This is a genomic window from Micromonospora sp. CPCC 206061 (assembly GCF_036906915.1).
Taxonomy (GTDB): domain Bacteria; phylum Actinomycetota; class Actinomycetes; order Mycobacteriales; family Micromonosporaceae; genus Phytohabitans.
The window spans coordinates 55,999-112,418 of the sequence record NZ_JBAKHX010000015.1 but is presented as its reverse complement, the minus strand read 5'-3'; the positions used below and the strand labels follow the sequence as shown (position 1 = coordinate 112,418).

Annotated in this window: 32 protein-coding genes and 1 pseudogene (1 of these 33 running past the window's edge); 14 read left to right on the top strand and 19 right to left on the bottom strand. The window is 72.5% G+C overall.

Features of this window, described 5'->3' with window-relative positions; all coding sequences use genetic code 11:
- The 7 genes from V6V89_RS14145 to V6V89_RS14115 all read right to left on the bottom strand — a co-directional run.
- Window positions 1–13,188, bottom strand: a 13,188-nt coding sequence (locus V6V89_RS14145) for an SDR family NAD(P)-dependent oxidoreductase (protein WP_334619547.1), incomplete at its 3' end; no start/stop codon positions are given.
- 94 nt (window positions 13,189–13,282) lie between these two features.
- Window positions 13,283–14,044: a thioesterase II family protein gene (locus V6V89_RS14140; protein ID WP_334619546.1), complete on the bottom strand. Its 762-nt coding sequence runs from the start codon at window positions 14,042–14,044 to the stop codon at window positions 13,283–13,285.
- The gene (locus V6V89_RS14135; protein ID WP_334619545.1) at window positions 14,041–15,114 is read right to left on the bottom strand and encodes an alpha/beta hydrolase; all 1,074 of its coding nucleotides are present in this window, start codon (window positions 15,112–15,114) and stop codon (window positions 14,041–14,043) included. The genes V6V89_RS14140 and V6V89_RS14135 overlap by 4 nt, the downstream gene beginning before the upstream one ends.
- Entirely contained in the window at window positions 15,114–15,908 is a 795-nt protein-coding gene (locus V6V89_RS14130; protein ID WP_334619544.1) for a 2-oxo acid dehydrogenase subunit E2, read from the bottom strand. The genes V6V89_RS14135 and V6V89_RS14130 overlap by 1 nt, the downstream gene beginning before the upstream one ends.
- Window positions 15,905–16,132 carry an acyl carrier protein gene (locus V6V89_RS14125; RefSeq protein WP_334619543.1) on the bottom strand — a complete coding sequence of 76 codons (228 nt, stop codon included), beginning with the start codon at window positions 16,130–16,132 and terminating at the stop codon, window positions 15,905–15,907. Before V6V89_RS14125 ends, V6V89_RS14130 begins: the two co-directional genes overlap by 4 nt.
- Entirely contained in the window at window positions 16,129–17,997 is a 1,869-nt protein-coding gene (locus V6V89_RS14120; protein ID WP_334619542.1) for an HAD-IIIC family phosphatase, read from the bottom strand. The genes V6V89_RS14125 and V6V89_RS14120 overlap by 4 nt, the downstream gene beginning before the upstream one ends.
- Complete coding sequence (locus V6V89_RS14115) at window positions 17,994–19,037, bottom strand: 3-oxoacyl-ACP synthase III family protein (RefSeq protein WP_334619541.1); 1,044 nt, start codon at window positions 19,035–19,037, stop codon at window positions 17,994–17,996. The genes V6V89_RS14120 and V6V89_RS14115 overlap by 4 nt, the downstream gene beginning before the upstream one ends.
- Before the next feature lie 210 nt (window positions 19,038–19,247).
- Here V6V89_RS14115 and V6V89_RS14110 point away from each other — a divergent pair, with 210 nt between their 5' ends.
- Both V6V89_RS14110 and V6V89_RS14105 read left to right on the top strand, forming a co-directional pair.
- Window positions 19,248–19,781, top strand: a complete 534-nt coding sequence (locus tag V6V89_RS14110; RefSeq protein WP_334619540.1) for an allene oxide cyclase barrel-like domain-containing protein — start codon at window positions 19,248–19,250, stop codon at window positions 19,779–19,781.
- Window positions 19,782–19,880: 99 nt separating this feature from the next.
- Window positions 19,881–20,747, top strand: a complete 867-nt coding sequence (locus V6V89_RS14105) for an SDR family NAD(P)-dependent oxidoreductase (RefSeq protein WP_334619539.1) — start codon at window positions 19,881–19,883, stop codon at window positions 20,745–20,747.
- Window positions 20,748–20,788: 41 nt separating this feature from the next.
- Here V6V89_RS14105 and V6V89_RS14100 read toward each other — a convergent pair whose 3' ends face one another.
- Window positions 20,789–22,411, bottom strand: coding sequence for an outer membrane protein assembly factor BamB family protein (locus V6V89_RS14100; protein ID WP_334619538.1), 1,623 nt, complete (start codon window positions 22,409–22,411; stop codon window positions 20,789–20,791).
- Window positions 22,399–22,920 (bottom strand): allene oxide cyclase barrel-like domain-containing protein, encoded by a 522-nt coding sequence (locus V6V89_RS14095; protein WP_334619537.1) that lies wholly within the window; start codon window positions 22,918–22,920, stop codon window positions 22,399–22,401. Before V6V89_RS14095 ends, V6V89_RS14100 begins: the two co-directional genes overlap by 13 nt.
- Window positions 22,921–23,180: 260 nt before the next feature.
- Between V6V89_RS14095 and V6V89_RS41720 the strand changes: the two are divergent.
- Window positions 23,181–23,363 (top strand): annotated as a pseudogene (locus V6V89_RS41720) (carboxylesterase family protein); the annotation flags it as partial.
- A gap of 166 nt (window positions 23,364–23,529) precedes the next feature.
- Here V6V89_RS41720 and V6V89_RS14090 read toward each other — a convergent pair.
- The 7 genes from V6V89_RS14090 to V6V89_RS14060 all read right to left on the bottom strand — a co-directional run bounded on the left by V6V89_RS14090 (window position 23,530) and on the right by V6V89_RS14060 (window position 34,257).
- Window positions 23,530–24,273, bottom strand: coding sequence for a thioesterase II family protein (locus V6V89_RS14090; protein WP_334619536.1), 744 nt, complete (start codon window positions 24,271–24,273; stop codon window positions 23,530–23,532).
- An 8-nt stretch (window positions 24,274–24,281) separates the two neighbouring features.
- Window positions 24,282–25,718 carry an acyl-CoA carboxylase subunit beta gene (locus V6V89_RS14085; RefSeq protein WP_334619550.1) on the bottom strand — a complete coding sequence of 479 codons (1,437 nt, stop codon included), beginning with the start codon at window positions 25,716–25,718 and terminating at the stop codon, window positions 24,282–24,284.
- A gap of 59 nt (window positions 25,719–25,777) precedes the next feature.
- Window positions 25,778–28,543 (bottom strand): AAA family ATPase, encoded by a 2,766-nt coding sequence (locus V6V89_RS14080; RefSeq protein ID WP_334619535.1) that lies wholly within the window; start codon window positions 28,541–28,543, stop codon window positions 25,778–25,780.
- A 424-nt stretch (window positions 28,544–28,967) separates the two neighbouring features.
- Window positions 28,968–29,192, bottom strand: a complete 225-nt coding sequence (locus V6V89_RS14075) for a DUF5988 family protein (protein WP_334619534.1) — start codon at window positions 29,190–29,192, stop codon at window positions 28,968–28,970.
- A 72-nt stretch (window positions 29,193–29,264) separates the two neighbouring features.
- On the bottom strand, window positions 29,265–30,209 hold the full coding sequence (gene meaB, locus V6V89_RS14070; RefSeq protein ID WP_334619533.1) for a methylmalonyl Co-A mutase-associated GTPase MeaB: 945 nt from the start codon (window positions 30,207–30,209) through the stop codon (window positions 29,265–29,267).
- Entirely contained in the window at window positions 30,206–32,410 is a 2,205-nt protein-coding gene (gene scpA, locus V6V89_RS14065; RefSeq protein WP_442935136.1) for a methylmalonyl-CoA mutase, read from the bottom strand. The genes meaB and scpA overlap by 4 nt, the downstream gene beginning before the upstream one ends.
- Before the next feature lie 68 nt (window positions 32,411–32,478).
- Window positions 32,479–34,257 (bottom strand): methylmalonyl-CoA mutase subunit beta, encoded by a 1,779-nt coding sequence (locus V6V89_RS14060; RefSeq protein ID WP_334619531.1) that lies wholly within the window; start codon window positions 34,255–34,257, stop codon window positions 32,479–32,481.
- Window positions 34,258–34,450: 193 nt separating this feature from the next.
- Here V6V89_RS14060 and V6V89_RS14055 point away from each other — a divergent pair, with 193 nt between their 5' ends.
- The gene (locus tag V6V89_RS14055) at window positions 34,451–37,225 is read left to right on the top strand and encodes an alpha-amylase family glycosyl hydrolase (RefSeq protein WP_334619530.1); all 2,775 of its coding nucleotides are present in this window, start codon (window positions 34,451–34,453) and stop codon (window positions 37,223–37,225) included.
- Here the strand turns inward: V6V89_RS14055 and V6V89_RS14050 are convergent.
- The gene (locus V6V89_RS14050; RefSeq protein WP_334619529.1) at window positions 37,212–38,606 is read right to left on the bottom strand and encodes a ferredoxin reductase family protein; all 1,395 of its coding nucleotides are present in this window, start codon (window positions 38,604–38,606) and stop codon (window positions 37,212–37,214) included. The two genes, V6V89_RS14055 and V6V89_RS14050, sit on opposite strands and share 14 nt — an antisense overlap.
- A 162-nt stretch (window positions 38,607–38,768) precedes the next feature.
- Between V6V89_RS14050 and V6V89_RS14045 the strand changes: the two genes are divergently transcribed.
- The 8 genes from V6V89_RS14045 to V6V89_RS14010 all read left to right on the top strand — a co-directional run bounded on the left by V6V89_RS14045 (window position 38,769) and on the right by V6V89_RS14010 (window position 48,138).
- The gene (locus tag V6V89_RS14045; RefSeq protein ID WP_334619528.1) at window positions 38,769–39,596 is read left to right on the top strand and encodes a polysaccharide deacetylase family protein; all 828 of its coding nucleotides are present in this window, start codon (window positions 38,769–38,771) and stop codon (window positions 39,594–39,596) included.
- Window positions 39,597–39,627: 31 nt separating this feature from the next.
- Window positions 39,628–40,902: an SGNH/GDSL hydrolase family protein gene (locus V6V89_RS14040; RefSeq protein WP_334619527.1), complete on the top strand. Its 1,275-nt coding sequence runs from the start codon at window positions 39,628–39,630 to the stop codon at window positions 40,900–40,902.
- An 81-nt stretch (window positions 40,903–40,983) separates the two neighbouring features.
- Window positions 40,984–42,345 carry a glycoside hydrolase family 6 protein gene (locus V6V89_RS14035; RefSeq protein ID WP_334619526.1) on the top strand — a complete coding sequence of 454 codons (1,362 nt, stop codon included), beginning with the start codon at window positions 40,984–40,986 and terminating at the stop codon, window positions 42,343–42,345.
- A gap of 108 nt (window positions 42,346–42,453) precedes the next feature.
- Entirely contained in the window at window positions 42,454–43,380 is a 927-nt protein-coding gene (locus V6V89_RS14030) for a hypothetical protein (RefSeq protein WP_334619525.1), read from the top strand.
- A gap of 1 nt (window position 43,381) precedes the next feature.
- Entirely contained in the window at window positions 43,382–44,527 is a 1,146-nt protein-coding gene (locus V6V89_RS14025; RefSeq protein WP_334619549.1) for a sensor histidine kinase, read from the top strand.
- Window positions 44,524–45,180 carry a response regulator transcription factor gene (locus V6V89_RS14020; protein WP_334619524.1) on the top strand — a complete coding sequence of 219 codons (657 nt, stop codon included), beginning with the start codon at window positions 44,524–44,526 and terminating at the stop codon, window positions 45,178–45,180. Before V6V89_RS14025 ends, V6V89_RS14020 begins: the two co-directional genes overlap by 4 nt.
- A 333-nt stretch (window positions 45,181–45,513) precedes the next feature.
- Complete coding sequence (locus V6V89_RS14015) at window positions 45,514–46,557, top strand: methyltransferase (RefSeq protein ID WP_334619523.1); 1,044 nt, start codon at window positions 45,514–45,516, stop codon at window positions 46,555–46,557.
- A gap of 129 nt (window positions 46,558–46,686) precedes the next feature.
- Window positions 46,687–48,138: a ricin-type beta-trefoil lectin domain protein gene (locus V6V89_RS14010; protein WP_334619522.1), complete on the top strand. Its 1,452-nt coding sequence runs from the start codon at window positions 46,687–46,689 to the stop codon at window positions 48,136–48,138.
- A 75-nt stretch (window positions 48,139–48,213) separates the two neighbouring features.
- On the opposite strand, the gene htpG is transcribed toward V6V89_RS14010, so the two are convergent.
- The gene (gene htpG, locus V6V89_RS14005) at window positions 48,214–50,058 is read right to left on the bottom strand and encodes a molecular chaperone HtpG (protein WP_334619521.1); all 1,845 of its coding nucleotides are present in this window, start codon (window positions 50,056–50,058) and stop codon (window positions 48,214–48,216) included.
- A gap of 71 nt (window positions 50,059–50,129) precedes the next feature.
- Here htpG and V6V89_RS14000 point away from each other — a divergent pair, with 71 nt between their 5' ends.
- On the top strand, window positions 50,130–50,636 hold the full coding sequence (locus V6V89_RS14000; RefSeq protein ID WP_334619520.1) for a nucleoside deaminase: 507 nt from the start codon (window positions 50,130–50,132) through the stop codon (window positions 50,634–50,636).
- Between the two features lie 366 nt (window positions 50,637–51,002).
- On the opposite strand, the gene V6V89_RS13995 is transcribed toward V6V89_RS14000, so the two are convergent.
- Window positions 51,003–54,152 carry an ATP-binding protein gene (locus V6V89_RS13995; protein WP_334619548.1) on the bottom strand — a complete coding sequence of 1,050 codons (3,150 nt, stop codon included), beginning with the start codon at window positions 54,150–54,152 and terminating at the stop codon, window positions 51,003–51,005.
- Window positions 54,153–54,332: 180 nt separating this feature from the next.
- Between V6V89_RS13995 and V6V89_RS13990 the strand changes: the two genes are divergently transcribed.
- A protein-coding gene (locus V6V89_RS13990) for an AfsR/SARP family transcriptional regulator (protein WP_334619519.1) crosses the window boundary here: on the top strand, window positions 54,333–56,420 show its 5' portion. It continues 672 nt past the right edge of the window; the window shows 2,088 of its 2,760 coding nt (coding positions 1–2,088); its start codon is at window positions 54,333–54,335; its stop codon lies off the right edge, out of view.

Below are 56,420 nucleotides of genomic sequence, written 5' to 3'. Positions count from 1 at the left end.
TTCGGACCAGCCCGCGCCGTCTGCGGCGGCGGCGAAGGACTTGCAGCGGCCGTCGGGTGCCAGCCCACGCTGCCGGCTGAACTCCACGAACACCGTTGGCGTCGCCATCACGGTCACACCGCCGGCCAGCGCCAGCGAGCACTCGCCCTGGCGCAACGCCTGAGCCGCGAGATGCAACGCGACCAGCGACGACGAGCACGCCGTGTCGACGGTGACGGCCGGGCCTTCGAGACCGAACGTGTACGCCAGCCGGCCAGAGGCCACGCTCGGGGCGCTGCCCGTCGCGAGGTACCCCTCGAACCCGTTCGGCGCCTCGTGCAGCCGGCCCGCGTAGTCGTCGTACATGACACCGGTGAAGACGCCGGTGAGGCTGCCGCGCAGCGCGGTGGGGTCGATGCCTGCGCGTTCGACGGCCTCCCACGCGGTTTCGAGCAGCAGCCGCTGCTGCGGGTCGATCGCGAGCGCTTCGCGGGGGCTGATGCCGAAGAAGGCTGGGTCGAAGTGGTCGGCGTCGTGCAGGAAGCCGCCTTCACGCGCGTAGGTCTTGCCGGCCTGAGCCGGGTCGGGGTCGTACAGCCGCTCGACGTCCCAGCCGCGCCCGGACGGGAACGGCGTGATCGCGTCCGTCGCGCTGGCCACGAGCCGCCAGAGGTCGTCGGGTGAGCGCACGTCGCCGGGGTACCGGCACGCCATGCCCACGATGGCGATCGGCTCGTCGGCGGCGACGGCCGTCGCCGTGCGGGCCGGTGCGGCCGGGGCGTCCAGCAGCTCGGCGTACAGGTGAGTGGCCAGCGCCGACGGGCTCGGGTGGTCGAACACGAGCGTGGCGGGCAGGCGCAGCCCCGTGGTCGTGTTGAGTCGGTTGCGCAGCTCGACGGCGGTGAGCGAGTCGAAACCCAGCTCCTGGAACGCCTTCGCGGCCTCGACCGCCTCCGGTCCGGCGTACCCGAGCACCCCTGCCACGTCCCGCCGCACCAGGTCGAGCAGCGCCCGCTGAGCGTCGGCCGCGGCGAGCCCGGTCAGGCGGCGCCGCAGGTCGCCGCCGCCGGTGGTACGCCGGGCCGGCGCGCGTACCAGGCCGCGCAGGAGCGCGGGCGGGGCACCGCCGGCGGCTACGGCGTTCAGGTCGAGCCGGGCGGTGACGAGCGCGGGACGGTCGAGGCCGAGCGCCGCGTCGAGCAGGGCGAGTCCTTCGTCCGCGCTCAACGGGACCAGCCCGTTGCGGGTCAGCCGCGCCCGATCGGTGTCGTCGAGGTGTCCGGTCATGCCGCTGTTGTCGGCCCAGAGTCCCCAGGCGAGTGAGGTGGCTGGGAGTCCGAGGGTGTGGCGGTGGTGTGCGAGGGCGTCGAGGTAGGCGTTGGCGGCGGCGTAGTTGCCTTGTCCGGGTGTGCCGAGGGTGCCGGCTGCGGAGGAGTAGAGGATGAACGCTTTCAGGTCCAGATCGCGGGTGAGCTCGTGTAGGTGCCGCGCGGTGTCCACTTTGGGGGTGAAGACCGTGTCGATCTGCGACGGGGTCATGGAGTCGATGACCGCGTCGTCGAGGACGCCGGCGGTGTGGATGATGGCGGTGAGGTCTGGGATGGAGTTGATGAGTTTGGTGAGTGCGTCGCGGTTGCTGGTGTCGCAGGCGACGATGTCGATGCCGGGTCGGGCTAGTTGGTCGGCTCCTGGTGCGTTGGGTCCTTGGCGGGAGGCGAGTACGAGACGGTCGGCTTGGATGTGGTGGGCGAGGATGGTTCCGAGGGTGCCGGTGCCGCCGGTGATGAGGACTGTCCCGTCGAGGGTCGGCTTGTCGCCGCCGTTGTCGGTGACGCGGGTCAGGCGTGGTGCGTGGGCCTTGCCGTCGCGGATGGTGAGTTCTGGTTCGGCGGCGTTGAACGGGATCGCCTCGTATGGACGGTCGAGGTCGATGATGGTGATGCGGTTGGGGTGTTCGGTTTGTGCTGAGCGGATGAGTCCGCGGGCTGCTGCTCCGGCGAGGGTGTTGTGGGTGGTGAACACGAGAGGGCCAGGGTGTTCCTGGATCTGGGCCAGGACGTGTTTGGTGGCCTCGGCCGGGTCGTCGCCGGTCACGTCGACCACGACCGCGTCGGCCGGGAGCGTGTCGTCGGCGGTGACCGGCACCCACTCCACTTCGAACAGTGCGTTGTGGTGCGCCGCCGACGCCATGGGCCGCAACCGCAGCGACTCGACGGCCGCGACCGGCTCGCCGTCGCCGTTCGCCACCAGCAGGCGCGCGGTGGTCGGCCCGGTGGGAGTGAGGCGTACCCGGAGCGTGGCGCCGGCGGGCGCGGCGTATCGGGTCACCTCGCCCCAGGAGAAGGGCAGCTGGAGCCGGCCGGTGGTCCCGCTCGCCACGAGCGGGTGCAGCGCCGCGTCCAGCAGGGCCGGGTGGATCCCGTACCCGTTGGCGTCGGCCACCTCCACCTCGGCGTAGACGTCGGCACCGTACCGCCACACCGCCTGCACGCCCTGGAACACCGGCCCGTAGTGGTACCCGCTGGCGTGCAGCCCGTCGTACAGCGTCGCGATGTCGTCGGCGACCGCCCCGGCCGGCGGCCACTGCCGCAGCGACCCCGGGGTGGTGGCGCCGTCGTGAGCCGCGAGCGTGCCGGTGGCGTGCCGCGTCCAGGGCGCGTCGCCGCCCGCGGGCCGGGCGTGCACGGCCACGGTCCGGGTGCCGGCCTCGTCGGCCGGTCCAGCGGACACCTGTACGTCGACGGCACCGTCCGCGAGGACCAGTGGCGCGTGCAGGGTCAGCTCGTCGACGCGGTCACAGCCGGTGTGCGCGCCCGCGTAGAGCGCCAGCTCCAGGAATGCCGTGCCGGGCAGCAGGACGGTGCCGAGCACGGCGTGGTCGGCCAGCCACGCATGGGTGGCGAGTGAGAGGCGACCGGTGAACAGGTACCCGTCGCCGCCGGCCAGATCCACAGCGGCGCCCAGGAGCGGGTGCGTGGTCGGGGTCTGGCCGAGGCTGGTGGCGTCTCCGGTGGAGGCGGGTGCGTCCAGCCAGTACCGCTCGTGCTGGAAGGGGTAGGTGGGTAGGTCGATGATGCGTCCACTGACGACGGTGGTCCAGTCGACACCGGCACCCAGAACATGGGCCTCGGCGAGTGAGGTGAGGAACCGGTTGTGGCCCTCGTCGCGGCGTAGGGTGCCGATGGCTGTGGTGTCTACGGCGGATACGAGTACTGGGTGGGGGCTGCATTCGATGAACAGTTCGTGTCCGTCGGTGCGGAGTGTCTCGATGACCGGGTGGAGTTGGACGGTGTGGCGCAGGTTGCGGTACCAGTAGTCGGCGTCCAGTGAGGTGGTGTCGATCAGGCCACCGGTGAGCGTGGAGTGGAACGGGATCGTCGAGGGGCGCGGTGAGATGCCGGCCAGCGCCGATAGCAGGTCGTCGCGGATGGACTCGACGTGCGGGCTGTGCGACGCGTAGTCGACAGCGATCTTGCGGGCCCGAACTCCACGGTCTTCACAGGACGCCACGTAGGCGTCGAGCAGGGCGGCGTCGCCGGCGACCACCGTGGAGGCGGGTCCGTTGATGGCTGCGACGTGCAGTCCGTCGGGCAGCGTCAGGGAGTCGGCGGGTGCTGTGATGGAGGCCATGCCGCCGCCGGGTGGCAGTGCGGTGATGGCTTTGGCGCGTAGGGCCACGACACGGGCTGCGTCTTCTAGAGACAACGCGCCGGCGACATAGGCGGCGGCGATTTCGCCTTGGGAGTGGCCGATGACGGCGTCGGGGCGCACGCCGTGGTGCTGCCACAGCGTGGCGAGTGACGTCATGACCGCGAAGAGGGCGGGTTGGACGATGTCGACCCGGTCTAGTGGGCCGCGCAGCTCGGTGAGCAGGTCGAGATGGGGTGCGAGGGCGTCGGCGCACTGCCGCATGTGGTCGGCGAACACCGGCGAGGCGTCCATCAGGTCCAGGGCCATGCCGGTCCACTGCGAGCCCTGCCCGGGGAACAGGAACACCGTCCCGCCCGCGCCCGCAAGGCCCCGGACCACCGTCGGGTCGGACTCGCCCGCGGCGAGCGCCTCAAGTCCGGCGGTACCGGCACCGATGACCACGGCCCGGTGGTCGAAGGTCGTGCGGGTGGTGGCGAGGGAGTAGGCGACGTCGGCCAGGTCGGTGTCCGGCCCGATGGCAGCGACGAGCTCGGCGGCCCGGTCCCGTAGGGCCGCCTCGCTCTTCGCCGAGATCACCAGCGGTGCCGGACCGGCCGGTGCGGACGGTGGCGTCGCCGCCGCGGGTGCCTCTTCCAGTAAGAGGTGCGCGTTGGTGCCGCTGATACCAAACGACGAGACTGCGGCGCGGCGAGGCCGCCCGTTGGGCTCCCACGCCTGCGGCGACGACAGCAGCGACACGGCACCCGAGTCCCAGTCGACGTGCGGTGACGGCTGGTCGACGTGCAGGGTCCGGGGAAGCTGGCCGTTGCGTAGGGCCATGACCATCTTGATGACGCCGGCGACGCCTGCCGCTGCTTGGGCGTGGCCGATGTTGGATTTGATGGAGCCGAGCCATAGCGGACGGTCGGTGGGCCGGTCCTGGCCGTAGGTGGCCAGCAGGGCCTGTGCCTCGATCGGGTCGCCGAGGGTGGTGCCGGTGCCATGAGCCTCGACGGCGTCGACGTCGGCGGGGGACAGGCCGGCGTTCGCCAGTGCCTGGCGGATCACGCGCTGTTGGGATGGGCCGTTGGGGGCGGTCAAGCCGTTGCTGGCGCCGTCCTGGTTGACTGCTGAGCCTTTGATGACTGCCAGGACGCGGTGGCCGTTGCGTTCGGCGTCGGACAGGCGTTCGAGTAGGAGCAGTCCGGCGCCTTCGGACCAGCCCGCGCCGTCTGCGGCGGCGGCGAAGGACTTGCAGCGGCCGTCGGGTGCCAGGCCGCGCTGGCGGCTGAACTCCACGAAGAGGCTCGGGGTCGCCATCACCGTGACGCCGCCGGCCAGCGCCAGCGTGCATTCACCCTGGCGGAGCGCCTGCGCGGCCATGTGGAGCGCGACCAGCGACGACGAGCACGCCGTGTCGACGGTGACGGCCGGCCCTTCGAGCCCGAACGTGTAGGCGATGCGGCCGGACGCGACGCTCGGCGCGCTGCCGGTGACGAGGTATCCCTCCAGTTCGGACGGGCTGTGCTGCAACCTGGTCCCGTAGTCGTCGTACATGACGCCCGCGAAGACGCCGGTGAGGCTGCCGCGCAGCGCCGTCGGGTCGATGCCGGCGCGCTCGACGGCCTCCCACGCGGTTTCGAGCAACAGCCGCTGCTGCGGGTCGATCGCGAGCGCTTCGCGGGGGCTGATGCCGAAGAAGGCGGGGTCGAAGTGGTCGGCGTCGTGCAGGAACCCGCCCTCCCGCGCGTAGGTCTTGCCCATCCGCGAGGGGTCCGGGTCGTAGAGCCGCTCCACGTCCCACCCGCGTCCGGACGGGAAGCCGGTGATCGCGTCCTCGCCCCGGGCGACGAGGTCCCACAGCAGCTCCGGCGACCGGGCACCGCCCGGGTACCGGCAGGCCATGCCCACGATGGCGATCGGCTCGTCGGCCGCGGCGACGGTCGTGACCGAGCGGGTGGCGGTGGGCGCGTGCAGCAGCTCGGCGCGCAGGTGGGCGGCGAGCGTGGCGGGGCTCGGGTGGTCGAAGACGAGGGTGGCCGACAGGCGCAGGCCCGTGGCGGCGTTGAGGCGGTTGCGCAGCTCGACGGCGGTGAGCGAGTCGAAGCCGAGGTCGCGGAACGCCAGCTCCGCGTCGACGGCGGCGGTGGAGTCGTGGCCCAGCACGGCGGCGGTGTGGGTGCGGACCAGGTCGAGCAGCAGCTTGCGCCCCTCGGCCTCGTCGAGCGCGGCCACGCGCTGTGCCAGACCGCCGCTGGCGGTGCGCCGTTCGGGTACCCGCACGAGGCCGCGCAGCAGGGGCGGCGGGTCGCCGAGGCCAGACAGGTCGAGCTTGGCCGGTACCAGGGCGGGCTGGCCGAGGCTGAGCGCGGCGTCGAGCAGGGCCAGGCCGTCGCCGGCGGGAAGTGGGGCGAGTCCGTTGCGTGCGAGCCGGCTGCGGTCAGTCTGGTCGAGGTGGTCGGTCATGCCGCTGGCGTCGGCCCAGAGTCCCCAGGCGAGTGAGGTGGCTGGGAGTCCGAGGGTGTGGCGGTGGTGTGCGAGGGCGTCGAGGTAGGCGTTGGCGGCGGCGTAGTTGCCTTGTCCGGGTGTGCCGAGGGTGCCGGCTGCGGAGGAGTAGAGGATGAACGCTTTCAGGTCCAGATCGCGGGTGAGCTCGTGTAGGTGCCGCGCGGTGTCCACTTTGGGGGTGAAGACCGTGTCGATCTGCGACGGGGTCATGGAGTCGATGACCGCGTCGTCGAGGACGCCGGCGGTGTGGATGACGGCGGTGAGGTCTGGGATGGAGTTGATGAGGGCGGTGAGGGCGTCGCGGTTGCTGGTGTCGCAGGCGACGATGTCGACGCCGGGCCCGGCAAGCTCGGCGGCGCCGGGAGCGTCCGGTCCCCGGCGGGACGCGAGCACCAGATGCCGGACGCCGTACTCGGCCTGGAGGTGGCGTGCCACGAGGGCGCCCAGGCCGCCGGTGCCGCCCGTGATGAGGACCGTGCCGTCCAGGGTGGGCCGGTCGCCGGCGGGCTCCGTGACGCGCACGAGCCGCGGCGCGTACGCCTGGCCATCGCAGATCGTCAGCTCTGGTTCGGTGACGCTGAACGGGATCGCCTCATGTGGACGGTCGAGGTCAACCACACTGATCCGGCCGGGATTCTCGGTCTGTGCCGAGCGGATCAGGCCGCGAGCCGCCGCGCCCGCCAGGTCCGCGGCGCCGCGGGTGGTGAACACCAGCGGCGGCTCCGTGTGCTCCTGGAGCGCCGCCAGGACCTGCTTGGTGGCCTCGGCCGGGTCGTCGCCGGTCACGTCTACGACGACCGCGTCCGCGGGGAGCATGTCGTCGGCGGTGACCGGCACCCAGTCGACGCGGAACAGCGAGTTGTGGTGGGCAGCGGTCGCCATCGGGCGCAGGGTGAGCGCGTCGACCGTCGCGACCGGTTGGCCGTCGCCGTCCGCGACGAGGATGCGCGCGGTCGCGTCGCCGGTGCGGGTCAGGCGTACCCGGACGGCGGTGACCGGGGCGTGCGGATACACCGTCACGCCCGACCACGAGAACGGCAGCTCCAGCCGGTCGCCCAGCAGCGGGTGCAGCGCCGCGTCCAGCAGCGCCGGGTGGATCCCGAACCCGCCCGCGTCGGCCACCTCGACCTCTGCGTACACGTCGGAGGCGGTGGTCCAGGCGGCCCGGAGCCCCTGGAACGCCGGCCCGTACTCGAACCCGGTGAGTGCCAGCGCCGGATACAGCGCGTCCACGTCGATCGGGGTGGCGCCGGCCGGTGGCCACGCGCCGAGCGGCGCTGGCGGAGCCTGGCCGGTGGCGGCACTGACGGTACCGCTGGCGTGGCGGGTCCATTCGGCGTCGGTCTCGCCATCCGCCGGTCGGGAGTGGATGGTGACCGTCTGCCGGTCGCTGACCGTGAGGCGCAGCTCGACGGCGCCGCGCTCGGGCACGACCAGCGGGGCTTCGAGGGTCAGCTCGTCCACCCGGCCGCCGGCGTGCAGGGCCAGGTCGAGCAGCGCGGTGCCGGGCAGCAGGACGGTGCCCTGGACGGCGTGGTCCGCCAGCCACGGGTAGGTGGCCAGCGACAGCCGGGCCGTGTAGACGGTGGCGTCGCTGTCAGCGAGCGTGACGGCGGCGCCGAGCAGTGGGTGGCCGGAAGGGGCCTGGCCCAGAGTGGACGGGTCACCGGTGCCGGTCGGGGTGTCCAGCCAGTACCGCTCGCGCTGGAACGGGTAGGTGGGCAGGTCGACGACGCGTCCACGCACGACGGTGGTCCAGTCGACGGGTGCGCCGTGGCAGTGCGCCTCGGCGAGCGAGGCGAGGAACCTGTCGTGCCCTTCGTCCCGGCGCAGGGTGCCGATGGCGGTGGCGTCGAGCGCGGAGACCAGTACTGGGTGTGGGCTGCACTCGACGAACAGCCGGTGCCCGTCATTGTCGAGGGCCTCGACGGCGGAGTGGAGTTGGACGGTGTGGCGCAGGTTTCGATACCAGTAGTCGGCGTCGAGCGACGTGGTGTCGAGCAGACCGCCGGTGAGCGTGGAGTAGAACGGGATCGTGGCCGCCCGCGGGGTGATGCCGGCGAGGGCGGACAGGATTTCGTCTTGGATCGCCTCCACGTGCGGGCTGTGCGAGGCGTAGTCGACAGCGATCTTGCGGGCCCGGACCCCCCGAGCCTCGCAGGAGGCGACGAGGGCTTCGAGCACGTCGGCGTCGCCGGCGACCACAGTGGATGTCGGGCCGTTGATGGCGGCGATGTGTATGCCGTCGGGCAGTGTCAGCTCGGAGGCGGGTGCGGTGATGGAGGCCATGCCGCCGCCGGGCGGCAGTGCTGTGATGGCCCTGGCGCGTAATGCGACGATGCGGGCGGCGTCTTCCAGGGACAGCGCTCCGGCGACGTAGGCGGCGGCGATTTCGCCCTGGGAGTGGCCGACGACCGCGTCCGGCCGTACGCCGTGGTGCCGCCACAGCGTGGCGAGCGAAGTCATCACCGCGAAGAGAGCTGGCTGGACGACGTCGACCCGATCGAGTGGACCCCGCAGGGCGTCGAACAGGTCCAGGTGTGGTGCCAGGGCGTCGGCGCACTGCCGCATGTGGTCGGCGAAGACGGGGGAGGAGTCCATCAGGTCGAGCGCCATGCCGGTCCACTGCGAACCCTGGCCGGGGAAGACGAAAACCGTCCGGCCGGCGGCGGCGACGCCCTGGACCACGTCGGACGTCGGCGAACCAGCCGCGAGCGCCGCCAGACCGGACGGGTGGGCGCCGAGCACGACCGCCCGGTGGTCAAAGACAGTCCGCGTCGTCGCGAGCGAGTACGCGACGTCGGCGAGGTCGGTGTCGGGGTCGACGGCGGCCGCGAGGCGGGCGGCCTGCTCCCGCAGGGCCGTCTCGGACCTGGCCGACAGGACCAGCGGCGCAGGACCGGCCGGCTCGGAGGTCCGCGGTGCCTGGGACGCCGGCGCCTCTTCGAGGATCAGGTGGGCGTTCGTGCCGCTGATACCGAACGACGACACACCCGCCCGGCGCGGCCGGCCGTCAACCTCCCACGGCCGCGCCGACGTCAGCAGCGACACCGCGCCCGCCGACCAGTCCACGTGCGGCGACGCCTCGTCGACATGCAGCGTCGGCGGCAGCGTCTCGTGCCGCAGGGCCATCACCATCTTGATGACGCCGCCGACACCGGCGGCCGCCTGAGTGTGCGCGATGTTCGACTTCAGCGACCCCAGCCACAGTGGACGGTCAGCCGCCCGCTCCTGGCCGTACGTCGCGATGATGGCCTGCGCCTCGATCGGGTCACCGAGCGTGGTGCCGGTGCCGTGCGCCTCGACGGCGTCCACCTCGGCGGGCGCCAGGCGGGCGTTGGCCAGCGCCTGGCGGATCACCCGCTCCTGGGAGAGCCCGTTGGGGGCGGTCAGCCCGTTGCTGGCGCCGTCCTGGTTGACCGCCGAGCCGCGGATGACCGCCAGCACCGGGTGCCCGTTGCGGCGCGCGTCGGAGAGCCGCTCCAGCAGCAGCATGCCGGCGCCCTCGGCCCAGCCGGTGCCGTCGGCGGCGGCCGCGAACGCCCGGCACCGGCCGTCCGGCGACAGCCCGCGCTGCCGGCTGAACTCCAGGAAGATGCCCGGCGTCGCCATGACGGCCGCGCCACCGGCGAGTGCGAGTGAGCACTCGCCCTGCCGCAGCGCCTGGGCGGCCAGGTGCAGCGCGACCAGCGACGACGAGCAGGCGGTGTCGACGGTGACAGCCGGGCCTTCGAGCCCCAGCGTGTACGCGATCCGGCCGGACGCCACGCTGGTGGTGCTGCCGGTGAGCAGGTACCCCTCGAAGCCGTCCAGGGCCTCGTGCAGCCGCGGCCCGTAGTCCTGGGCCATCGCGCCGACGAACACGCCGGCCCGGCTCCCGGCCAGTGAGCGCGGGTCGATGCCGCCGCGTTCGAGCGCCTCCCAGGCGGTCTCCAGCAACAGCCGCTGCTGCGGGTCCATGGCGGCCGCCTCGCGAGGGCTGATGCCGAAGAACGCCGCGTCGAAGCGGTCCGCGTCGTGCAGGAAGCCGCCGTGCCGCGTGTACGTCCGGCCGCCCTTGCCCGGCTCGGGGTCGTAGAGGGCGTCCACGTCCCAGCCCCGGCCGGTGGGGAACGTCGACACCGCGTCCACCCCGTCGGCGACCAGCCGCCACAGGTCTTCGGGCGTGTGCGCGTCGCCGGGGTACCGGCAGGCCATGCCGACGATGGCGATCGGCTCGTCGCTACCCACCGAGATGGTGGCCGGCAGGGCGGATGCTGAATCGCCCGCCAGCTCGTCGCGCAGGTGCTGGGCGAGCGCGGCCGGGGTGGCGTAGTTGAAAAGGACGGTGGACGACAGCGGCAGGCCGGTGGCGGTGGCGAGCCGGTTGCGCAGGTCGACGGCCAGCACAGAGTCGAACCCGAGCGCCTTGAACGCGCGGTCGACGTCGACGGCGTCGGGCGTGACGTGGCCGAGCACGATGGCGACGTGTGTGCGCACCAGCTCCAGCAGGTCAGCCTGGTCGACCACCGGGGCAGCCGGTGCGATCGCCAGCGCGGGAGCGCCGTCCAACCAGTACCGCTGGCGCTGGAACGGGTAGGTGGGCAGCGGCACACGGCGGCCGGTGGTGACGGTGGTCCAGTCGACGGTGGCGCCGAGCGTGTATGCCTCGGCGAGCGAGGCGATGAACCGGTCGTGCCCTTCGTCCCGGCGCAGCGTGCCGATCGCGGTCGCGTCCATCGTGGAGACCAGCACCGGGTGCGGGCTGCACTCGATGAACAGCCGGTGCCCGTCTTCCTTGAGAGCCTCGACCGCGTCGTGGAGTTGGACGGTGTGGCGCAGGTTGCGGTACCAGTAGTCGGCGTCGAGCGCGGTGGTGTCCAGCAGCCCGCCGGTGAGCGTGGAGTAGAACGGGATCTCGGAGGGGCGTGGCGTGATGTCCGCCAGCGTCGTGAGCAGGTCGTCCTGGATCGTCGAGACGTGCGGGCTGTGCGAGGCGTAGTCGACGGCGATCTTCCGGGCCCGTACCCCACTGGCCTCATAGGAGGCCACGAAGGCGTCGAGCAGGGTGGCGTCGCCCGCTACCACCGTGGATGATGGGCCGTTGATGGCGGCGATGTGTATGCCGTCGGGCAGTGTCAGCTCGGAGGCGGGTGCGGTGATGGAGGCCATGCCGCCGCCGGGCGGCAGTGCTGTGATGGCCCTGGCGCGTAATGCGACGATGCGGGCGGCGTCTTCCAGGGACAGCGCTCCGGCGACGTAGGCGGCGGCGATTTCGCCCTGGGAGTGGCCGACGACCGCGTCCGGCCGTACGCCGTGGTGCCGCCACAGCGTGGCGAGCGAAGTCATCACCGCGAAGAGAGCTGGCTGGACGACGTCGACCCGATCGAGTGGACCCCGCAGGGCGTCGAACAGGTCCAGGTGTGGTGCCAGGGCGTCGGCGCACTGCCGCATGTGGTCGGCGAAGACGGGGGAGGAGTCCATCAGGTCGAGCGCCATGCCGGTCCACTGCGAACCCTGGCCGGGGAAGACGAAAACCGTCCGGCCCTCGGTCGCGGTGCCCTGTACCAGGTCGGCGGCCGGCATGCCGGCGGCGAGCGCCGCGAGGCCCGACGCGTGCGAACCGAGCAGGACCGCGCGGTGGTCGAACGCCGTCCGGGTGGTCGCGAGCGAGTACCCCACGTCGTGCGGGTCGGCCTCGCCGGCGTACGGCAGCAACCGCGCCGCCTGCTCCCGCAACGCCGCAGCCGACCGGGCGGAGAGTGGCCACACCACCGGCCCGGCGCCCGATCCGGCGGCCAGCTCGGCCGGACCCGAAGGCTCGATCGCGGTCAGCACCATGTGGCAGTTCGTGCCGCCCATGCCGAACGAGCTGACTCCGGCGACGAGGGGCCCTTCCCCGGCGGGCCAGGGCTGGAGCGCGTCGGCGACCCGCAGGTTGAGCGTGTCGAGCGGGATGTTCGGGTGCGGCGTGGCGTAGTTGAGGCTCGGCGGGATCTGGCGGTGCCACAGGCTCAGTACCGTCTTGAGAAGCCCGGTGATGCCGGCCGCACCCTCCAGGTGGCCGACGTTGGTCTTCGCGGAGCCGACCAGCAACGGCGATCCGGCCGGGCGGGCGGCGCCCAGCGCCGTGCCGAGCGCGGCCGCCTCGATGGGATCGCCGACCCGGGTGCCGGTGCCGTGCAGCTCGACGTACCGGACCTGCGCCGGATCGAGACCCGCCGCCCGGTACGCCTCCCGCAGCACTGCTTCCTGCGCACGTCCATTGGGGACGGTGAGCGCTTCGCTGGCGCCGTCGTTGTTGACGGCACTGCCGGCGATGACACAGTAGACCCGGTCGCCGTCGGCCAGCGCCGCGCGCAGCGGCTTGAGCACGATGGTGCCGCCACCCTCGCCACGCACGTAACCGTTGGCGCGGGCGTCGAACGTGTAGCACCGGCCGTCGGGAGACAGGCCGCCGAAGTTGGCCTCGCTGATGGCGCTCTCCGGCACCAGGTTGAGGTTGACGCCGCCGGCGAGCGCCAGGGTGCTCTCGCCGCGGCGCAGGCTCGTGATGGCCATGTGCACGGCGACGAGCGATGAGGACTGCGCCGAGTCGACGGCGAGGCTCGGCCCGTGCAGCCCGAGGGTGTACGAAACGCGGTTGGCGATGATGCTGCGGTGCAGGCCGGTGACCGTGTGCGGGGTGATGGCGCCGGCGCCGAGCCGGTGCAGCAGGGTGGCGTAGTCGTCCCAGATCGCACCGACGAACACGCCAGTGCGGCTGCCGTTCAGGGTGCCGGGGCGGATGCCGGCATCTTCGAGCGCCTCCCAGCTCAGCTCCAGCATCAGCCGCTGCTGCGGGTCCATGGCGGTGGCCTCGCGCGGCGAGATGCCGAAGAACTCCGGGTCGAAGGCGTCGACGTGGTCGAGGAAGCCGCCGTGCCGGATGTCGGGCTGGGCGAGGGCCTCGGCGTCCCAGCGGTCGGCCGGCGTCTCGGTGATGCCGCTCGTGCCGTCGCGCAGCAGACGCCAGAAGGCGTCCGGGTCGGGCGCCTGCGGCAGCCGGCAGGCGAGGCCCACGACCGCGATCGAGTCGTCGAGATTGGTCATCGCGTGGAGGTCTCCCTAAACGCTGGGTAGGCGCCACCGACGGCACCGCCACGAACAGCGTCGCCCGGCCGGCTAACGACCGACTTGGTCGTGCCTAAGCCCGTCCTAAAGCGACGGACGTCGCACTGGGGGTGAGTAGTTCGGCGAGGCGGTTGAGCAGGAACGGGGGTGCCTGACGGTGGAACAGGTGCCCGCCTGGCACGGTGTGCTGCCGGCAGGCGGCGGTCGTGTGGCCGTCCCACGCCGCGGCGTCGGCCACGCGGACGATCGGGTCGGCGGCACCGGTGAACACGTGGATCGGCACCGGCAGCGGGTCGCCGCCGGGGTACCGGTAGCTGAGGCAGGCGCGCAGGTCGTCGCGGGCCAGCGCGACGGCCGCCGTGAGCCACGCGGGGTGGTCGCGCAGCGCGGGGGACATGCCGCCCAGCTCCGCGAGCAGGCCGGCGAGGTCGGCGTCGGGCAGGTCCACCGCGCCCGCGAGCGCGGTCGGCAGGTGCGGCGCCGGATACCCACCCACAGCCAGGCAGCGCGGTGCCGGGCGGCCGCGCGCGACCCGGGCACGGGTCAGCGCGTACGCGACGAGGGCGCCCATGCTGTGGCCGTACACGGCGTAGGGCGGGCGCAGGTACCGGTCGAGGTGCGTGTCGAGGTCCCGCACCAGCGGTTCGATGTCGGTGAACCGGGGTTCGCGCACCCGCGCCTCCCGGCCCGGCAGCTGCACGGGCAGCACGGAGACGCCCGGTCCGAGCGCGTCGCGCCAGCCGGCGTACGCGGACGCCGCCCCGCCGGCGTGGTGGAAGCAGAACAGCCGCAGCCCGTCCCCGGGCTCGGGCGCCCAGGGCAGGTACGGCGTCACGGTGACCGGCGGCGCGCGAGGCGCCCCATCAAGCCCAGCACCGCCCGCTGCACCGGGTACCCGCCGCGCATCTGGAGCACCGAACGCGCGGTCCAGAGCCGGGTCTGCGCCATGTGCGCGGGGGAGCCGTGCACGTCGTCGTTCTCCACCAGCCGCAGACCGCGCACGCGCTGGCGCAGCAGCGCGGTCTCGCCCGGCGGGATGATCTCGTCGCGGGTACTGGCCAGGTAGTGCACCGGAATGTCCAACCCGGACAGCTGCGCGTCGGTGAGCCCCCAGTCGCGCATGTGGTCGCCGACCTTCGCCGGCTCGACACCGGCCAGGTGCGCGAGCGTGTTCATGGTGAGCCGGGGCACCTGACGCTGCCAGGCGGCGTCGGCGAAGAACTCGCGGACCGGCGCGCCGATCGTGACGACGCCCTTGATGCGTGGGTCTTCGGTGGCGCAGCGCAGCGCGAGGTGGCCGCTGAAGCTCATCGCGACCGCGTACGCCCGGTCGGTGTCGGCGAGCCCGCCGGCCGCGTCGAGGATGCCGGAGAGCATCCGGTGGCTGTCGGCGTGGTATGGCAGGGTGTTCTCGCCGACGCCGGGCATCTCGGCGACGACGGCCGTGGTGCCGAGCTTGCGGGCCTGCGCGAGCACGGCGGCCCACTGCTCCTTGACGCTGACGATGCCGCCCATGACGAGCAGCAGCGGCCGGCGCCGCTCGGTGCCGCCGCTGACCCAGCACCGCACGGCGCCGTCGGCCAGCTCGACGTCGAGGCGCCGGAAGTCGGTGTGCTCGCGCCGCCAGCGGTCGAACGCGTCGGCGCAGGCGGCCATCGCGCGCTGCCGCTCGACGCCGTCCGGGTACGGGAAGCGGGCCAGGTTGTAGTGGGCGCACGCTTCTAGCAGCTTGCCGTCGCGCTCCAGCGCCACGGCCGCGGCCGACCACTCGCCGACCCAGGAACCCGCCCCGCCGTCCTCGTCGGTGCGGATCGGGTCCACGATCTCGCGGTACCGGGCCGGTGGGATGCCCTGCACCGTGGCGTGCGCCTCGGCGAACTGCCGCAGCTCGTCGATGTCGTGCATCAGATCCCCGCTCCCGTGGTCGCCGGCAGCGGGTGTGCGGCTGGTGCCGCGAACCCCTCCAACCGGTCCTTGATGTCGGTGAGCACGTCGGCGGCCTCGGCACCGTCGATGACCCGGTGGTCGAACGCGAGGCTCAGCCGCATCACCGGTGCGACCGCGAGCGCACCGTCGCGCACGACCGGCCGGTCGGCGATCCGTCCTATGCCGAGGGTCACCGTGGTGCCGCCCACCGAGTGGAACCCGTCGACCGCGCGGTGCCCCAGCGAGCTGACCGCGAACGTGCCGACGGTCGTGGCGCGGCGGCGCAGCGGCCGGATCGCCGCGCGGAACGCCAGCCGTCCCACGGGTCCGGGCAGCCGGTGCAGCAGCCGTGCGCCCGCGAACTCGGCCATGGTGGCGGGGTCGCCGTCGCGGTACCGCTCGACCCGGCGCTGTATGTCGTCGAGGCTTGCGCGGTCGAGGTCGGGCAGCAGCGCGGCGAGCACGACGCGCCGTCCGCCGACGGTCTTGTCGAGCGCGAGCTTGCCGGTGACCGTCGGGTACCGGGCGACGCGTGGCCACAGCCGACCCCGGATCGCCGCGTTGGCGTCCGGGTGCGCGGCGAGCACGCGGGCAGCCTCGTGCAGCACGTACGTGACGACCGAGTACCGCCGGCCCTCTGCCGTGGCGGCCGCCCGGTGCGCCCGGACCGCACCCATGTCGACCTCGGTGTCGATGAAAACCGGTGCGAACGCCCGCACCTCCGCGAGGAAGTGCAGGGTGTGCCGGCGTTCCCGGGCGACCGGCGCGCTCATACCCTGGTCGCCAGCGCGTGGATGTCGGCGAGCGTGCCGGCCTCCAGCACGTCCGGCATGGAGATGCGCCGCCCGGTGCTGCGCTCCAGCGCGGTCAGCAGCCACAGCAGGTGCACCGAGTCCCAGCCCGAAAGGTCGGACAGTTTGCGGTCGGCGTCGGCCGTGGTGAGCGGCAGGCCCAGCTCGTCGCGGACGAGCGTCACCAGGTCGTCGATGCTGTTCACGAAGCGGCCCTCTCGAAGCTCTCGGTCAGGTGGAGGTGGTCCGGGCCCGGCTCGACCGTGGCCAGGTCGTGGCGGAACACCAGCGCCCCGTCCCGGTCGTCGGCCGGCTGAAACCCGTGGCGGAGGTAGAAGTCGCGCACCATCGCGTTCTTCGCGCTGGCCCGGTAGTACCCGAACACGGCCGGTGCGCCGCTGCCCTGGGCGTGCCGCAGCAGCGCCGCGAGACACGCGCGCTCGATGCCACGGGAGAACACCCGGCAGCTGAGCAGGAAGTTGTCGACGTGTACGCCGTCCGCGTCGCGCCGGGTGAAGACGGCGCCGACGATGCCGTTGTCGCCGAACCGGTCGGCCGCCTCGATGGCCAGTACCAGCCGGCTCGGGTCGGCGGCCAGCTCGTGCAGGTCGGGCAGCGGCACCCGGGTGGTGGTGAGGTTGAACTGGTTGGTGCGCAGCGTGATCTGGGCGACCCGGGCGGCCTCCGGCGGGGTGACCGGGCCGAGCCGGACCTTGACCCCGAGCTCGCGCAGGTAGTCGTCGAGCGAGTCGAAGGTGCCGAGGAAGTCCGCGCGCTCCATTTCCTGGCGGTACATCACGGTGCGGGCGCGGTCTTCGGCGGTCAGTTCACGGGTGTCGAACCAGCCGTCGCGCAGCAGCTTCGTCACGTGCAGGGCCGGCTCCTCATCGACCTGTACGACGGCGACCTGGGGCAGCTCGCGGCGCACCAGCCCGCACTCGAACGGGCTGTCGTCGACGAAGACGAAGCTGTCGAGGCCCAGGTTGAGGGTCTTGGCCAGCTCGACGAGGTTGTCGTGTTTGGGTCGCCAGTTGGCGACGACCCGGACGAAGTCCTCGCCGCGCAGCGTCATCCGCGGGTGCGCCTCCAGCGCCTCCTGCACCGGCTCCGGGTTGTTCTTGCTGACGGCCGCCAGCAGCACGCCCTGCGAGCCGATCTGCTTGGCCACCTTCTGGAACGCCCGGAACGCCTCACCCCGGTACGAGTCGGCGACCTCGATGCCCTCGACGCCGTCGTCGCCGAGGATCCCGCCCCAGACGGTGTTGTCCAGGTCGAGCACCAGGCACTTCTTGGTGCGGCCGGTCACGTGCCGGGCCAGGTGGCCGACCTCGCGGGCGTACCGGGCGAGCAACTGCGGCGACAGGTGCGCCTTGGCGTACACGTCGAGCCGGTCGTCGGTGACCGGGATGCCCTCGGCGAGCAGCGGGTCGAGGTCGAGAACGACGACCGCCGGGTGCTGCTCGGCGAGGCGGAGCAGCCGGGCGTTCGCCTCTCGCCAGACCGCGCCGAGCTGGGCGCGGGAGCGGTGGTCGACCAGTTGCGCCGGGTACCGGGACGGCAGGGGAATCGTGTTGAGCACCAGTGTGCCCCGGCCGGTGGCGGCGAACCGGCCGGCGAGCTGCTCGACGGTGGAGACCCGGGCGGCCGCCGCGGCGGCGACGTCGTCGGGGCGCCACGGCACCGGTACGTCGTCGAAGACCACGGTGGCGTCGAGCACGCAGAGCACCAGGTCGGGCGCGGCGGCGTAGAGCGCGCTGCCCGGGTCGGCGAGGTCGAACACGTAACTGTCGAAGTCGGACACCGCCGGCCGCACCAGCAGGCCGTGCCGGGCCAGCTCGGCTGTCAGCGGCGGCACCAGCGCCGACAGCGTGCCGTGCCCGGTGACCGCCACGTTGAGCGCGGGCACAGTCGGGTGTGCGCGGCGTACCTCGTCGGGATCGAGCCGCGCGAGTAGCTGCCCGGCGCGGCCGAGGTCGGCGTCGGGCAGCTCGGCGAGCAGCGCCGGCAGCTCGGGGAACCGGTCCGCGAGCTGCCCGGACCGCAACAGGGCGAGCACGCCTGGCGCGTTCACAGCTTCTCCAGGGCGAAGCCAGCCTTGATCCACTTGCTGGACTCGACCGAGATGCCGATCGCCCGCTCGCCGCTCGCCATCCGCGGCAGCAGCCGCTCCAACTGGAGGAACGGCAGGGCGTTGCCGTTGTTGCCGGTGTCGGCCACACAGGACACCTCGCGGGCGTCCGGCAGGTCGAGATGCTTGACGATCTGGCTGGTCATCCGGCCGGACAGCTGCGGCGGCAGCAGGTAGTGCAGGTCGTCGCGGCGCCAGCCGAGGTCGTCGAGCAGCTCCTTGAGGATCTCGGCGGACATCAGCGGCACCGACTCCTCGATGGCCTTGTAGTCCTCGCTGGCGGGCAGCCGGTCGGCGGGCGCGTCGCGCAGCTCGCCGGCTCCGAACCATTCGATGGACTGGCCGGGCGGGCGGCCGAGGCCGGTGAGCCGGTTCAGCACCCGTCGCAGGGCGACGCTGCCCGGTACCGGATCGAGTGTGAGGACGGCGGCGCCCGCGCCGTCGCCGAACAGCACGATGTTGACCAGCTGGGCCGGCGGCAGCTTGCTGGCGTCGAGGTGGACGTCGAGGTGCTTGGCGCACGAGTCGCCGCCGATCACCAGGGCGGTGCGGTGGCCGCTGGCCAGCATCAGCTGCCGGGCCACGTCGAGCGCCTGGATCGCGCCGGCGCAGCCGGACTGGAGCTGGTAGGTGGGCACGCCGTCGATGCCGAGCCGGTCGGCGACGAGGTTGACGGTTGCGGGCATCAGCAGGTCGGGTGAGGCGGTGCCCATCACGACCAGCTCGACGTCGCGGGGTGCCACGCCGGCCGCGGTGAGCGCCCGCCGGCCGGCCGCCTCGGCGAGGTCGGTGAGGCTGTGGAGGCGCTCGCCGGTGTCGAGGTCGACGGCGAGGTGCCGGGTGCGGGTGCCGATGAAGGCGTCGATCCACTGCTGCCACATCTGGTCCATGCCGAGCCGGCGAGCCAGCCGGGCGTTGTCGAGGGGTGGGCCGGGCAACTCGGTGCCGACGGCCAGGACGTGGGTGTCACCACGGGCGTCCATTGTGGATGGCAGTCCTCTCTCCGGGTCCGGCGCGCGCCGTACCCCATCCTGGGTCGCGGGCCTAAAGCGGGCCTAAGGCCCGCCTTGTGGGCGGCGGCCGCGTGGGCGCGCCGGCGAGCGGACCAGCAAGGTCCGCTTTAGGGGTGCGCAAGCGGACGGGCGCAGCATTTGTCCGACAACCACATATCCGCAACGAGAGGGGGAATTATCATGCGCGCTGGCCGGATCAGCCGGGCCGTCGGGTACCCCGTGGCGGTGGCCGCCTGCGTGCTGGGGCTTGCCGCCGTGCCGGGCACCGCCGCGGCACACGGCAGCCAGCAGGGCCGCGGCTGCGTCACACTGGAGGGCCTCCACGAGGTGACGCAGCTGACCATCCACGATGGAGGCGAACCGGGCCCCGGTGCGGGTGACCTCGTCAAGGCGCACAACGAGTTGTTCAACGCGCGCGGTCACCTCATTGGCACGTCCGACGGCACGATCGGCGTGTACGCCCACCCGGTCACCGGCGAGCTGTGGCAGTGGGTGATGGCCACCGACAAGCTGCCCGGCGGCAAGGTCGTGTGGGCCGGGCACTACAAGCTCGGGCCGGCGGTGGCCGGCGAGGTGACCACGCTGCCCGCTACCGGCGTCAGCGGGAAATACAAGGGCAAGACCGGTGAGCGCTGGTTCCGGCTGGTCAGCCGGCCATCGGAGAACAGCACCGAGCTGGAGTCGGGCGTCTCGCTGTGCCGCGGGCGGCGCTGACCCGACCACATGCCGCGACCCGATCCACCGCACCGGGACACACGGGTGTCCCGGTGCGGTGGTGTCATAGAGACCGAAACCGACGAGAGGAGCTGGCACGTGACCGAGTGGCAGGGCATCGCAGGCAAGACCGTTCTGATCACCGGCGGCACCGGGGGCATCGGGCTGGCGGCGGCCCGTGAGCTGGCCGCCCGCGGGGCGCGGCTGGGCATCGTGGCCCGCGACGAGGGCCGCGCGGCGGCCGCCGTCGACCAGATCCGGTCCAGCGGAGGCGGGGGCTCCGAGGTTGAGGTCTTCATGGCCGACCTGGCCTCGCAGGCGTCCGTCCGGCAGCTGGCCGCCGACGTGCTGGCGCGGTACCCGCGGCTGGACGCACTGGTCAACAACGCCGGCGCGGTGAACATGAAGCGCCAGGTGACCGCCGACGGCATCGAGCTGACCTGGGCGGTCAACCACCTGGCGCCGTTCCTGCTCACCGAGCTGCTGCTCGACCGGCTTAAGGAAAGCGCTCCGGCCAGGGTCATCACGACCGCCTCGGACGCGCACCGCACCGTGTCCGGCATCCCCTTCGACGACCTGAACGCCGAGCGCAAGTTTCAGGGCATGGGTCGCTACGGGGTCTCCAAGCTGGCGAACATCCTGTTCACCGCCGAGCTGGCCCGCCGGGTCGCCGGCAGCGGCGTCACCGCCACCAGCTTCCATCCCGGCTTCGTGGCCAGCGGCTTCAACCTCAACAACGGCGCGTTCTTCCGGTTCGCCATGAAGCTGACGAGCGTGGTCGCCCGGTCGCCGGAGAAGGGCGCGGAGACCCTCGTCTGGCTGCTCGACACCCCGGACGGCACGCTGCGACCCGGCGGCTACTACAAGGACCGCCGTGAGGTCGAGCCCACGCGGTCCGCGCGCGACGAGCCGGCGGCTCGCCGCTTGTGGGAGGTCAGCGAGGCGCAGACCCGCGCCACGGCCTGACGGCCCCGCCAGGTCGCGGGGCCGCCAGGGCCAAAGGGGTATCAGGTACCCGGCACGTGGAACGCGTAGAACGTCTTGCTCGGCAAGCCGAGCCGGTTGTTCGCGTACCCGTTGCCCCAGAACACCGTGCCGCCGGCGATCGACGGGCCGGCGTTCGACGCGCCCTCACCGGCGAAGTCCCACAGCAGCGCGCCGTTGCGTGCGTCCAGCGCGTACATGTGGTTGTTCAGGCTTCCGATGTAGACGACGCCGTTCGCGGTGCTGACCGCCGCCTGCGTCATGCCGCCGTGCGGCTCCGGCACCTGCCACAGGATCTGCCCGGTCGCCGGGTCGATGGCGCCGAACGAGCTGTAGTCGATGACCGTGCCATCCGGCATCGTGTGCGGCTTCTTGCCGAAGTTGGTCTCGTTGAAGTAGATCCGCTTGCCGTCCGTCGCCACGCCCCACTGGATGCCGCTCCAGTGGTCGCCGTCCGGACCGACCCGCTTCTGCCAGACCACCTTGCCCGTGCGGGCGTCGAGCATCCAGTAGATGCCGCCCTTCTGCGCGGCGCCCACCAGCCGGCGCGGCTTGCCGTTCTTGTCCTTTACGGTGAACAGCGTGGCCCCCGCGCCGTAGTCGTACGACGGGCCTGGCACCGGGCAGTCGTCACCCGGGTTCTGCGGGTTGGCGCAGTCACCGTTCCAGACGTCGAACCAGTCCGCCCGGTGCACCCACTTGATCGACCCGTCGCGCAGGTCGAAGGCGACCACCGAGTCGTAGATGTTCCAGTCCGGCAGGCACTCGCGCGCCGTGCCACCGGCCGCCTTGCAGTCGTAGGCGCTCTTCGGCATCGAGTAGTTGTTGCCGGTCGTGGCGTACAGCGTGCCGGTCAGCGGGTCGATGGTCGGCCCGCCGCTCCAGATCGTGCCGCCGCTGAACCGATCACCGTCGGTGCCGTTCTCCGGGATCGTGTGGGTCTTCCAACGCACCTTCCCGGTGATCGCGTCGACAGCCACCATGCTGCCCCGGAACGAGCAGCACTTGTAGGTCGGGAAGATGACCGCGCGGATCTCCACGGAGGACACGCCCATGTAGACGGTGCGTCCGTGCACCACCGGCGAGCCGGTGATGCTGGCCGACGGGTGGTCCTCGACCAGTGTCTTGAACCGCAGGTCACCCGTGCGGGTGTCGACCGCGAGCAGGTAGCCGGCGCTGACCGTGGGCGGGCTCAGCGCGCAGCAGGCCGGGTTGACGGTGCCGATGTACAGCGTGTTGCCGACGACGGCCGGGCTGCTGCGGGAGAAGACGCCGTCGATGCCGACGTAGTCGGCCACCTTCCGCGACCAGATGGTCTCGCCGGTGTCGGCGTCCAGCTTCCACAGCGTGCCGCCCCAGTCGGGGAAGTACACCGCGCCGCCGACGACGGCCGGCGTGGCGGAGACGTCACCGGTGGTGGTGGCCTTCCACTTGACCGCGAGCTGGCTGGCGTTTCCGGGCTTGATGGCGCGCTCGAACGGGTTCGACCGCGTGTTGCTCAGGTCGTGCCCGCCGGTGCGCCACTCGCCGCCGAACGGGTGCGCCGTCGCCGAGGACGGCAGCGCCGCCACGACAGCGACGGCGACCAGCGCCGCGAGGGCCAGCGCACGCCGGGCGACCCGGTTGCCGAGCGTCACCTGCGGCATACCGACACCCCCGACTCGCTGATGGACTCGATGGGCGAGGTGCGCTCGATCAGCCGGAACGTACGGGCGCCCACCTTGCCGCGGAAGCGGCCGGTGACGCCCACCGCGCCGATCGACTGCTCCTCGCCGGACACCGCCGAGATCAGGTCGATGGTGCCGGCCGAGGCGACCGTGCCGCCCGGCAGGTAGTCGATGCCGGTGACGAACTCCTTGAGCCGGCCGGTGGCCGGGTCGGCGAAGACCACCGCGCGGCCGACGTTGCGGCCGACCAGGTCGCCGTCGGCGTCGAGCAGCTCGGTGTGGAAGTCGACGACGTCGCCGGCGCCCTCACCCGGCTCGCCACCGTCCGTGATGGACAGGTGCGTGACCTCGGTGAGTCCGCTGTACGCGATGCAGTCCCGGTGCTTTCCGGGCCCGGCCCAGGCGGCCGAAGGCTCGGCCACCAGGACGGCGGCGCTCGCGGCGGCTGCGGCGAACGACGCGACCGCCCGTTTCGGGGCTAGGCGCATGGCATTCCCTCTTTTCGTGGTTGTGGATGCCCGCCGGGCGGTGCCGTCGCGTCACCGGACGGGCCGTGCCCGCGCCGTGGCCGAAGGCACGATGTGCCCGGCCCGCGGCGCGCCCGTTGAATCGTGGGCAGTCGGGCTAAAGGACACCTAAAGCACCGCTTCGGGTCGGTCGACCCGGTACGGGTATGGCCCGTGGCGCAAGAGCGGCGCAGGCGCCGCTTTAGCGGGCACACAGACCATGCCGGCATGGGCACCCATCGATCGCGTTCCTGGTCCGTCATGGTCGTGGCCATCGTCGCCGGGGTCCGGCATTTCTAGGGGTACCGTTCGCGGCGCCCCCGGTCGGCGAGGCGCGCTGGCGGTCACCCCGCCCGCCGGTCAGGTGGACGGGTGTGCGGCCGGCGACCGCGTACGGCAGCGACTGCCCTCAGCCCGGGGCAGGTGGTGAGGATGCCTCTGATCTCAACGTGCACGCGCCCGTGCGGCGGCGCGGCAGTCCCGGGTACCGGTGGTGGTGTGGCTGCACGGCGGCGGGTTCACCCGCGGCTCCGGCGCGCGCCCCGTTGACCTGGCAGCCGCCCACGCCTGCGCGTTCTGGAAGGGACTCGGCTATCCGGTCACGGCGTGAGGTGACAGCCGGTCGGCCACGACCCGCGTCACGTCGGCGGCGTTCGCGGAGACGAAGAAGTGCCCGCCGGGAAACACGGACAGCTCGAACTCTCCGGTCGTGTGCTCCGACCACGCTCGTGCCTCGTCCAGAGTGGTGCGCGGGTCGGCGTCGCCGGTCAGCGCGGTCACGGGGCACGACAGCAGCCGGCCCGGGGTGTGCCGGTACGTCTCGATCGCGGTGTAGTCGCTGCGGATCGCCGGCAGGATCATCCGGACCAGCTCGGGGTCGCCCATGAGGCTGGCGTCGGTGCCGCTCAGCAGCCGCACCTCGGCCAGGATGCCGGCGTCGTCGCGCAGGTGCACCCGATCCTCCCGGTACCGCGAGGGCGCGCGCCGGCCCGAGGCGAAGAGCCGGTCCAGTGGCTGTCCCGTCGACTTCTCCAGGCGCAGGGCCACCTCGTAGGCGAGCACCGCGCCGAGGCTGTGCCCGAACAAGGCAAGAGGGCGGTCCGTGTACCCGATCAGCTCCTCGGCGGCGCGGTCGGCGAGGTCGTCGACGGAGGTCAGGCCGGGCTCGTGCCGGCGGTCCTGGCGCCCTGGGTACTGCACGCCGAGCACCTCGACGCCCGGCGCCAGCGCGGTCGACAGTGGGTGGAAGAAGCTCGCCGAGCCGCCAGCGTGCGGGAAGCACACCAGCCGTACGGCGCCCGGCGCGGCCGGCCGGAAGCGGCGGATCCAGCTCATGGAACCCCTCACAGCGGGATGTTGTCGTGCCGCCCGCGGGCGGCCGGTGCCTGCGCCAGGGCCCGGGCCAGCGTGGCGCGGGTTTCGGCGGGGTCGATGACGGCGTCGACGACGCCGAGGGCGAGCGCGCGCCCGACGCCACCGGAGAGGCGGTTGTGCTCGGCGATCAGCCGCTCGCGCAGGGCCGGCAGCTCTTCGGGGGTGGCCGCCGCCAGGGCCCGGCGGTGCAACACGCCCACGGCCGCCTCAGCGCCCATCACGGCCACCTCCGCTTCCGGCCACGCGTACACGGCCGTGGCACCCAGGGAACGGGAGTTCATCGCGATGTAGGCGCCCCCGTACGACTTGCGCGTCACCAGCGTAACCCGCGGCACCACGGCCTGCGCGAAGGCGTGCAGCAGCTTGGCGCCTCGCCGGATCACGCCGTCGAACTCCTGGCCGACGCCGGGCAGGTAACCGGGCACGTCGACGAGCACGACGAGCGGCGCGCCGAACGCGTCACACATCCGCACGAAGCGGGCCGCTTTCTCGGCGCTGAGCGCGTCGAGGCAGCCGCCCTTGCGCAGCGGGTTGTTGGCGATGATGCCGACCGTGCGCCCGGCCAGCCGGCCCAGGCCCACCACGACGTTCGCCGCCCAGCGCGGCTGGAGCTCGACGAAGCCGGGTCCACTGTCGACGATCGCGCGCACGAGCGGCCGGACGTCGTATGCCCGGCGCGGGCTCTCGGGCAGCAGCGCGCGCAGGTCGGCGCCGCGCGGCAGGGCGTCGGGGGTGAAGCGGCCCGGCCGCGCGAACAGCTCGGCCAGCCGGCGCGCCTCCCGGTACGCCGCCTGCTCGTCCGGCACGGCCAGGTGGGCCACGCCGGAGCGGCGGCCGTGCGTGTCGGGGCCGCCGAGCGTTGCCATGTCGACCTGCTCGCCGGTGACCGCGCGCACCACGTCGGGTCCGGTGACGAACATCCGCGCGTCACCAGCCATGATCACGAGGTCGGTCAGTGCCGGCCCGTACGCGGCCGCGCCGGCCGCCGGCCCTAGCACCACGGAGATCTGCGCGACCCGGCCGGACGCACGGGTCATCGCGCTGAACACCTGGCCCACACCGTCCATCGATTCCACGCCGTCGGCGAGCCGGGCGCCGCCCGAGTGCCACAGGCCGATGACGGGAACGTCTTCGACAACGGCGGCGTCGATCGCGGTGGCGATGTGCCGGCACCCGGTCGCGCCCATCGCACCGCCCATCGTGGTGGCGTCGGTGCAGTACGCGACGACCGGCCGGCCGCCGACCAGCCCGCGGACCGCGGTGACGCCGCTGGAATCGGGGGCGTGCAGCGGCGCGGGCGAGCCGGCGTCGAGCAGTCGGGCCAGCCGGGCGGCCGGTTTCCGGTCGTCGCTGTCAAGGTTGCCCGGTTCAAGGTGGGATGGTGCGTCGGGCGGGGCCGTGGTCATGACCGTCATCGGCAAAAGCCTATGGACGGTGGGGTGCCACGGCCCACCCGTAGCGACCCCTAACCCGCGCGGCTGTCGGCGACGTCGAGCTGGAGCCCGGATGGCAGGTCGCTGCGGCCGTTGACGCGCAGCTTCCGGTACACCCGGGTCAGGTGCTGCTCCACTGTGCTCACCGTGACGTACAGCTTGCCGGCGATCTCCCTGTTGGTGTGCCCGAGCGCCGCCAGCGTCGCGACCCGGCGTTCGGCGTCGCTCAGCTCGGTCAGCTCGTCCGGGGTGTCCGGCGGGGCCGCCGGGCGCGGCGTGGGGGACAGGTCGGGTTGCAGCCGGCGCAACAGCGGCACCGCCTGGCTCTTGCGGGCGATCGTGCGCGCGGTGCGCACCATCATCCGCGCCCGGCTGGACTCGCCGACCTGGTGCAGCGCGTCGCTGAGGTCGGCGAGCGCGCGGACCGCCTCGAGCCGGTCGCCGCTGGTCTGGAGCAGGTCGACAGCCTCGCGCAGCATCGGCACCCGCCGGGACGGATCGCTGGCCGCCGCGAGCACCCGCAGGGTGGCCCCGCGCACGCGCGGCTGGCCCTCACCGACCCGGCGCAGCTGCTCCTGTGCCAGATCCCGGGCCCGCCGGTGCCGGCCCAGCGCCAGGTAGGCCTGGGCGAGGTCGGAGCGCCACGGCAGCAGCGCCGGCTCGTCCATGTCCCAGGCGGTGAGCAGGTCGCCGCATGCCTGCAAGTCGCTGACGGCGGCCCGCGCCCGGTCGGTGGCCAGGTAGTAGCCGCCGCGGGCGCGCAGGTACTGCACGCCGAACGGGGTGCCGAACATGCCCGGCGGCACCGGAAGGCCCAGGTAGTGCGCGGCGTCGTCGTACGCTCCGGCGCAGGTGCTCGCGCCCACCAGCGTGGCGAGCACGCCGCCGAGCCCGACGCCCCAGCCCTTGGGTGTGAGCTCGGTCAGCGCGTCGCGGGCGTGCTGCCGGCCGCCGAGCAGGCCACCCTGGCGCAGCTCGAGGTCGGCGCGTACCCCGGCCTGGAGCGCCAGCCACGGCGCCCCGTTCGGCGCCCAGGCGCCCGCCGCGGCGTACCGGTCGAGCAGCACCAGCGCCGCGAGCGCGACCCGCGCCGGTACCAGCGCGTCGTCGCCGTGCTGGCCGCGCACCATCTGCTCAGCCGCGGCGACCGCGTCGCCGTGCGGGCTGAGCGCGACCATCGCCCCCAGCACGGCGCTGGCGCGGGCCGGCGGCAGCTGCGGCATCGGCCCGCCGCCCGCGCCGAGCAGCTCCCAGCCGGCGCGCACCTGGGCGCGCTGCTCCGGGTAGGTGTAGCCGAGCCACAGCAGCGCCACCCGCAGCCCGGCGGACACCTCGATGTCGCGCCCGGACCGCTCGCAGAGCGTGGTGAGCAGCATGGTCGCCTCGGAGACCCGGCCGTGCCACAGCAGGTAGCTGAGCGGCGCGAGCGCGTGCCGCGGCGCGAGCGTGCCGGTCCGCGCGGCGGCGACCAGCTCGGGCAGGTGCGGCGCCACGCCGGCCGGGTTGAGCAGCCATTCCAGGCGCGCGAGCCGCGAGCGGGTCTCGGCGTGGTGCTCGCGGTCGGGGCTGGCCGCGAGCGCCGTCCGCAGGCACCCGCGGGCCTGGTCGGCATCGCCGTGCGCGAGCGCCTGCTCGGCGGCCTCGTGCAGGGTCTGCGACATCCAGCCGGCGTCCAGCCGGTCGGCGCGGGTCAGGTGCCGTGCCACGTCGGCGGACGGCACGCCCTCGTCGTGCAGCATCGTGGCGGCGCGCCGGTGCAGCTCGCCGCGCCGGTCGGGCGCCATCTCGCCGAGCACCGCGGTGCGGGCGCGGGCGTGCCGGTAGTCGCCGGACTCGTCGAGGATGCCGCCCTTGGTGAGCAGCTCGACCGCGCGGGTCACCAGCTCGATCTCGGTGCCGAGCAGGACGGCCAGCGTCGCGGCCGGAGCGGCCGCGCCGAGCACGGCGACCGCGCGGGCCACGTCGACGACGACAGGCTCGCTGCGGTACAGGCAGGTGAGAACCGCCTGCCCGTACGCCCAGCCGACCGGGACGGGGTCGGCCGGCTGGGCGCCAACGAGGCGGAAGTCTTCGATCAACGCCCGGACCAGCAGCGGGTTGCCGCCGGTGAGCGTGTGGTACTCCGACGCGCGGCGGGCCGGCAACTGTGGCAGCTCGCGCAGCAGGTGTGCGACGCCGAAGCGGGTGAGCGGCTCGAGCGCCATCGCGCGAAACCGCGGGTTGCCCAGCACCTCGGCGTGGTACTGCGGGTGGGCCGGCATGACCCGGCTGTTGCAGGTGAGCACCACCAGCACCCGCGCGTTCTGGAGCCGGCGAAACAGATACGACAGCCACTGCACCGACGGCGGGTCGGCATGGTCTACGTCGTCGACGCAGATGACCAGTGGCGTGTCGCGGGCCTGCTCCAGGACCGCCATGCACAGTAGGTGCACTATGCGGGCGGTCATCCGCTCCATGGGCTCGGCTGCCAGGGTGTCCCACCGGCTGCGCGCGCCCTCGTCGAGCAGTTTGACCACCAGCGCGGCGGTCTCGGACGACAAGTCCATGCTGTGCAGCAGCTGCCCGACGACACCGAACGGCAGAGCCTGCTCGGCGCGCGACGCCACCGCGGTGAGCACCGTTGCTCCCGCGCGGGCCGTGCGGTCCGCCACCGCCTCTAGGATGGCCGTCTTCCCGCTGGCCACGGAACCGGCCACCGCCATCGCCGCACCCTGGCCATGGGCAGCTTGGGCGTACAGACCGTCGAACACGCGCAGTTGCGCGTCTCTCTCAATTAGCTCTCGCTCGACCAACCTCATCAGTTGCGCCTCCCCCGTAGCGACCAGCTCCGAGGACCAGGTGCGGCAAAATCACACGCTGATCTATGCCGCGATCCGGCCGTAAGAGCTGCATAACATAGAGCATTTTCGCAACGCCAGTCGTCTGTCCGCAATCCCACACGCGCGCGATTGCATGTATCAGAAGTGCTCCCGCGCCCTCGTTGACGTGCGCATTGTCGCTGCTTTCGGGCCGTGTTAACTGTTCGTGAATTGAACGCCCGCTAGGTCGATGTAAGGCCTTGTATGTGGTTTTGTTTAGCGCAACGTGAAGCGGTTTCGGTATTTCTTAAATACGTTATCGGACCCTGTCCGGCGAATTCGATGATCGCGGGTAAATGGGACTTTGTACCCTCATACACGAAGAAACCGGCCCCTCAAGGGGCCGGTTCCACTGTGGAGGCGGCTACTCGGCGATCCGGGTGCGGGTGGTCCAGCGGTAGACGACGGCCTCGGCGTCCCGCTCGTCGGTGCGTTCGAAATGCTCGTATCCGCCCCGGTGCTCAACCTTGATCTTGTATTCGTCGGTGTCCGAGCCGCGGTGCGCGCGCAGCTCGTCGGGAAAGTCGTTCGGGCCGCCTTCCAGTCGCGCCGGCGCCATGAGCCCGCCGTCGAGATTTCCATTCGTCATGGGGACCTCCGTCCTCTGGCTTCTTCAGACGCTACGGAGCCCCAGTACGAGGGTCAGCCCCTATCCGACCCCTTACCGGCCCAGGAACGCGTCGACGATCAGATCCGCGGCCCGCGACGGCAGAAGCGTGCCGGCCGCCACCCGGCGCTCCACGTCGGGCACGCTCGGGTGGGCGTGCAACTCGTCCAGTACGCGGGCGCGCACCAGCGACCACACCCAGTCGAGCCGCTGACGCCGGCGCCGTTCGGCCAGCTCGCCGTTTCCCGCGCGCCCGTCGTGGTCGCGCCGCAGCGCCGCCCAGACCTCCTCGACACCGGTGCCCTCGTGCGCGCTGCACGCCAGCACCGGCACCGCGTCGCGGCCCGACAGTCGCAGCGCCCCGCGAAGCTCGCGGGCGGCGCGGCGGGCGGGAGCCTCGTTCGGACCGTCCGCCTTGGTCACCGCGACCACGTCGGCGTGCTCCAGCACGCCACGCTTGACACCCTGCAACTCGTCGCCGGTGCCCGCCACGGTCAGCAGCAGCACCGAGTCCACCATCGCGGCCACTGCCGCCTCCGACTGCCCAACCCCGACGGTCTCCACCAGTACCGCGTCGTACCCGGCCGCCTCCACCACGACCATCGCCTCCCGGGTGGCTCGGGCGACGCCGCCCAGCGTCCCGGCGCTCGGCGATGGCCGCACGAACGCCGCCGGGTGCGCGGCGAGCTGGCCCATCCGGGTGCGGTCACCGAGGATGCTGCCCTGGCTGCGCGACGACGACGGGTCGACCGCGAGCACGGCCACCCGGTGCCCGGTCGCTACCAGGCGACCGCCCAGCGCGTCGACGAACGTGGACTTGCCGGCGCCCGGCACGCCGGTGACGCCGACGCGGTACGCCTGACCGGTGTGCGGGAGCAATGTGGACAGCAGCCGGACGGCCGCCGCGCGGTGATCGGGGCGGCTCGACTCGACCAGCGTGATCGCCCGCGCGACCGCGATCCGGTCGCCGGCCAGCACGGCGTCGGCGTCAACCTTCATCCAGGTACCGCGCTGGTCGGCGCTCGCTCCGCTCGCGCGGTCTCGGAGGCGTCACCTTCCCCCGCGCCGCCCACCGACTTCGTCGGGGCGTGGTCGGGGAGGCTGGTGGGCAGTCCAGGCGACGCCGGCCCCGGAGCCGGGGCGTCGTGTCCGAGGTGGATGGCGAGCTTCGCGACCAGGTCGAGCGCGGCCTCGGCGATGACCGTGCCGGGCGGGAAGATGGCCGCGACGCCGGCCGCGCGCAGCGCGGCGTGGTCGTCCGGCGGGATGACCCCACCCACGACCACCAGGATGTCGTCGCCGCCCAGGGCGGCAAGCTCCCGCCGCAGGGCGGGCACCAGCGTCAGGTGCCCGGCCGCCAGCGACGAGACGCCCACGACGTGCACGTCGGCCTCCACCGCCTGGCGGGCAACCTCGGCAGGGGTCTGGAAGAGCGGGCCCACGTCCACATCGAACCCCAGGTCGGCGAAGGCCGTCGCCACCACCTTCTGGCCGCGGTCGTGCCCGTCCTGACCCATCTTGGCCACCAGCACGCGCGGCCGGCGCCCCTCGATCCGCGCGAACTCCGCGGTCGCCGCCCGCGCGGCGTCGACCGCCGCGGACCCGGCGGCTTCCGCGCGGTAGACACCCGAGACCGTGCGGATGCGCTCGGCGTGCCGCCCGAACACCCGCTCCAGCGCCGCCGACATCTCACCCACCGTCGCGCGGGCGCGGGCGGCGTCGATGGTACGGGCGAGAAGCTCCGCCTTCCCGGTGCCTTCCGCCGCGGCGGTGAGCGCCGCGAGCGCGGCGTCGACGGCCACGGGGTCGCGTTCGGCGCGCAGCCGGCGCAGCTTCTCCACCTGGCGGGCGCGGACCTCGGCATTGTCCACCTTGCGCACCTCGACCGGGTCGTCGGCGGCCGACCGGTACACGTTGACGCCGACCAGCGGCTGGCGACCGGAGTCGATGCGTGCCTGGGCGCGCGCGGCCGCCTCCTCGATGCGCAGCTTCGGGATGCCCTCGTCGATCGCGCGGGCCATGCCGCCGGCATCCTCCACCTCGCGCAGGTGGTCCCAGGCGCGCGAGGCCAGGTCGCGGGTGAGCTTCTCGACATACCCGCTGCCACCCCACGGGTCGATCACCCGCGTGGTGCCGGACTCGTGCTGGAGCAACAGTTGCGTGTTGCGGGCGATGCGTGCGGAGAAGTCGGTCGGCAGGGCGAGGGCCTCGTCGAGCGCGTTGGTGTGCAGCGACTGCGTGTGGCCCTGCGTCGCGGCCATCGCCTCGACGCACGTGCGCACCACGTTGGTGTAGACGTCCTGCGCGGTCAGCGACCAGCCGGAGGTCTGGCAGTGCGCCCGCAGGCACATCGATCGCGGGTCGCGCGCACCGGCGTCGCGCAGCAGGCGCGCCCACAGCATCCGGGCGGCGCGCAGCTTCGCGACCTCCATGAAGAAGTTCATGCCGATGCCCCAGAAGAACGACAGCCGGGGCGCGAACGCGTCGACGTCCAGGCCCGCCCCGACACCCGCCCGCACGTACTCCAGGCCATCCGCGAGCGTGTACGCCAGCTCCAGGTCGGCCGTCGCACCGGCCTCCTGCATGTGGTAACCGGAGATGGAGATGGAGTTGAAGCGGGGCATCCGCTCGGCGGTGTACACGAACACGTCCGCGACGATCCGCATCGACGGGCCGGGCGGGTAGATGTACGTGTTGCGGACCATGAACTCCTTGAGGATGTCGTTCTGGATGGTGCCGGACAGCTTCTCCGGCGGCACGCCCTGCTCCTCGGCGGCCACGACGTAGAGGGCCAGAACCGGCAGCACGGCGCCGTTCATCGTCATCGACACGCTCATCCGGTCGAGCGGGATGCCGTCGAAGAGCTGCCGCATGTCCACGATGGAGTCAATGGCCACCCCGGCCATGCCCACGTCGCCGGCGACCCTGGGATGGTCGCTGTCGTAGCCCCGGTGCGTCGCCAGGTCGAACGCCACCGACAGTCCCTTCTGGCCGGCGGCGAGGTTGCGGCGGTAGAAGGCGTTGGACTCCTCCGCCGTGGAGAAGCCGGCGTACTGCCTTACGGTCCACGGCTGCGTGGTGTACATGGTGGGGTAGGGGCCGCGGGTGAACGGTGGCAGGCCCGGGTAGGTGTCGTCGACGTCCACATCGGAATAGACGGGCTCGACCGCGATCCCCTCGGGCGTCTGCCACGCCTCGATGTTCCGCTGTGGAGCCCGGTCGGGCAGCGGCGTGCCCAGCGGCACGCTCCGGAAGTCGGGCACGGGCATCAGGCCACTCCGAGGTCGTCGAGGGTGGTCTCGAGGACGCCGGCCGCGTCGCAGCCGGCATAGAGGTACGCGTCGGCGCCGAGGTGACCGGCGGGCCGGCCGGCGAGCCACACCCGTACCGCGCCCACCAGCTCCTTCGCGGCGGCGGTGGCGTGCTCGGCGTACCCGTCGTCGCTGCCGCACAGGCACGCCACCCGGGCCCCACTCGCGGCGAACTCGCTGGGAGCACCGATGACGGTGGCGATACCGCCCGCGGCGAAGAGGTTGGCCGCGAAGGCGGTCCGGGCGGCGTACGCGCTCGCCGGCCCGATCGTCGCGAGGAACACGGTCGGCCGGGCCGGGTGCGCGTCGGCCCGGTCCCGCAACGTCTCAAAACCCTCCGCGTACCGGACGCGGGGCAGGCCGCCACTCGTTTGCTTCGAGCGGGGTCGGCGGGCAAGCGCCGGCTCGGCCAGGTCCGGGTACTCGCTGACGCCGGTGATCGGGTCGTGCCGGTGCGCGATGTTGCTGGCCCGCACCGACCAGGTGGCCGCCACCCGGTCGGCGATGAATCCACTGTGGAGTGCGGCAGGTATGCCGCCGGCCCGCTCGATCTCCCGGAACCACGCCCACGCCGCGCGTGCCAGCTCCTCGGTGAGGTGCTCGACGTACCAGGAGCCGCCGGCCGGGTCGGCGACCCGCCCCGCCTGTGCCTCGTCCAGCAGCACGAGCTGCGTGGTGCGGGCGATCCGGCGGGCCAGGGGATCGGGCAGGCCGAGTGCGGCATCGTACGGCTGGACGGTGACCGCTTCGGCTCCACCCACGCCGGCGCCGAAGGCGGCGAGGATGCCCCGCAACGCGTTGACCCACGGGTCGCGCGTCGTCACCATGGCCGACGACGTCACGGCGTGCTGGCGCTGCGCCCGGGCGGCTGGGGGAGCGCCGTACACCTCGGCGATCCGCGCCCAGCACCGGCGGGCCGCCCGCAGCTTCGCGACCGCGAGAAACTGGTCCGCCGATACGGCGTACCGGAACTCCAGCTGGCTCAGCGCGGCGGCGGTATCCAGGCCGTGGGCGTCGAGCACCCGCAGGTACGCGACACCGGTCGCCAGCGCGCAGCCCAGCTCCTCGGCGTCGCTGCCGCCGGCGTCGTGATAGGGCGTGGCGTCCACTGTGATGGCCCGCACCCCAGGCCGGGGCGCGCACCGCGCGGCCAGCTCGGCCGCCTCGTCCAGCGGCGGCAGTGTCCCGGTCCGCGCCAGCACGCCGAGCGGATCGGCGCCCAGCGAACTGCCGGCGGCGAGGTCGCTGCGCAGGGCTCGTGGCGTGGCCGCGCCGGCATCCAGGACCACCGGTATCCGGTCGAGCGGCACGGCTGCCAGCAGCTCGGGGAGCGCGTCCACCGGGATGCCGCTCTCGCCCAGCACGAGCCAGAGCGAGGTCGCGCCGCCGGCCAGGTCCTCGCGGATCGCGTCCCGGGTGGCGTCGAGATCGGGGTCGTCGTGCCGGGCACGCACGTCCCATCGGCCGCTGCCGGGCGGGCGGCCGCCGCGGGTGAACGGGTGTTGGCCGGGCAGGCCGGTGGGCGGCAGACCCTCCGCGTCGCGGTAGAGCGGCGCGACCCGGACCCCGTCGTAGGTTGTGGTGGCGAGCCGCGCGAGCAGCGCATCCGGGTCCGCTCCGGCGCCGCCGGACTTGCGCAGCACCCGCACCGCCAGCTCCCGCCAGCGCTCCTCGCCGCCTGCCTGCTCGTCGCCCGCCGCCGTGTCTTCGGGCGCGGCCATGACCGGTGTCGCCATGCCCGAAGGCTAGGCCCGCACCCGCCTCGTCACCCCGTTCCATCCCCGAATTAGTGGCCACCAGGGGGTACCCCTACCCGCGCCGCCCTCCCGCGCCGGTCGTAACCCCGCACGATGGGCCCGGTCCGCGGATGCGACGCGCGAAGACACCATGGCATCGAAACTGTCGGCGGAACGGCGTAGCGTCGCCGACATGTCCGTGCGCCGCGTCCTCGCAGTCTTCGCCACCGTCCTCGCCGCCGCCGGGCTGGCAGCGCCGCCCGCGTCCGCGAGCGGCAGCGGCCACCCGCGCCCGCTGCACTCGCTGCGCGCGCCGGTCACCGACGAGTCGTTCTACTTCGTGATGGCCGACCGCTTCGCAAACGGTGACACCGGCAACGACCAGGGCGGGCTCGGCTCCGATCCGCTGGTGTCGGGGTTCGACCCGACGAAGAAGGGCTTCTACAACGGCGGCGACCTCAAGGGCCTGCTGTCCAGACTCGACTACGTGCGCGGCCTCGGCACCACGTCGATCTGGCTGACGCCCAGCTTCAAGAACAAGGCCGTCCAGCTCGAAGACGGGCCGTCGGCCGGCTACCACGGGTACTGGATCACCGATTTCACGCAGATCGACCCGCACCTGGGCACGAACGCCGACCTGCGAGCGCTCGTCGACGCGGCGCACAAGCGCGGCATGAAGGTCTACTTCGACATCATCACCAACCACACCGCGGACGTGATCGGATACACGCAGGGTGCCCGCCGCGGTTACGTGTCCAAGGACGCGGCGCCGTACCGGACGGCGGCTGGCACGCCGTTCGACGACCGCGACTACGCGGGCTCGTCGGCGTTCCCGGCGCTCGACCCGGCGGTGTCCTTCCCGTACACGCCGGTGCTCGACCCGGCTGAGCAGCAGCTCAAGGTGCCGGCCTGGCTCAACGACGTGACGCTGTACCACAACCGGGGCGACACCACGTTCGTCGGTGAGAACTCGTACTACGGCGACTTCTTCGGCCTGGACGACCTGTTCACCGAGCACCCGCGCGTGGTCGCCGGGATGATCGATATCTACAAGACGTGGATCCGGGACTTCGGCGTCGACGGCTTCCGCATCGACACGATGAAGCACGTCGACGACGAGTTCTGGCAGAGGTTCGGTCCCGAGGTGCTGGCGTACGCGCGCGAGCAGGGCAAGACCGAGTTCTTCATGTTCGGCGAGGTCTTCGACACCACCAAGAGCTTCACGTCGCACTTCACCACGACCGACCAGATGCAGGCGGTGCTGGACTTCCCGTTCCAGGCCGCGGCCCGCGACTTCGCCTCCCGGGGGGCGCCGGCCGGGCAGCTCGCGACGTTCTTCGCCGGCGACGACTGGTACACCGACGCGGACTCCAATGCCTACCAGCTGCCGACGTTCCTCGGTAACCACGACATGGGCCGGATCGGCCACTTCATCAGCGCCGACAACCCCGGCGCGGGCGACGCCGAGTGGCTGGCCCGCGACCGGCTGGCCCACGAGCTCATGTACTTCTCGCGCGGCAACCCGGTGATCTACTACGGCGACGAGCAGGGCTTCACCGGGACGGGCGGCGACCAACTCGCCCGGCAGACGCTGTTCGCCAGCCAGGTGCCCGACTATCTCGACGACGACCTGATCGGCACGGACGCCACGCACGCCCAGGACAACTTCGTCACCGGGCACCCGCTGTACCGGTCGATCGGCGCCCTGGCCGCGCTCACCCGCGCCCATCCGGCGCTGCGCGACGGCGCGCAGCAGCACCGGTACGCCTCGGAAGGGCCGGGGATCTACGCGTTCTCCCGGCTGGACCGGCGCGACCAGCGGGAGTACGTCGTCGCCTTGAACAACAGCGAGCAGCCGCGAACGGCGGCGATCCCGACGTACGCCGCCGCGCGCGGTTTCGACCGGGTCTACGGTGACGGTCCGGCGCGGCTGCGGTCCGGCGCGGACGCCGCGCTGACCGTGACGGTGCCGCCGCTGTCGGCGGTGGTGTACGCGATGGCCGGCCGCGTCCCGGGGACGAAGGCCGCGCCAGCGGTCGCGGTGACCGGGGCGGTGCCCGCCGAGGGTGCCCGCGGTCGGATGCGGGTGACGGCTGACGTGGGCGGCTCGTCGTTCGCCGAGGTGACGTTCTACGCCCAGGTCGGCGGCGGGCGCTGGCAGCCTGTCGGCACCGACGACAACGCCCCCTACCAGGTGTTCCACGACGTGAGCGGGCTGCGGGCGGGTACCCCGCTGCGTTACCGGGCGGTCGTTCTCACGGGCCGCGGGCACACCGCGAGCAGCTCTCCGCGGTCGGCCACCGTGCCGGCGCCGCTGGTGACGATCGAGGCGCCGGCCGAGGGCAGCCGCGTGCGCGGCACCGTCGAGGTGCGGGCGACCGTCGACCCGGAGCGGGCCAGCCACACCGTGGCGTTCGAGCGGCGGATCGGCGACGGTGCCTGGACGGCCATCGGGAGCGACGCGTCGTCGCCGGCGTACACGGTCTTCGACGCGCTGCCCGCTGACCTGGCGTCGAACACCCCGGTCGAGTACCGGGCGACGGTGACCACGCCTGCCGGCACGACCGCCACGAGCGCGGTGCGCCGGGTGCGGGCGGCCGGCCCGGCGGCCACGGTCGCGACGCTGCACTACTACCGGCCGGCGGGCGACTACGGCGACCAGGACAGCGGGTGGGGCCTGCACATGTGGGGCGACGCGGTCGACCCGGCGGTGCTGGCCAAGATCGGGTGGGACAACCCGTGGCCGTGGACCCGGATCGAGGGCGGGTGGGCCGAGTACGACATCCCGCTGGCCGACGATGCCCGGGCGGTCAACTTCATCATGCACCTGCCCTCGGGCGACTCCGTGCCGGACACCCGTGAGCCCGGCGGCGACCGGTCGTTCCTGCCGATCGACAGCCCCGAGGTCTGGATAGTCCAGGGCGACCCGGTGGTTTACACGAGTCCTCCAGCGGTTACGCCAGGCTGAAGCGTTCGGCGTGTACCTGGCGGCGGGGCACGCCGAGCGCGTGAAGGCTGCGCAGCACCGCCTCGGTCATCGGCAGCGGCCCGCACACGTAGACGTCGCGCTCGGCGATGTCGGGGACGGCGGCGGCCAGGTTCTCCGGCGCGAACGGCATGTTCGGCGGTGAGCCGGCAGGCCAGAAACGCCGCCGCCAGGCCGCCGCCGAGGGCGGACGGCCGGCCGCGCCGGTGCGCCCGGTGAGCAGGTGCACCCGGGCGCCGCGCTCGCGGGCCAGGGCCTCCAGCTCGGGCAGCAGCACCGCCTCGGCCTCGTTGTGCACCCGGTACAGCACGACGGACGGTTCCGTGGACTCCTCCAGGAGCGCGCGGATCGGGGTGATGCCGACGCCGCCGGCGATGAGCAGCAGGCCGGGGCGGGTCTGGTGCAGGGTGGTGAAGGCGCCGTACGGGCCCTCGGCGAAGACCCGGCCGCCGACCTTCACGTGGCGCAGCCCGGCGCTGGTCTTGCCGACGGCCTTGGCGGTCAGCCGCAGCGAGCGGCCGTTCGGCGCGGCCGACAGCGAGAACGGGTTGGCCTGCCACCAGTTGTTGTGCCCGGGAAACCGCCAGATCATGAACTGCCCGGCGCGGGCCGGCAGCTTGTCGAGGTGCCGGCCGGTGACGTGCACGGAAACGACGTTGTCGGCTTCGGGCACCACAGCGGCTACCCGGAACCCGTGATACGCGTTGCGCCACAGCGGCACCACTATCCGGCCGATGACGAGGGCGGCGAGCACGGCCACCCACACGGTCCACCAGTACACCTCGGCGGCGGTCGACTGGGTGAACGTGGTGCCTTCCAGCGCCTGGTGGGCGAGGCCGATGCCGACGGCCACGTACAGCAGGAGGTGCAGCGCGTGCCAGATTTCGTACCCGAGGCGGCGGCGGACGTACCGCATCGACAGGGCGGCCACCACGACGATGATCGAGGCGGCGATCATGCCGAGCATCGAGGCGGTCACCCCGGCCAGGCTCCAGAAGGTGTCCCACGGCCCTTCCGAGCCGAGCGCGGTGTAGCCGGCGACGACGATGGTCGCGTGGGTCAGCACGGTCCACAGCAGCGTGAACCCGATCCAGCGGTGCCAGCGGGTGAGCCGGTCCATGCCGAGGCGGCGGTCGAGCCACGGCACCCGGGCGACCAGGATCAGCTGCAACATCATGATCATGGCGGCGTGCAGGCCGAAGAACTTGCCCACCGTCAAGATCGAGTTCTTGCCCTTGCCGTACTTGATGAAGAGCACCTCGACGACCAGTACGTGCGCCAACCAGGCCCCGAGCAGCACATACGTTGCCAGCGTCCCCGGGGGTACCGCTGCGCGGGTCAGGGGCCGAGCCGTCGCCGTCATCGCGATCTCCCGTCGTTGTCGCCCGTACCCCGGCATTATCGGTGAGGAACGCGCGTTTCGACGCCCGGTCGAGCCACGTGGACACGTCACCTGGTATTCGCCGAGCTCCCGGAGGATACCGACTAGCATCTCTGCTCACACCGACCACGACGGGGGAGAGCTGTGGGCAGGGATCGCCGTGATGTGCTGCGCCGGGCACTGACGTTCGCGGGCGGCGTCGCCGCCACCCTGTCGGCGCAACGGATCGCGAAGGAGGTCGAGCCGGACCGGCTTCCGTTGAGCGGCGGATACGCGCCCGGCGGGGTCGCCAGCCGGGGTGACGCGGGTATGCAGGGCGAAAACGTCGATCGGCGCGGTGAGACGGTGGTGCGGTGGCGGGTGCGCACCGAGAAACCGTTGGTGGCGTTGACGTTCGACGACGGGCCCGGTCCGGAGTGGACACCCATGGTGCTGAACGCGCTCGACCGGCACCGGGCCAAGGCCACGTTCTTCGTGGTGGGGGAGCGGCTGACCCGGCACGAAAGACTGGTGCGCGACCGGATCGCGCGGCACGAACTGGGCAACCACACCTGGTCCCACCAGGATCTGGCCCGGCTAGACGAAGCGCAGGTGCGCGACCAGATCCTGCGTGCCCACTTCGCGATCAAGCGGGTGACCGGCGAGTCGCCGAAGGTGATGCGGCCGCCCTGGGCGCACCTTGGCGGCAGCACGCTCGTGCTGGCCGAGGAGTTCGGATACGACGTGGTGATGTGGTCGCATCAGATGCGCGAAAAGCGGTTCAAGGCGAACCCGCCGGCGCAGGCGCGCGACATCGTCGACAACGTCGGCCCGGGCTCGATCGTGCTGGCGCACGACGTCGGCGACCGCAACCGGTTGGTCGCGCTCAGCCAGCTCGACGCGATCATCGTCGGGCTGCGGTTGCGCGGATTCGAACTCGTGACGGTGTCTGAGCTGATCGCGGCGGCGGCTCCCACGACACGGTCGCATTGACTAGGATGGATCACCTTGGGGAGGTGGTCCGATGCGTAAGGGTGCGCTTGTCGCGGTACCGCTGCTGATGGCGGTGGCGCTCGGATCTGGAGGGTCGGCGGTTGCCGGCGCGGCGCGGACGCCGCCCGCCACAGTGGACGCTGGGGCGCCAGCCGGGTGGGTGACCACCTGGGGTGGCAGCGCGATGGCGCCGTCGGCGCTGGTCTCGTCGGTGCAGCAGCTCGACGACCAGACGGTGCGCAACATCGTCTACACCTCCGCGGGCGGCGGCGAGCTGCGCATCCGGGTGAGCAACGCGTTCGGTGACCGGCCCGTGCGGATCGGCGCGGCGACGGTCGCGCGCCAGCTGCGCGACGCGGAGATCGACGCGACGACGCTGCGTGCGCTGACGTTCGGCGGGCGGCCGGGCGTGCGGCTGCCGGCAGGTGGGCAGGTGCTCAGCGACCCCGTCCGCATGCCGGTGCCCGCGCTGAGCAATCTGGCGGTGAGCCTGTACCTGCCGGAGGCGACCGGCCCGGCGACCTACCACCAGGACCCGCAGCAGAACAACTACCTCGCTGACGGCGACCACGCCGCCGACGCGGGTGCCGCCGCGTTCGGCACGACCGTGGGCACGTGGTTCTTCCTCGACGCGGTGCAGGTGCGCGGGCGGGCGCCCAGCACGATCGTGGCGGTCGGCGACTCGATCACCGACGGCACGTCCGGCCAGTGGAACGCGAACACCCGCTGGCCGAACTACCTGGCACGGCGCCTCGCCGAGCGGTACGGCCAGGCGGCGCCGGCCGTGGTCAACGAGGGCATCGCCGGCAACCGCATCCTCAACGACTCGACGTGTTTCGGGGTGAGCCTGCTCGATCGGCTGGAGCGTGACGTGTTCAGCCAGGCGGGCGTGCGCACCGTCGTGCTGCTTGAGGGCATCAACGACCTGGGCTTCAGCCAGACCCCCGACAGCGGCTGCACCGCGCCGAACACCGAGGTCAGCGTCGCGCAGCTCATCGCCGCGTACCGGCAGATCGCCGCCCGCGCGCACGCGCGCGGCCTGAAGATCTACGCCGGCACGCTGATGCCCGCGCAGGGCTTCTCGTACTGGAACGACGTCGCGGAGCGCAAGCGGCGCGAGGTCAACGCGTGGATCCGCGGGTCGGGCGTCTTCGACGGCGTCGCCGACTTCGCGACCGTCATGGCGTACCCGGGCCGGCCTGAGCTGCTGGATCCCAAGTACGACAGCGGCGATCACTTGCACCCCAACGACGCCGGTTATGAGGCGATGGGCCGGGAGGTGGCCCGAATCCTGACCGGAGAGTGACCGGTCGGTGACTTGACACGGGGTGGAGGTGCGGACGAGCCTCGATCCATTGAACTCGATGCGTTTACGTCAGGAGACATGATGGCTCGCACGGCGATCCGCCGCGGCCTGACCGCCATCGGCACGGCCGCGATCTTAGTCCTGTCACTGTGCCTCTCAACCGGCACCGGTCCCGCTTCCGCGCACGGGCGCGACACGGGCCGGCTCTACGTCCCGCCGCCGAACCCCGCCGCGGTCACCCACATCGCCGACCTGGCGAAGTCGGGCAAGGTCCGGGACGCCCTGTTGCTGGCCAAGATGGTCAGCAACCCGCAGGCGGTGTGGTTCACTGGCGGCACGCCCGCCGAGGTCAAGGCCAAGGCCCGCAAGACCGTCGCCGCCGCGGCAAAGCAGGGCGCGATACCGGTACTGGTCGCCTACAACATCCCATTCCGCGACTGCTCCCTGTACTCGGCCGGCGGCGCGCTGAACCGGGCCGAGTACCTGGCATGGATCGACGCGTTCGCCGCCGGCATCGGCAAGAGCAAGGCGATCGTCCTGCTCGAGCCGGACGGTCTGGGCATCATCCCGTTCTACACCGACCTCGGCGGCACCCAGGAGTGGTGCCAGCCGGTGAACTCCGACGGCACCCCGCAGCCCGGCGCGTCGCCCGAGGAGCGGTTCGCCGCGATGAACGGCGCCGTCGACCGGCTCAAGCAGCAGCCCGGCGTCAGCCTGTACCTGGACGGCACGCACAGCGGCTGGCTCGGTGCCGGTGACGCCGCCGACCGCCTGGTCAAGGCGGGCGTGCAGCGGGCGGAGGGCTTCTTCCTCAACGTCTCCAACTACCAGCCGAACCCGCAGCAGCAGAAGTACGGCACCTGGATCTCCAGCTGCATCGCGTTCGCCAACAACCCCGAAGAGGGCGGCTGGCGGCTCGGCAACTACGGCTATTGCGCCAGCCAGTACTACCCGGCCAGCCCCAACGACTTCAGCACCTGGGGCCTGACCGACCAGTGGTACGCCGACAACCTCGGCACCGCCGTGCCGACCACCCGGTTCGTCGTCGACACCAGCCGCAACGGCCACGGCCCCAACGACATGTCCGCGTACGCGGGCCCGCCGTACAACCAGCCGGCCGACGTGGTGAACACGCTGCGCAATGGCAGCTGGTGCAACCCGCCCGGTCGTGGCGTCGGCGTGCGGCCCACCACGAAGACGGGCGTGCCGCTGCTCGACGCGTACGTGTGGGCGAAGATCCCCGGCGAGTCCGACGGCAGATGCGACATCCAGGGCGGCGCCCGCGCCTGGGACTACAGCGTCTACAACCCGTGGAACGTGCCCGCCGCGCAGCAGCGCACCTTCGACCCGCTGTGGGGTCAGGTGGACCCGGCGGCCGGTGCCTGGTTCCGTGACCAGGCCCTCGAACTGGCGAAGCTGGCGAACCCTCCGCTGAAGCGGTAGACGCGCCGCCGTCCCTCCTCCGGTGGGAGGAGGGACGGCCGGTAGCAGGAGGCGGATGCGGCCGCGCGGCAGGAGGTGCGCGGCCACGCCGGGCGCGACCGTGAAGGCATGATGACGCTCGCGCGTACGGCATTTCACGGTAACCGCGCCCTCACCCTCCTCGCCGGCGCCATGTCGGCCACGCTGCTGATCAGCCTCGTCGCGCTGGCGGTCGACCGCCGCACTCTCGCCGGCCAGCCCATCTGGCTCAAGCCGGCCAAGTTCTCCGCCTCGCTGGCGATCTACGGGTTCACGCTGGCGTGGCTGCTGGCCCACGTGCGCAAGGGCCGGCGGCTCGCCGCCTGGGCGGGCGGCGTCATCGCCGTCGGCACCGTTGTCGAGATGGGCATCATCGTCGGCCAGGCGACCCGGGGCCGAGCCAGCCACTTCAACGAGGCCACCGCGCTCGACACCGCGTTGTGGCGGTCGCTGGGCGGCGTGACGGTCGGGCTCTCGCTCGCCACGATCGCCATCGCCGTGCTGCTGTGGCGCGACGGGATGCCCGACCGGGCCGGCACGTGGGTCGTGCGGCTCGGGCTGGTGCTGCTGCTTGCCGGCTTCGTCGAAGGGGGGCTCATGGTGGTGCCGACGGCCGAGCAGCTCGCGGCCGCCGAGCACGGGCGCGTCACGAGCATGGGCGCGCACGCGGTCGGGGTACCGGACGGCGGCCCCGGACTCCCGGTGACGGGATGGAGCACCACCGGCGGCGACCTGCGGATCGGCCACTTCGTGGGCATCCACGCGCCGCAGGCGCTGCTGCTTTTCGGCATGCTGCTGTCGTGGCTGGTCGCCCAGCCGGCCCGGCGTACCCGGCTCGTGTTCGTGTTCGCGGCCGCGTACGGCGGCCTGCTGGTCCTGGTGACCTGGCAGGCGCTGCGGGGCCAGCCGCTGCTCGACCCGGACGCGGTGACGCTCGCCGCGGCCGGTGCGCTGGCCGTCGCGATCGCCGTCGCGGCCGCAGTCGCTTGGTTCCGTCCGGTTGCCGGCCGTGACTAGCATGACCGGCATGCGGCTGGCCGGGCGGCTCTTCGACGAGCGCTTCACCGCGATCCGGCTCGCCGTCGTCACCCTCACCGGCGTCGCGTACCTCGCGCTCGCCCCCGAGGCCCGCGTGCTGAGCGGTCTCGAATGGACACTCGCGGTGGGCGTGCTGGCCGCTGGCTTCGCCGGGATCTGGTCACCGTTCGCGGTCGTGTGCGGCACGTCCGCGGCGCTCGCCGCCGGCTATCTGTCCGGAGTGGACAGCGATGCCGTGCCGGCGGTCGCGCTGGCCTGGGCGATGTTCGAACTGGGTGCGCGGCGGTACGGCTGGCAGATCTGGTGCGGGCTCGCCTTCGGCGTCGCCGCCACGCTGCTGTCCGGCTCCTCGGGCGCAGTCGAGGTGGCCCTGACCGTCGTATACCGGATGGCCGCCGGCCTGGCCGCGCCGCTGCTGCTCGGCCTGCACGTGCGGACGCTGCGCGACCTCGGCCGCCAGGCAGCCGATCGCGCCCGGCAGGAGGTCGACCGGGTACGCGCCGAGGAGCGCGCCAGCATCGCCCGGGAGCTGCACGACCTGGTGGCCCACCACGTCGCCTCGATCGTGCTGCGGGTGGCGGTCGCGCGCGACGTGCTGCCGGTCGACGACCCGCGGGTGCGGCAGGTGCTCGACGACGTGCACGCGACGGGTACCGGTGCGCTGACCGACCTGCGGCGCCTCGTGGCCCTGCTGCGCGAAGCGGGCGCGGCACAGCCACCGTCCGTTGTGGACCCTTCTGGCCTGCCGGTCGCGCTGCGGTCCGCTGTGGACCGCAGCGAAAGGATCGGCCTGACCGTCCAGGTCAACATCGATCCCGCGATCGCCGGCGTAGACGCGCGCACGGCGCACGCCATGCTCCGGCTCACGCAGGAGGGATTGGCAAACGTGGCCAAGCACGCCGGCACCGCGGCTCGGGCGCGGCTGTCCATCCGGCGCAGCGGCGATCGGGTCGAGTTCGACCTGCAAGACTTCGGCGGAACCTCGGCTCCTGCCGTCGATTCGGACGGTCACGGGCTCATCGGGCTGCGTGAGCGGGTCGAGGTGCTGGGTGGCAGCCTGCGGGCCGGTGCGACCGGCACCGGGTGGCGGTTGACCGCGCTGCTGCCGGCGGGAGCCGCCTCATGATCCGGGTGCTCATCGTCGACGACCAGCAGCTCGTCCGCGCCGGCTTGCGGATGCTGTGCGAGTCCGTGCCCGACCTGGAGGTGGTCGGCGAGGCGGCGGATGGCGGTGCCGCGGTGCGCCTCGCCGAGCAGGTCCACCCGGATGTGGTCCTCATGGACCTGCGGATGCCCGGCGTCGACGGCACCGCGGCGACCGCCCGGATCCTTGCCCGCCGCCCGTCGACCCGCGTGGTCGTGCTGACCACCTTCGACGACGATGACCACCTGTACCCGGCGCTCGCGGCCGGTGCGTTCGGCTTCCTGGTCAAGGACGCGACCCCTGACGAGCTGCTCGACGGGGTGCGGCGTGCCGCCGCCGGTGACAGCCCTTTCAGCCAGGCGGTGCTGCGGCGGCTGGTGGCGCAGGCGGTGAACGCGAAGGCGGTGAACGCGAAGGCGGCGGCCCCACCACCGCACGCGCCCGCCGGCGTCACCGAACGGGAGCGCGACGTGCTCGCGCTGGTCGGCCAGGGCATGTCGAACCCGGAGATCGCCGCGCGCCTGCACCTCGGCGTCACCACTGTGAAGACGCACGTGGCCAGCCTGATGGCCAAGACGGGCAGCGCCAACAGGGTGCAGCTCGCGATCTACGCGGCCAGCGACGGCGGGAGGTGAGGCCATGCTTGTCGTGACGCCGGGAGGAGATCCGGACCCGGAGGTGGGTGGCGGCGATATCCGGCACGCTCGCCGGCATCATGCTGTTCTACTTTGGACACCGCGGGTACGCCGGCGGCACGGCTCGGCATGTGGCACGGCCACCTCGTCGCCGTGGAGGGCGCCTACGTGCGCACCCCTGGACGCCGGGCACCTCGATGGTGTTCCTGCTGCTGCCGCCGGCCTTCGCGAGTACCGGTTACGGCACGAGTAGGCGGGACGGCGGGTGGCCGAGCGCGTTCCGCCTGTGGTCGGTACGATCTGATCGACATTGGACGATCGGATGGGGGGCACATGTCCGACCAGCCGGCGCAGCGCGTCTTCGCCACGCCGACCCAGCCGGGGCCTGACGCGGCCGCCGGCTCCGCCCCGCCGAACCCTGTGCGGATTATCGAACTGAGCGCCGGCTACATGGTGGCGAAGGCGCTTTTCGCGGCTGTCGAGTTCGGCCTGTTCGCCGCCGCGGGCACAGGCGGTGCGACCCCAGCGGAGCTTGCCGAGCGCTGTGGGATTCCCGAGCGCAGCGCCCGCGCGCTGGGCGACCTGCTGGCCGACGCCGGCCTGCTGGTGCGCGACAGCGGCCGGTTTCGCAACGCCCCCGACACCGAGCTGTTCCTGTCGGGGCGCGGGCCGGCCGACCTGCGACCCCTGCTGCGGTACTGGGACCAGGTCAGCTACCCGGCGTGGGTGCGCGCGACCGAGGCGTTTCGCACCCGCGAGGGCGTGCGCGGTGACCTGACCGAGGAGCAGACGGCTGTATACGAGGCGGCCGTCGCCTCGATCACGGCGGAGACGGCCGCCGACCTGGCCCGCGAGTACGACTTCAGTGGGCACCGGCGGGTTCTCGACGTGGGTGGCGGGGTGGGCACGTTCGCGGCGCCGCTGCTGTCCCAGTACCCACATCTGACCGCGACGGTGCTGGAGCTGCCCGAGGTGGCCGCGGAGGTCGCGGCCCGCGCGGCGGGCGGACCGCTTGCGGGCCGTCTCGACGCGGTCGGTGCCGACTTCTTCGCCGACCCGCTGCCCAGCGGTTACGACGCGATCCTCGTGGCGAACGTGGTGCACCTGTTTCCGCCGGACCGCATCGCTGAGCTGTTTCGCAAGCTGCGCGCGGTGGCCGCTCCGGACACGCGCCTGCTGCTCGTCGACTGGTGGCGCACCGACGTGGCGCCGCACCCGTCGGCGCGGTTCGGTGCGGGCGAGTTCCTCGTGATCAGTGGCGGAGACCTGTATCAGGTGGACGAGGTCGCACGGTGGCTCGGCGAGACCGGCTGGCGGTTCGAGCGGTTGCAGCCGCTGCCGCCGCCATCGGGTGTGATCGTGGCGTCGCCCGCCTAATTATCCGTTCAGTATGACGGGGACTACCTGCTGGCGGCTTTGTCCAGGCCATTGACGAAGGGGTACCGCAACCTTACGCTGACCCCTCACTGTCCACCTGCGTGTCGACCTCACCCCACGGAGGCGCCAATGATAGAAAACCGGATAGGACCCAGAAAGCTGGCATCTCGCGCGAAGGCCCTCGGCGTCGGCGCGGCGGTCCTGCTGCTGCTGGGCACCTCGGCGCAAGCGGAGGCCGCCGTCCAGGGTGGCGGTGCGGGCAACACCAGTGAGTTCCGTGGCGTCAACTGGGCGGACCCGCGCGACAACTACGCCAGCGACGAGGTGGTGCCGAGCGGGTTGTCGGTGACCGACGACTACCGCACGGTCTACCGCACCAGCCAGAAGATGGTGAAGGGCTTCCGGCAGAATCTCGGCGCCAACACGCTGCGGCTGCCCATCAACCCGTCGAGCGTGGGTACCGCCTGGTGGCGGTCCTATCGGGGGACGATCGACGCGGCCACGGACAGCGGCTTCAAGGTCATTGTCAGCTACTGGGAGGCCAACAGCGCCAAGGACGGGTTCGTCGACGACCCCGCCGCCTGGAACAAGATGTGGGACACCGTGGTGCGGCAGTACGGCGACAATCCGCGCGTCTACTTCGAACCGATGAACGAGCCGTTCGGCTACAGCCTCGACGAGTGGGTGTCCGTCACCTCGAAGTGGCTGTCGCGGCATCACGAGGTCCCGCGCAAGCGGGTCGTCATCAGCGGCACCGGCTACAACGACAACGTGACCGGCGTCGGCGCCGCGAAGGAACTGCGCGGCACGCTGCTTTCGCTGCACTTCTACGGCTTCTGGGGCAGCGACACCACGCAGGAGGCCTGGCTCGCCAACCTGAAGCCCCGCATCGGCGACTACGCCAGCCGCACCATCATCGACGAGGCCGGCTCACCGATGACGATCGGACTGAACTACGGGGCCACCGACGGCAACGTGTCCACCGCGTACTTCGCAGCCGTCACCAACACCGCGCGGGCCCTGAAGATGGGCATCGTGTACTGGCCGGGCCTGCGGTTCAACGACTCGTACTCGATCGAGTCACTCACCCCCGACGGCAAGCTGGTCGACAACAGCGCCACCGGCGTCGCCCGCCTGCGGTGGGGCTGGGGCTTCGGCGACACCGAGCCGGTCAACGACCTGCCGCCCGCGCCCCCCGGCGAGCAGCTGCGCGGCGTGGGCTCGGGTCGCTGCCTCGACGTGCCCGGCTTCAGCACCACCAACGGCACCCAGCTCGACCTGTGGGACTGCAACGGCGGCGGCAACCAGTCCTGGAACGTGGCGGGCAGCGAGCTGCGGATCTACGGCACGAAGTGCATGACCGTGGGCGGCACCGGCGGAGCGGCAGGCGACCCGGTCATCATCTCGGACTGCACCGGGGCCACATCGCAGCAGTGGACGCTCAACGCCGACCAGTCGATCACCAGCGTCCCGAACCCGGGCCTGTGCGTCCAGGCAACCGGTGGCGGCACCGGCAACGGCACGCTGGTCGACGTCGGCGCCTGCAACGGAGGAAGCAACCAGCGCTGGACGCTGGGCTGACGGCCCCGCACCACGCGGACGCCACCGCCGGCTGGCTGCCCGGCTACTACGCCACCCGCTCCCTCAAGCCAGGGCCTAGAGGGAGCGGGCCAGGCGGTCGGCGAGGAGGCGCGTGAAGCGAGGCGGGTCGGCGAGCTCGCCGCCCTCGGCGAGCACGGCCATGCCGTAGAGCAGCTCGGCGGCCTCGGCGAGCGCCGGGTCGTCCGCGTTGGCCTCGTGTGCGGCGCGCAGCCCGGTGACGAGGGGGTGGCCCGGGTTGAGCTCCAGGATCCGCTTGGTGCGCGGCAACTCCTGCCCCATCGCCCGGTACATCTTCGAAAGCGTCGGGGTGATGTCGTGCTCGTCGCCCACGACGCAGGTGGCCGAGGTGGTCAGCCGGGTCGACAGCCGTACCTCCTTGACGTCGTCCCGTAGCTTCTCGCCCAGCCACGACAGCAGCGCCGCGAAGTCGGCCGCCTGCTCCTCGGGAGGCTCCGACCCGTCGAGGTCGACCTTGCCCTTCGCCACCGACTGTAGGGGTTTGCCCTCGAATTCGGTCACCTGCTCGACCCACACCTCGTCGACGGGGTCGGTCAGGACGAGCACCTCGTAGCCCTTGGCGAGGAACGCCTCCAGGTGCGGCGAGTGCTCGACCATCGCGCGCGACTCGCCGGTCATGTAGTAGATGTCCTTCTGACCGTCCTTCATCCGTTCGACGTACTCGCGCAGCGATGTCGACTCGGCGGCGGTCGAGGGCACGAGCATCAGGTCGAGCAGCTGCTCGCGGTTGTCCGGGTCTTCGAGCAGGCCCTCCTTGAGCACCCGGCCGAACTCGGACCAGAACGAGCCGTACTTCTCGGCGTCGGCGGCCTTGAGGTCCTTCAGCGTGGCCAGGATCTTCTTCACCAGCCGGCGGCGGACCACCTGGATGTGGCGGTCCTGCTGCAGGATCTCGCGGGAGATGTTGAGCGACAGGTCGTGCGCGTCGACGACACCCTTGACGAAGCGCAGGTACTGCGGGATCAACGCCTCGCAGTCGTCCATGATGAACACCCGCTTGACGTACAGCTGTACGCCGCGCTTGCCGTCGCGGGAGAAGAGGTCGAAGGGCGCGCGGGCCGGTACGAAGAGCAGGGCCTCGTATTCGAAAGTGCCCTCGCCCTTCATGTGGACCGTTTCGAGCGGATCAGTCCAGTCGTGGCTGACGTGCTTGTAGAACTCGTGGTACTCGTCGTCGCTGACCTCGCTGCGGGGCCGTGCCCAGAGCGCCTTCATCGAATTGAGCGGCTGCTCCTCGCCGTCCATGCGGATCGGCCACGCGATGAAGTCCGAGTACCGCTTGACGACCTCCTTGATCTTCCACTCCGCGGTGTAGTCGAACAGTTGGTCGTCACGGTCCTCCGGCTTGAGGTGGAGCGTCACCGACGTACCCTGCGGCGCCTCGTCGAGGGACTCGATCTCGTAGGTGCCCTCGCCGGTCGACTCCCAGAAGGTGCCCTGGCTCTCGCCGGCCTTCCTGGTCACCAGCGTCACCCGATCGGCGACCATGAAGGTCGAGTAGAAGCCGACGCCGAACTGCCCGATCAACTCCTGCGCCGCGCCCTCCGGCGTCTCGCGCAGCTTGCGCAACAGCTCGGCGGTGCCCGACTTGGCGATCGTGCCGATGAGCGTGACGACCTCGTCGTGGGTCATGCCGATGCCGTTGTCGCGGACGGTCAGCGTGCGCTTGTCCTTGTCGACGTCGATCGCGATGTGCAGGTCCGAGGTGTCGACCTGCAGCTCCTTATTGATCAAAGACGCCAGCCGGACCTTGTCGAGCGCGTCGGAGGCATTGGAGATCAGCTCGCGCAGGAAGATGTCCTTGTTCGAGTAGATCGAATGGACCATCAAGTGCAGGAGCTGCCGCGTCTCCGCCTGAAACTCCAGCGTTTCCCTGCTCACCGAGACCCCTTTCCGCACGGTCGAATTCCGCCGGAAAGAATACCGGCCGCTGGCCGGCGTAGATTCGGGTGGTGACGCCGGAGGAGATGGTGGGGGAGGTCCTGGCGGTCGCCGAGGCAGGGCTGGCGGCGGGCGAACAGCCGATCGGGGCGGTCGTGGTGCTCGGCGACGAGGTCGTCGGGCGGGCGTACACCCAGGAGAAGGCGCGCGGGCGGCGCCTGGTGCACGCCGACCTGCTGGCGATGATCGAGGCCGACGAGGTGCTGGGCTTCGGGCACCGGCCGCATCCGCCGCGGCTGGCGGTGACGCTGGAGCCGTGCGTGATGTGCCTGGGCGCGGCGATGGCGCTCGGCGTGCGCGAGGTCTACTACGCGCTGGAGTCGCCGAGTGACGGCGGGGCGGTGATCGCTGCGAGCTGGCGACAGAGCCCGGACGCGCCGTGGTTCGCCGCGCCGGTCATGGCGGGCGGGATCCGGCGCGAGGAGAGCCGGGAGCTGTTCCGCCGGTACTGCGCGGCAGCGCCCGACTCGGCCATGCGCCGGTGGGCCTTGACGCTGATTTCCGAGCCTGGGCGGTAATGATTCGGGGTTGGGCTGCCGCGGCGTCCGTCGTGGGCTAGGCCGTCGCTCCCGCGGCCTCGCCCTGCGCGGTCCACAATCGACCCAGCGGGCGGGGTCCGAGGTGGGGTGCGGTCCCGGCGTGCTTTGCTCTGCTTCCATGGAGGAAACACCCGGCGCCCGCTTTGCGGACGCGGACTGTTTCCTATACGGAAGCAGAGCAAAGTCTTGTTCATAGAACCCCCGCCCCGCCGGCCTTACCGGCCTACGTGCCTGGGTGGGTCGTGGGAACGCGGAGGGTGAGGCTGCGGGAGCGACGGACTAGCCCACGACGGGCGTCGCGGCAGCTCAATATTTCTTGATCTTTCCCCTTGCCGCGAGGCGTCTTTAGAGGCGCCATTGCGTCGGGGCTGGCGGGTGGTAGGCGCAGGTAGCGCCGGTGGAGATCGATTCGCGGAGGTGGGCCGCCAGCTCGGGGTGGACCTGGTCTAGGCGGCGCAGCGTGTCGCGGATGCGGGCGGTCACCGTCTTGCGGGCGCGTTCGGCCTCGTCGCCGAAGCGGCGGCTGCGCCCGCCGAGCCCGGCCGCCGCTCGCAGCTCGTCGATCAGCGCCTGCCGCTCGCGGTCCAACGCCGCCGCCCGCGAGTCGTCGCCGCGTGCCGCCGCCCGGTCGATCTCGTCGTCGAGCTCGCCCAGGCGCCGCTTGTAGCGCGCCTTGGCCTCGTCGTCGAGGATCTCGTCGCCGCCCATCCGGCCGACCGCGACGGCCACCGCGCCACCCTCGGGGCTGAGCAGGAGCACGGCCGGGATGTCGGTGCCCGGGTGGCCAAGCAGGTGGTGCAGGTCGTGCAGGCCCTTCGCGTCGGGCATGTGGGCGTGCGTGCCCGCGTATCGCAGCGACCACACCGCGCCGTCACGGCGGAACTCGTTGGACGCGGGGGCGGGTGCCTCGGTGCGCAGCCGCCGCACGCGGTCGACCACGTGCCGCATCCCCATCTCGGCGGCCTCGCTCTCGACGTCGTCGATCAGCGTCGCGGCGGCCTTCGCGTCGCCGGGAGCGTCGCGGTCGAGCAGGACGCGAGCCAGGTGGGCACGGGCCTCGACGGACCAGGGGCGGGACTGGAGCCGGTCGGCGGACTCGTACGCGGCGGTGAGGCCGGCGACCGCCTCGTCGTGCCGGCCGGACGCGGCGTCGAGCAGCGCCAGCCACAGGTCGGCGGGGCCGCTGACGTCGCACCCGTACAGCGAGACGAGCCACTCGCCGCGGTAGGGCTCGAGTGCCGCGCGGGCCCGCTCGCGCAGCGCCTCATCGTCGCTTGCCGCCGCGGCCTGTGCCTGGAAGCGCAGCCACAGCGGCGTGAACTCGCGCGGAGGCTCCTTGCCGCTGGCGATCACGGAGGTCAGCTGCGCGAGGGCGGTGCTCGTGTCACCGCAGTAAGCGGCCACGGTGCCGGCGAGCAGGTCAGCCTGCGGGTGCCCGGCCTCGACCAGCCCAGGGTGCAGCGCGGCGAGATCGTCGAACCGGCCCTGGCGCAGCCATGCCGCCCAGCGCAGGTGCCCGGCGACGAACTGGAACTGCGGGTGGCTGTGCTCGGCGAACGACGTGACAGCCTTGTCGAGGGCGGCCTCGGCGTCGGCGAATCGGCCGGTCATGGTGGCGATGATGCTGGTGTCGACGGCGGACGCGAACGCCGAGCGCGGCCGACCCTCGCGAGCGGTCAGAGCGAGGAACGCCCGGTACTGGTCGAGGTAGGCCGGGTCGCCCCGCTCCAGCAGCGCCACCCACCGGAACGAGGCAGCGAAGTACTCCATGCCGCGATCGGACAGGCGGCGGGCGACGTCCATCAGCTCCTCGGTGAGCGCGGCCCGCTCGACGGCGGTGCCCGGCCCCCAGATGGCATCGTGCCGTGCCCACAGCGAGAGGCCGAGCGCCTCGTCGTCGCCGGTGCGGCGGGCCGCCTCGCCGAGCCGGAGCGCGAGGTCGGGCACCAGGCGGTCGGGCGGATCGGTGGCGTCCTGCCCGACCAGCGCCCGGTGCACCTCGCGGAGCAGGCCGAGGGTGACCTCCGGCGAGGCGGTGGGTGAGCCGATCCGGTGCAGGGTGAGCGCCACCCGGGCCAGCAGGTGCGTGTCACCGATCTGGCGGGCGAGAGCGGTGGCCTCCTCGATCGTCGGCAGGAAGCCGGTGAGGTCGTTGTGGTGCAGGTCGGAGACCATGTGCAGGGCGATCTGCACCCGGCGGCGCGGGTCGATCTTGGCGGCGCGCTCGTATGCCCGGCGGTGGTGCCCGATCCCCTCCTCGGTGGCCATCCGGCTGCCGGCGTCGCAGGCGGCGGCGAGCAGCAGGTCGACGACCTTGTCGGCGGGCAGGTCGTCGCCGGCCAGGTAGGCGTGCCGGGCCAGGTCGGCGGGGAGCAGGTCGGCGGCCAGGGCGGGTGAGCGGTCGACGGCACGCACCACGGCGGCGTGCCGGTCGCGGGCCGCCGCCTCGTCGAGCTCGCCGTACAGCGTCTCGCGCACCAGGTCGTGCGCGAACGCGAACCGGCCACCGCCCAGCGCCACCACCAGCCGCGCCGCGACGGCCTGGTCGAGCAGCCGGTCGGTGTGTGCCACCGGTGCCGAGGCGGTGGCGGCCAGCACCTGCCGGTGAAACTCGCGCCCGAGCACCGCCGCGGTGGCGAGCACCTCGGCGACCGGCGGCGGCAGCAGCGACAGCCGGCGGCGTAGCGCGTCGCGCACCCCGGGGGCGATCGCGGTGACGGTGCCACCGCTGTGCCACAGCCGGGCGGTCTGCTCGACGAAGAACGGATTGCCCCCGGTGCGCCGGTGCACCTCGGTGACCAGGTCGTCGTCGGGCTGCCGGCCGACGGTCTGCGCCATCAGCGCGCCCACCTCGTCGCGCGTCAGGCCGGTCAGCGACACGGTGGTGGCCCGTGTGACCAGCGGCATCAGCAGCGGCCGCACCGGGTGCTCGGCCGCCTCGACCTCGGCGTCTCGGTAGGTGCCGATCAACAGCAGCCGCTCGAACCAGGTGTGTTGCGCCGCGAACTCCAGCAGCCGCAGCGAAGCTGTGTCGGCCCAGTGCAGGTCGTCGAGCACGACGACGACCGGTCGATGCTGGGACACCGCCACGAGCGCGCTGGTCACCGCGTCGTAGAGCAGGAAGCCGTCGGGCGCCTCCCCGGCCGGCGCGTCGCCGAGCAGCACCGCGAGGCCGCTGCCGGCCGCCTCTTCGGCGGCTGCCCACTCGTCGGGGGTGGCACCGCGGCGCAGCCCGCGCACCACCTGGGTCCACGGCCAGTACCCCGGGGCGCTGCCGGAATCCCAGCAGGCGCCACTGAGCACCAGCGCGCCGGACCCGCGCGCCTGCTCGACCGCGCGGGTGACCAGCGTGGTCTTGCCGATGCCGGCCTCGCCCGTGACCAGGACCAGGCCGCCGTGGCTGCCGCCCGCCCGGCTGATCTCGGCGCCAAGCACCGCGGCGGGATGGTCGCGTCCGATCAGCACACCCCAGACGGTATCCACACCGACCGACATTCGACCCGTTGACACGGGATGCCACGGTGCCGGCGCTGATCATCAAGCGGGTGATCCGGCTCGCGGTGGCGGGTTCGAAGGCAGGCACCGAGCACGGGGTGACGCCCGCCGTTGATGTATGCGCATTTGTGTGCGGTCCCCGTGCTTGACTGAGCGTGAGCGCTTCACCTCGGGGGGACGATGAGCGGGCGCGACGTAAGTTTCCTGGTACTGGGGCCGTGGGAGATCCACGCGGGCGACAGTCCCGTGTCGGTGCCGGCGGGGCAGATGCGGGTGCTGCTGGCGTCCCTGCTGGCCTCGGTCGGCCGGTCGGTGACGGCGGACACGCTCGCCGAGCGGCTGTGGCCCGAGCGGATGCCCGTGCACGCCCGCGCGACCGTGCACACCTACGTGGCCCGGCTGCGCCGGCTGCTCGGACACGGCGTCATCGAGACCACGCCGGGCGGGTACCGGCTGAGGGTGCCGCCGGACCGGATCGACCTGTGGCGTTTCCGCGAGCTGATGACGGAGCCGGGCTCCCTGCGGTCGGCGCTGGCGCTGTGGCGCGGGCAGCCGTTCGCCGGCGTCGAGTCGAGCTGGCTGGACCGGGAGGTGGTGCCGAGGCTGCGCGAGGAGTGGTTCGCCGCCACCGAGCGCCGGATCGACCTGGACCTGGAGACGGGCAACCCCGGCGCTCTCGTGCCGGAGCTGCGCGACCTGACCCGCCAGTACCCGACCCGCGAGTCGCTGTGGTTGCGGTTGATCGACGCGCTGCACCGCTCGGGCCGGCGCGCCGAGGCCCTGGAGGCGTACCGGCGGGTGCGCGCCATCCTCGTCGACGACCTCGGCATCGAGCCGGGCGAGGCGCTGCAGCGCACGCACCAGCGGGTACTGCTCGACGGCGCGGCCTCGCCGCTGGTGACCGCCACCCGGCAGCTGCCGCACGACGTGGCGCACTTCAGCCGCCGAGCCGAGCTGGCGCACCTCGACGCGCTGCGCCCGCTGATGGACGGGGACGGCCGGCGGCTCACCCACGTGGTCGCGATCGACGGCGCGCCCGGCATCGGCAAGACGACGCTCGCCGTGCACTGGGCGCACCAGATGGCGCCCGTGTACCCGGACGTGCAGCTCTACCTCAACCTGCGCGGCCACGGCCCGGGCGAGCCGGTCTCGACGTCGTCGGCGGTCGAGACGCTGCTGCGCGGGCTGGGCGTGCGCAACGACGTGATCCCGCCGAATGTCGAGGAACGCGCGGCCCTGCTGCGCGGCACGCTCGCCGGCCGCCGGGTCCTGCTGCTGCTCGACAACGCCCGCGACGAGGACCAGGTCCGGCCGCTGCTGCCCGGCGGCGACAGCCTCGTGATCGTCACCAGCCGCAACCGGCTCGGTGGCCTGTCCATCCGAGACGGTGCGCACCGGGTGACGCTGGGGCCGCTGCAGCCGCGCGAGGCGCTGTCGCTGCTGGCCGCCGCGTTCGGCCGGGACCGGGTCGCCGCCGAGCGCGGCGCCGCCACCCGCCTCGTCGAGCTGTGCGACGGGCTGCCGCTCGCCCTGGCGATCGTCGCCGAGCGGGCACAGGGCGTCGGCGGGCTTACCGAGGTGGTGCAGGCGCTGGTCGACGAGCGGGTGCGCTTCGACGTGTTCGGTGACGTGTCGGCCGACCTCGCGGGCGGCGGTGACCCGCACGCCGACCTGTGGGCCGCGCTGTCCTGGTCGTACCGGGCACTCGGCGACGCGGCGGCCGCCATGTTCCGCAAGCTGGGGTTGCACCCGGCAGGCGACATCGGGCTGGACGCGGCGGCGGCGCTGGCCGGCGTGCCGGTGCGGCTGGCTCGGCAGGCGCTGGGGCAGCTCGTCTCCGCCCACCTGGTGCGCGAGCCGCGGCCGCAGCGGTACGAGCTGCACGACCTGATCCGCTGGTACGCGACCGAGCAGGCCGCGCGGCACGACACGCCCGCGCAGCGGCAGGCGGCGGTCGGCCGGGTCATGGACTGGTACCTGCACGCCGCCGTGCACGCCGACAGCCACCTGCTGCCGCACCGGCGGCGCGACTTCGTGGCGCCGTACGAGCCGCGGGTGACGCCGCCGCACTTCCCGGACTCGGGGGCGGCGATGGCCTGGTTCGAGCGGGAGTACGACACGCTGCGCGCGGTGGTGTCGTGGGCCGCCGCGAACGGCTGGGGCGGGCACGCGTGGCGGATCGTGACGGCGTTCGCCACGTTCTTCGACCGGCGCATCGCGTGGCGGGACGCCATCGAGCTGCACGAGGTGGCGGTGCGCGCCGCCGTG

Excerpts from the sequence above, each read along its gene's own strand:
- V6V89_RS14115 (WP_334619541.1), bottom strand. The coding sequence starts at position 19,037 with ATGGACGCCCGTGGTGACACCCACGTCCTGGCCGTCGGCACCGAGTTG.
- V6V89_RS14095 (WP_334619537.1), bottom strand. The coding sequence starts at position 22,920 with ATGCGCCTAGCCCCGAAACGGGCGGTCGCGTCGTTCGCCGCAGCCGCC.
- V6V89_RS14050 (WP_334619529.1), bottom strand. The coding sequence starts at position 38,606 with ATGACGGCGACGGCTCGGCCCCTGACCCGCGCAGCGGTACCCCCGGGG.
- V6V89_RS14040 (WP_334619527.1), top strand. The coding sequence starts at position 39,628 with ATGCGTAAGGGTGCGCTTGTCGCGGTACCGCTGCTGATGGCGGTGGCG.
- V6V89_RS14020 (WP_334619524.1), top strand. The coding sequence starts at position 44,524 with ATGATCCGGGTGCTCATCGTCGACGACCAGCAGCTCGTCCGCGCCGGC.
- V6V89_RS14075 (WP_334619534.1), bottom strand. The coding sequence starts at position 29,192 with ATGACGAATGGAAATCTCGACGGCGGGCTCATGGCGCCGGCGCGACTG.
- V6V89_RS14100 (WP_334619538.1), bottom strand. The coding sequence starts at position 22,411 with ATGCCGCAGGTGACGCTCGGCAACCGGGTCGCCCGGCGTGCGCTGGCC.
- meaB (WP_334619533.1), bottom strand. The coding sequence starts at position 30,209 with ATGAAGGTTGACGCCGACGCCGTGCTGGCCGGCGACCGGATCGCGGTC.
- V6V89_RS14030 (WP_334619525.1), top strand. The coding sequence starts at position 42,454 with ATGATGACGCTCGCGCGTACGGCATTTCACGGTAACCGCGCCCTCACC.
- V6V89_RS14135 (WP_334619545.1), bottom strand. The coding sequence starts at position 15,114 with ATGCACGACATCGACGAGCTGCGGCAGTTCGCCGAGGCGCACGCCACG.
- V6V89_RS14015 (WP_334619523.1), top strand. The coding sequence starts at position 45,514 with ATGTCCGACCAGCCGGCGCAGCGCGTCTTCGCCACGCCGACCCAGCCG.
- V6V89_RS14010 (WP_334619522.1), top strand. The coding sequence starts at position 46,687 with ATGATAGAAAACCGGATAGGACCCAGAAAGCTGGCATCTCGCGCGAAG.
- V6V89_RS14110 (WP_334619540.1), top strand. The coding sequence starts at position 19,248 with ATGCGCGCTGGCCGGATCAGCCGGGCCGTCGGGTACCCCGTGGCGGTG.
- V6V89_RS14085 (WP_334619550.1), bottom strand. The coding sequence starts at position 25,718 with ATGACCACGGCCCCGCCCGACGCACCATCCCACCTTGAACCGGGCAAC.
- V6V89_RS14060 (WP_334619531.1), bottom strand. The coding sequence starts at position 34,257 with ATGGCGACACCGGTCATGGCCGCGCCCGAAGACACGGCGGCGGGCGAC.
- V6V89_RS14055 (WP_334619530.1), top strand. The coding sequence starts at position 34,451 with ATGTCCGTGCGCCGCGTCCTCGCAGTCTTCGCCACCGTCCTCGCCGCC.
- V6V89_RS13995 (WP_334619548.1), bottom strand. The coding sequence starts at position 54,152 with ATGTCGGTCGGTGTGGATACCGTCTGGGGTGTGCTGATCGGACGCGAC.
- V6V89_RS14090 (WP_334619536.1), bottom strand. The coding sequence starts at position 24,273 with ATGAGCTGGATCCGCCGCTTCCGGCCGGCCGCGCCGGGCGCCGTACGG.
- V6V89_RS14130 (WP_334619544.1), bottom strand. The coding sequence starts at position 15,908 with ATGAGCGCGCCGGTCGCCCGGGAACGCCGGCACACCCTGCACTTCCTC.
- V6V89_RS14025 (WP_334619549.1), top strand. The coding sequence starts at position 43,382 with ATGACCGGCATGCGGCTGGCCGGGCGGCTCTTCGACGAGCGCTTCACC.
- V6V89_RS14035 (WP_334619526.1), top strand. The coding sequence starts at position 40,984 with ATGGCTCGCACGGCGATCCGCCGCGGCCTGACCGCCATCGGCACGGCC.
- V6V89_RS14080 (WP_334619535.1), bottom strand. The coding sequence starts at position 28,543 with ATGAGGTTGGTCGAGCGAGAGCTAATTGAGAGAGACGCGCAACTGCGC.